The organism is Micromonospora eburnea (assembly GCF_900090225.1).
GTDB classification, from domain to species: domain Bacteria; phylum Actinomycetota; class Actinomycetes; order Mycobacteriales; family Micromonosporaceae; genus Micromonospora; species Micromonospora eburnea.
The window spans coordinates 6119157-6175556 of record NZ_FMHY01000002.1; the positions used below are offsets into that span (position 1 = coordinate 6119157).

Below are 56400 nucleotides of genomic sequence, written 5' to 3' on the forward strand. Positions count from 1 at the left end.
GCCCGAGCCGACCTCCGGCGCCTCCCGGAGGGTACGGATCATCCGCTCGAACCAGCCCAGCAGCGACCTCGGGTCCCTGCGCTGGGCGGTCACGTTGACCCGCTGGTAGCCGTACTCGCCGTGGTCGACAACCGGGCGGACCAGCTTCTCCGGGTCGGCCGTGGAGAAGCCGCCGTTCTCCTGGTACGACCACTGCATCGGGGTACGGATCGCCTCCCGGCCGGGCAGCGACAGGTCCTCGCCCATGCCGATCTCCTCCCCGTAGCGCAGCACCGGTGTGCCGCGCAGCGAGAACTGGAGCGCGTACGCCAGCTCGATGCGCCGGCGGTCGTTGCCGAGCATCGGGGCGAGCCTGCGGCGGATGCCCCGGCCGTAGAGGCGCATGTCCTCGTCGGGGCCGAACTGCTCGTACACCTGGTTGCGCTGCTCCGCGGTGAGCCGGGACAGGTCGATCTCGTCGTGGTTACGCAGGAAGGTCGCCCACTGCCCGCCCACAGGCAGCGCCGGGCTGTCCCGCAGTGCCTCGATCACCGGCTCCGGGTCCTGCCGGGCCAGGGCGAGCATCAGCCGCCCGTTGAGCATGAAGTCGAAGAGCATGTGGATCCGGTTGGCCGAGCCGCCGCTGTCGCCGAAGTACGTCGGGAGCTGGTCGGGCTCGACGTTCGCCTCGGCCAGCAGGATCGCGTCGCCCCGCCGCCACTGCACGTACTGGCGCAGCTCGGTGAGGAATTCCAGGTCCTTCGGCGAGTCCGGGTTGCCCGGCTCGGTCAGCTCGATGATGAACGGTACGGCGTCCATCCGGAACCCGGAGACGCCGAGCTGGAGCCAGAACGACACGATCTTCTTGATCTCGGCGCGTACCTCGGGGTTGGCGATGTTGAGGTCCGGCTGGAAGTCGTAGAAGCGGTGGTAGTACCACGCCCTGGCGGTCCGGTCGTAGCTCCACGTCTCGTCCTGCTCGCCGGGGAAGACCATGCCCTGGTGGCGGTCCGGCGGCCCCTTCGCCGACCAGACGTACCAGTTTCGGTAGGGCGAGTCGGGCGAGGAGCGCGCGGACTGGAACCAGGGGTGCTCGTCCGAGGTGTGGTTGACGACCAGATCGATGATCACCCGGATGCCCCGGTTCTGCGCCTGGTGCAGCAACTCCGCGAAGTCGCCGAGGGTGCCCAGGCGCGGGTCCACGTTGTAGAAGTCGGTGACGTCGTAGCCGCCGTCCCGCCGGGGGGACGGGTGGATCGGATGCAGCCACAGGCAGGTCACGCCGAGCCGGGCCAGGTAGTCCAGGCGGCCGATGAGGCCGTGGATGTCCCCCACCCCGTCGCCGTTCGAGTCCGCGAACGTGTCGATGTCGAGGCAGTAGACGACCGCCTCCTGATACCACCTCTCGCCCATGCCCGGTCTATTTCTCCCCGCCGCGGCTTCGGCAAACCGGTCCCTCCTCAGTGGGCCGCCGGGCGGGTACGGTGCCGGCATGAGCCACGACAGCCACCCCGTCGACTGGTCCGCCGGCACCTGGCTGAACCCGCCCGTACGCACCGACGAGTCCGGCGACGGCCTGCTGGTCGAGCCGCGCGAGGGCAGTGACTTCTGGCGGCGGACCAGCTACGGCTTCGTACACGACGACGGGTCGGCGTTGCTGGCGCCGTTCCCCGTGGACAGCGCGATGGAGGTCAGCTTCCGCCTCGACTACGGTGCGCAGTTCGACCAGGCCGGGGTGCTGGTCCGGGTGGACGAGCGGCGGTGGACCAAGGCGGGGGTGGAGGTCAGCGACGGGTGCCCGCAGGTGGGCGCGGTGGTCACCGACGAGGTGTCGGACTGGTCGGTCGCGCCGGTGCCCGAGTGGTCGGGGCGGGAGGTGACCGTCCGGGTCAGCCGGGCCGGGGACGCGCTGACCGTACGGGCCCGGGTGGACCGCGAGCCGTGGCGGCTGGTCCGCCTGGCCCCGCTGGACCCGGCAGCCGTCGCGTCGGCCGGCCCCTACTGCTGCTCCCCCACCCGCAGCGCCCTCCGGGTCCACTTCACCGCCTGGCACCGAACGCCACCCGACGCCACCCTCCACCCCTGACCCTCCCGCCGATCATGGAGTTGCGGCGACCGGATGGCCTGCTTCACGGCGTTCGTCCGGTGCCGCAACTCCATGTTCGACGCGGTAAGGAGGGGGTTAGCGGCGGAAGGTGAACCAGTTGACGTTGACGAAGTCGGCGGGCTGGCCGCTGGAGAAGGTCAGGTAGACGGTGTGGCGGCCGGTCACCGCGCTGACGTTGCCGGGTACCGAGCGCCAGGTCTGCCAGCCGCCGGTGTTGGCGACCGCGAAGCTGCCGATCGGCGCGCTGGTGGCGCTGTCCAGCCGGACCTCGACCAGCCCGCTCACCCCGGCCGGCGCGCCGGAGGCGACCCGGGCCAGGAAGTCCTTCGGCGGCGTGGCGCCGAAGTCGACGTTGTCGTAGCGGGCCCAGTCACCGTTGCTCAGCCAGCCGATGTCCTGCCCGCCCTCGGAGCACGTCTCCACCTGCACCCCGTTCTGGGCGTTGAACGCCTCGGCCTGGATGGTCGAGTACGCGTCCACCACACCGCCGGGCGGCGGGGTGGTCGGCGGTGTGGTGGTCGGCGGGTTGCCGCCGCCCCGGGTGTAGACGGCCACGTAGTCGACCAGCATCGGCCGGCCGGAGACGGTGGCGGAGGTCGGCGTGGTGGTGCCGGCCACCCCGTTCGGGAAGCCGCCGCCCATCGCCACGTTGAGCAGCAGGAAGTAGCCGCCGTGGCTGGTCATCTGCCCCCAGTACGTGCCGACCTGGCTCTGGCTGACGGAGTGGAAGAGCTGGCCGTCGACGTACCAGCGGAGCTGCTGGGGGCTGACCGAGGCGTCCCACTCGAAGCGGTACGTGTGGAACGCCGACTGGCAGGTGCCGCCCGGGCAGGCCCGGGAACTGCCGATGCCGTTGAACTCGTCGCACGGCCCGCCGGGGGCGACGCCGCAGTGCAGCACCCCCCAGACCGAGTTGATCCCGTTGACGTTCTCCATGATGTCGAACTCGCCGACCCCCGGCCAGTTCTGGTAGTTGCCCCGGTACGGCGAGCCGAGGGCCCAGAACGCCGGCCAGTAGCCGGCCGCCTCCGCGCCGGTGACGTTCGGCATCTGGATCCGCCCTTCCAGGGCGAGCACTCCCCCGGCCGGCGGCTTGAAGTCGGTCCGTACGGTCTCGATCCGGGCCGAGGTCCACCGGCCGGCGCCGTCCCGCAGTGGGGTGATCCGCAGGTTGCCGGCACCGTCCTGGCTGAGGTTGGCGGTGTTCGAGGTGTACGTCTGGATCTCGCCGGTGCCCCAGTTGGCCGGGCCGCCCGGGTAGCTGGTGCCGGTGTCGATGATCCAGTTGGCGGATGAGGGCAGGGTGCCGGCGGCGCCGGTGAAGTCGTCGCTCCACACCAGGCTCCAGCCGGACGGCGGCGGTGGGACGGCGGCGTGCGCGGTCATCGAGACCGCGGCCAGCACGGTGGTGGTGGCGACCACGGCCGCCGCCAGGGAGAGCCGCCGGCGCGATCGGCGCACGGCGGACGGGGCGGCGGGCGCCGCCAGGACAGGATTCATCGGAATGCCTCTCTGCGGGGACGGGGCGAGAGAGCGCTCTCTGGTTGCGATTTGTACGCCCCGCCCCCACAGTTGTCAACGCTTGTCGATGTCTGCCGTCTGTGGCCGGCGCAGGATCGCCTGCTCCAGCGCGGTCCAACCGGTGGTGGTGACCAGATAGAGCACCGCCGCCAGCGGCACCACCAAGGCCAACAGCACCGTGCTGAACGGCAGCAGCGGCATCAGCCGGCCCAGGACGGCGCTCGGACCCTCGGCGGGCGCACCGGTGGCCGTGGCCGCCCGGCGGATCCGGCGCGACGACCACCAGGCCAGCGCGAGCAGGGCCACCAGCAGCAGCCCGAAGACCGCCACCACCGGGCCGGAGAGCCCGTCGCCGAGGTGCCAGCCCAGCGGCACGCCGGCCAGCCGCTCGTGCAGCAGACCGGGCGAGCCGGCGTGGTCGAGGCCGTCGCCGGTGGCGAAGAGGCGGTACATGACCAGGAAGAACGGTGCCTGCAACAGCGTCGGAAGGCAGCCCGCGACCGGGTTGGCCCCGGCCTGCCGGTAGAGCGCGACCAGCTCGCTCTGCAGACGGGCGGGGTCGTCCGCGTACCGCTGGGAGAGGTCGCGGATCTCGGGGGCGAGCGCCGCGCGGCGCCGCTCCCCGCGGACCTGGGCCACGGTGAGCGGCGAGATCAGCAGCCGGATCCCGACGGTGAACAGGACGATCGCGGCGGCCGTCGCGGCCCCGCCGGCCAGCGGGGTCAGCGTGTCGGCGAGCCAGGAGACGGCGGTGGCGGCGGCAGTGGCCGCAGAGTGCAGTGGTGCGAAGGCGAGCATGGGGGAACCCCTCGGTCCGATTCCGGATGCCCCGACGGGACGACGCGTCCCGGCGGGACGGATGACGACGGAATCGGCCGCGTGGCGGCGGCCACCCACGCCAGGCGGGGACGGCGGGGCGCTACGCGGCCGAGGGACGCAGGCCGGGGGCTCGGGGCCGGGGCCGACCGGAGGCGTCCGGGTCGGCCTGCCGGGGCACCCGGCGACCGCGGGCCCGGGCCCGCAGGGCGGAGGCCCGCCGCCCGCCGGGCGGGATGGGCAGCGCCCGCACCCGCAACGCGAGCAGCGTGGCCAGCAGCAGCGTGGCGGCGACCGCCGCGCCGGCGAGCAGACCCGCCGGCCGGTCGGCCATGAACTGGGCGAGGACGTACGCCCACGTCCCCGTCACCACCAGCATCCCCCGCACACGCCCACCCTAGAACCCCCCGTCATCCCTCGCCCATCGAGTTGATCAAGAAGTTTGGGTCGGGAGCCCGCCGGATCGGGACGCAAACCTCTTGATCAACGACGCCGGGGGGCGGGGGTGGGGGGTCAGGGGGAGTCGCGGAGCAGGGGGAAGGGGAGGGTCTCGCGGATGGAGCGGCCGGTCAGCAGCATCATCAGCCGGTCCACGCCGAGCCCGAGACCGCCGGTCGGCGGCATCGCGTACTCCAGCGCGGTGAGGAAGTCCTCGTCCAGCTCCATCGCCTCCGGATCGCCGCCGGCCGCCCGCAGCGACTGCTCGGTGAGCCGGCGCCGCTGCTCGGTCGGGTCGACCAACTCGGTGTACGCGGTGCCCAGCTCCAGCCCGAACGCCACCAGATCCCACCGCTCGGCCAGCCGCGGGTCGTGCCGGTGCTGCCGGGTCAGCGGGGACACCTCGGTCGGGAAGTCCAGGTAGAACGTCGGCCCCTCGGTCCGCGCCTCGACCAGCCGCTCGTACAGCTCCAGCAGCACCGCGCCGCGCCCCCAGCCCGGGTCGTAGGGCACCCCGGCGGAGTCGCAGAGCTTGCGCAGGGTGGCCAGCCCGGTGTCGGCGGTGACCTCCTCGCCCAGCGCGGCGGAGACCGCCTCGTTGACCGTCCGCACCGGCCACGCGCCGCCGAGTTCGACCGGCTCGCCGCCGGGCCGGCGGGCCACCGGCGTGCCGTGCACCGCCACCGCCGCCGCGACGATCAGCTCCCGGGCCAGCTCCCGCATGTCGTGGTAGTCGGCGTACGCCTGGTACGCCTCCAGCACGGTAAACTCGGGGTTGTGGCGGTGGTCGACGCCCTCGTTGCGGAACGCCCGGCCCAGCTCGTACACCCGCTCGACCCCGCCGACGGCGAGCCGCTTCAGATAGAGCTCCGGCGCGATCCGCAGGCTGAGCCGCAGGTCGTACGCGTTGCTGTGGGTGACGAACGGGCGGGCGTTGGCGCCGCCGTGCACCCGCTGGAGGATCGGCGTCTCCACCTCCAGAAAGCCCCGCCCGACGAGCGTGGCACGCAGGCTGTGCAGGGCGGCGCCGCGCGCCCGCAGCAGCTCCCGCGCGTCGGCGTTGATGGCCAGGTCCAGGTACCGCTGCCGGACCCGGGCCTCCGGGTCGGCCAGCCCGTGGTGCTTGTCCGGCAGCGGGCGCAGGCACTTGGCGGTCAGCCGCCAGTCGGCGACCCGGACCGACACCTCGCCGTGCCGCGTGGCGTACACCTCGCCGGTGGCGCCGACGTGGTCGCCGATGTCGATCGTGGTCCGCCAGCGGTCCAGGTCGTGTTCCAGCACGAGCTGGAGGTCGCCGCTGCCGTCCCGGACCGTGGCGAACAGCACCCCGCCGTGGTCGCGGACCAGCAGCACCCGGCCGGCCACCGCCACCGTCTCCCCCGTCCCGGTGTCCGGGGCCAGCCCGGAGTGCCGCTCCCGCACCGCCGCGCAGCGCTCCGTCCGCGGATAGCCCACCGGGTACGGCTCGATCCCCTCGGCGCGCAGCCGGTCCAGCTTGGCCCGGCGTACCCGGACCTGCTCGGGACGCCCGGTCGGGGCCGGCTCCGGCGGTACGGCCCGGACCGTCGCGGCGGCCGGCGGCACGAAACGCACCCCGCCGCCCGGCGGCGGCACCCCGTACAGCGGGGTGGGCCGACCGCCGGGGAGGGCGAGGAAGCCCTCGGCGATCGCCGCCGCGATGCCCACCCGGGCCAGTTCCCGGCGCTCCGCGAAGCAGAGGTAGCGGGGCAGCCAGTTCGGCTGGTACTTGGCGTTGGACAGGTAGAGCGATTCGAGCTGCCACCAGCGGGAGAAGAACAACAGGGCGTGCCGCCAGAGCCGGATGACCGGGCCGGCACCGATCCGCGCGCCCTGCTCGAAGACCGAGCGGAACACCGCGAAGTTCAGCGACACCCGCTCGACGCCCAGCCGGTGGGCGGCACCCAGCAGCGCGGCCACCAGGAACTCGGTGACCCCGTTCTCGGCCGCCCGGTCCCGGCGCATCAGGTCCAGCGAGAGCCCGTGCGCACCCCACGGGCTCAACGACAGCAGCGCCCGCACCCGGCCCTCGGCGTCCCGGGCGTCGACCAGCACGCAGTCGCCGTCGGCCGGATCACCGAGCCGGCCCAGCGCCATCGAGAAGCCCCGCTCGTTCTCGGTGTCCCGCCAGGCGCTGGCCAGCCCGGCCAGCCGGGCCAGCTCCTCCGGCGGGATCTCGGCGTGGCGTCGTACCCGGGCGACGTAGCCGGCGCGCTCCACCCGGTGCACCGCCTGGCGTACCGGCCGCATGTCCCGCCCGTCCAGGTCGAACTCGCGGGTCAGCAGGATCGCCTCGTCACCCAGGTGCAGCACCTTCAACCCGTGCCGCTGGTACGCCCGGGCCCCGGCCTCGCCGGTGCCCATCACGGCCGGGATCCAGGCGTACGCGCGCGCCTGCCCGAGCCACGCCTCGATGGCCGGGCCCCACGCCTCCGGGTCGCCCACCGGGTCGCCGCTGGCGAGGCTGACCCCGTTGACCACCCGGTAGGTGATCGCCGCCTTGCCGCTGGGTGAGAAGACGGCCGCCTTGTCCCGACGGGTGGCGAAGTAGCCGAGGGAGTCCCGCTCGCCGTACCGGGCGAGCAGCTCGCGGATCCGCTGCTCCTCGTCCGGGTGCAGCACGGCGTTGGCGCGCTGGGAGCGGAGCAGGGTGAACAGGCCGGCGACGAAGGCGACCGCGCCGAAGCCGCCGAGCAGCAGGTTGACCCACCCGGGCGCCTGCCCCCGGCGGGTCACGTCGAGCGTGATCGCGCCGCCGAACACCTTCTCGGCCGCGTACCCGAGCCGGTCCGACCAGGTGTGCAGGCTGCCCGGCTCGGCCAGAAGCAGCAGGTAGCCGAGCCCGACCGAGACCGCCGCCAGGCCGAGGAAGACGCCGAGCGCCCGCCAGGTGCTGCCGCGGCGTACCCGGGCGTAGAACTCCCGCCGAGCGGCGAGCAGCAGGGCCAGCGCGGCGGCGGCGAAGGCGATGCCGACCCACACCCCCACGGTCTCCAGGGTGGTGAAGAGTCGCTGCCCGGCGGCGGCGTTGAGCCGGTTGCTGCCGATCACCAGCAGCAGCACCCCGGCCAGCACGCCGACCACCAGGGTGAGGCTGAAGTACGCCACCAGCACCCAGTACGCCAGCCGCTTTCGGCGCAGCACCGCCGAGGCCAGGGTGCCGAGGAAGACCGCGTACGCCAGGTTGGCCGGCGCGGGCACCAGCAGGGCGTCGATCGCGGTGCGGACCGGCTGGAAACCCGTGCGGAAGGCACTGCTCAGCGCCGCCAGCGCACAGACCACCGCGACGGTCCAGAGCAGGGTGGCGAAACCCCGGGGCACCTGCCGTCGCCAGTCCCGGTCGGTACGCCAGGCCCCGGTAACCCTCCGCGGCGTGCTGCTCGGAGTCATGGGGCCTCCCTGGCTGTCGGTGGCGACGCCGGCCGACCCCATCGTAGGCACGCCGGCACTGCTCAGCCGGCTGAGCAGTGCCGTGGCAGGCGTGGCCGGCTCGGGTGAGCCTCGGCGGGAGCGACCCGAGGTCGATCCCCGCGTGCCAGGATGGATCTCGTGGCGGAACGGCTGGTCGTCGTCGGCGGGGACGCGGCCGGAATGGCGGCCGCCTCCCAGGCCCGACGCCGCCGGGACGCCGCCGAGCTGGAGATCGTCGCCTTCGAGCGGGGCCACTTCACCTCGTACTCCGCCTGCGGCATCCCGTACTGGATCAGCGGCGTGGTGCCGGACCGGGACCAGCTCGTCGCCCGCGACCCGGTCACCTTCCGGGAGCGGTACGACATCCACGTCCGGCTGCGACACGAGGTCACCGCCATCGACCTGGGCCGCCGCGAGGTGGTCGCCCGCGACCTGGCGGGCGGCGGCGAGGTCCGCGAGCGGTTCGACGCCCTGATGTACGCGACCGGAGCGACGCCGGTGCGGCCCGGGTGGGCGTGCGGCGTCGCCGGGGTGTTCGGCGTGCAGACACTCGACGACGGCACGGCCCTGCTCGACTGGTTGGACGGCGAGCCCCGGCCCCGCCGCGCCGTGGTGGTCGGCGGCGGCTACATCGGCGTGGAAATGGCCGAGGCGCTGCTCCAGCGCGGGCTCTCGGTCGAGCTGGTCGAGCAGGCCGACCAGCCGATGTCCACGGTGGATCCGGACATGGCCGAGCTGGTCTCCGCCGCGATGCGCCGGACCGGCATCGTCATCCGTACCGGCCTGACCGTCACCGACCTGCGGGAGCGGGACGGCCGGATCGTCGCCGTGGACACCTCGGCCGGGCCGATCCCGGCCGACGTCGTGGTGCTCGGTCTCGGCGTACGCCCGAACACCGCGCTCGCCGAGGCCGCCGGCCTGCCGATCGGCCCCACCGGCGGGGTACGCACCGACCGCCGGATGCGGGTGCCCGGGGTGCCCGGCGTCTGGGCGGCCGGCGACTGTGTGGAGACCCTGCACCGGGTCAGCGGCATGCCGGTGTACATCCCCCTGGGCACCCACGCCAACAAGCAGGGCCGGGTGGCCGGGATCAACATCGGTGGCGGGTACGCCACGTTTCCCGGGGTGATCGGCACGGCGGTGACCAAGGTCTGCGACCTGGAGGTGGGGCGGACCGGGCTACGGGAGCGGGACGCGCTGGCGGCCGGCTTCGAGTTCGTCTCGGTGATCGCCGAATCGACCAGCCGGGCCGGCTACTACCCGGGCGCCCGGCCGATGACGGTCAAGCTGATCGCCGAGCGGCCCAGCGGCCGACTGCTCGGGGCGCAGATCGTCGGCTGGTCCGAGGCGGCCAAGCGGATCGACGCGCTGGCCGTGGCGCTGTGGAACGGCATGACGGTGGACGAGATGACCGCACTGGACCTGGGCTACGCCCCGCCGTACGCCCCGGTCTGGGATCCGGTGCTGATCGCCGCCCGCAAGGCCGTCGACGCCCTCACCGACGGGTAAGGAGGGGCCCCCTCTTAACGCCTGGCGTATAGCAGGGGCCCCTCCTAACACCCGCTCTTTGTCGGGGGGCGTGGTTAGCGTGTGCGCGCTGTCCCGGTGCCGGTTCCGGTGCCCTTCCCCTCGGAGGCATCCCATGTCGCAGGAGACGACCTACCTCGAACTGTCCGAAGTGGACGGAGGAGCGCACAAGTTCTACGAGGTCGTGGTGGAGGACACCGCCATGACCGTGCGCTACGGCCGGATCGGCGACCAGGGTCAGGTCAAGACCACCAGCTACCCGGACAACGCCCGCGCCCGCGCCGCCGCCGCGAAGAAGATCGGCGAAAAGGTCCGCAAGGGGTACGCCCCGGCGGTGCGCGGCGTACGCCAGAAGCGGACGGTCTCCCGCCGGCAGATCGTCAGCACCCGCTCCACCGCCCGCACCGCCCCGGTCCTCTGGCGGTACGACTCGGGCGCGCCCGCGTTCGGCATCTTCGTCGACGGGCAGCACTGCATGGTCGGCAACGAGCACGGGGTGATCACCACGTTGGACCACGACGCCCGGGTGCTGAACCAGGTGCGGCTCCCCGACGGGGTGAAGTGCATCGTCGCCGACGACGCCTGGATCTACGCCGGCTGCGACGACGGCAACGTCTACGACCTCTCCGGCAAGGTGCCCCGGGTGGCGTACGCGATCGCCCCGGACATCGACATCTACTGGCTGGACATCCACGACGGCGTGCTCGGCGTCTCCGACCGCGAGGGCGGCGTCGCCGCGGTCGACCACGAGGACGAGTTCCTCTGGCGCCGGCCGGGGCGGGGCCGGTACGCCTGGATGGTCCGCTGCGACAACGACGCGCTCTACCACGGTCACACGCAGGGCGTCACCGGCTACGACTGGCGTACCGGGCGGGAGTTGTGGCACACCCCGACCGGGGCGGTGCTCTTCGGCTGGCAGGAGCGGGACACCGTGTTCGCCGGCACCGGCACCCGAGAGGTGGTGCGGCTGCGCAAGAACGGGCGCGCCGAGCAGACGTACCGCTGCGACTCCGCGGTCTTCTCCTGCGCCACCGCCGAGGGCGGCCGGTACGTCTTCGCCGGCGACAACGCCTCCTCGATCTACTGCTTCGACGCGGCCGGCAACCGGCTGTGGAAGCTCGGCACCGGCTGCGGCTCGGCGTACTCGATGCAGTATCACCAGGAGCGGCTCTACGTGGTCACCACCAGCGGCCACCTGGCCTGCATCGACGCCAGCGAGCCGGCGATCCGGGCCGCCGAGGCGGGCAGCGTGCCGGAGGTCGTGGACGTCAAGGCCCCGGCCCGGCTCCCCGAGCCGGCCGCCTGGACCACGGTGGAGGTGACCACCGACGACCGGTCCGGCGTGGTGGTGCAGTGCGTCGAGCAGGGTGGCCGGCTGCGCGTCCACGTCCTCTCCGACGGCTACCGGCGGGACTGGTCGGTGCAGTTCCCCAAGGGCATCCGGGAGCCGGGCGCCCGCTACCTGGTCACTGAGATCCGCGAGTCCGGCCGGGGCGGGTTCTACCGGGCGTACGGGGACATCCGCCGGCTGCGCTGAGCCGCCCGGCGGCGGCGACGAGAGGGAGACGCCGCTACCCCGTTGCCCGCGCCCGCTGGTTGACGCCGCCCGCGCGGGGCGGTGGCCGTCGCCGCCCCGTGCCGGTTGTTCATGAACGGGACGCAGGACCGAGGATGGCCGGGTGGAGATTCCTGAGAGCTTGCGGTGGACCGAACAGACCCCGGCCGGCCGGGCGTGGCGGGCGGCGCTGCCGGGCCGGCTGGCGGAGTGCGTCGAGCGGTGGGAGCTCCGGGCGGTGGGACGCCCCTTCGGGTACGCCTTCGCCTCGCTGGCGGTGCCGGTCGAGCTGCCCGACGGCACGGCGGCGGTGCTGAAGCTCCAGTACCCGGACGAGGACAGCGTGCACGAGGCGACGGCGCTGGCGCACTGGGCCGGCCGGGGCGCGATCCGACTGCTGGCCCACGACCCGGAACGGCGGGCGCTGCTGGTCGAGCGCTGCCTGCCCGGCACCCCGCTGTACGAGCTGCCCCTCGACGCGGCCCTGGACGCGGTGGTCGAACTGCTCCCCCGGCTCGGCGTGCCGGCCGGCCCGCCGTTCACCCCGCTCGCCCAGGAGGCGGCCGGCTGGGCGGAACGGATGCCGGCCAACTGGGACCGGGCCAACCGCCCGTACGAGCGGCGGCTGCTGGACGTAGCGCTCGGGCTGCTCGCCGACCTGGTGCCGAGCCAGGGCGAACAGGTGCTGGTCAACCAGGATCTGCACGCCGGCAACGTGCTCCGGGCGGGCCGGGAGCCGTGGCTGGCCATCGACCCGAAGCCGCTGGTCGGCGAGCGGGAGTTCGCGCCGGTGCCGATGGTGCGCGGGGCGGAGCTGGGGCACTCACCCGCAGCGGTCCGGCACCGGCTGGACCGGCTCAGCGCCGAGCTGGGCCTGGATCGGGAGCGGGTACGCGGCTGGACGATCGTGCACACCACGGCCTGGAGCATCGGTGGGGATCAGGTGTTCCCCGGCAACATCGAGGTGGTCCGCTGGCTGCTCACCGACTCGCTGTGAGAAGGGTGCCCTTCTCTACCGGAGGCGTTAACAGGGGGCCCTTCCTTACCGCCCCTGGCAGGTGGGGCACCAGTAGAGGTTGCGGCCGGCCAGCTCGCCCCGGCTGACCCCGCTGCCGCAGACGTGGCAGGGCGCGCCGGGGCGGCGGTAGACGTACACCTCGCCGCCGTGCCGGTCGACCCGGGGCGCCCGGCCCATCGCCTCCGGCAGGTGGATCTCGCGTACGGTGTCGATCCGGCCCCGCTCGACCGCGCGGGTCATCAGCACGACCAGGTCGGCCCAGAGTTCCCGCCAGCCCGCCGGAGTCAGTTCGCGGCCGGGCAGGGTGGGCGGCAGCCCGGCCCGGAACAACGCCTCGGTCACGAAGATCAGGCCGGTGCCGGCCACCACAGACTGGTCCAGCAGCAGCGCCGCCAGCGGAGTGCCGCTGCGCCGGATGCGCGCGTACGCCCGGTCCGGGTCGGCGTCGGCGCGCAGTGGGTCCGGGCCGAGCCGGTCACGCAGCGCCGCCACCTCGGGCGGGGTGAGCAGTTCACAGGCGGTCGGGCCGCGCAGGTCGAGCCAGTGCCGGTCGCTGTGGAGGCGCAGCCGGATCTGCCCCACCGGGGACGGGGGCTCGCCGGGGCCGTCGGCGAACTTCCCGTACAGCCCGAGGTGCACGTGCAGGGTCAGCTCAGCGGCGTAGTGGTGGAGCAGGTGCTTGCCGTACGCCTCGGTGCCGTCGAGGACGCTGCCGGTGAGCCGGGCCGCGCCCTCGGCGAAGCGGCCCTGCGGGCTGGCGGCGTGCACCTTGTCGCCGGCGAACAGCTCGGCGTGCCGGGCCGCCAGGCGGTGGATGGTGTGTCCCTCTGGCACGGACGCCAAGCATAGGCCGGACCAGGCGCTTCGAGATCGTTGGCCGCTCGGGATGCCGCAAACGGTGGTCTCCGACGACCCGAAGACCACCGTTTACCGCAAACCGGGTCGGGCAGGCGCTGGCCGCCGACGGTCGCGACGGGTGTCGACGGGTGTCGACGGGTGTCGAACTCCCCGGCGCCGGGTATCTCCCGACCGTGATGCGCGGCCTCCGCGCACTGATCAGGAGGTGTCGACGTGAAGATGATGCCCGGCCGGAACGCCCCGGCACAGTCCCGGAACGCCCCGGCGCGCAGTGCGGACGTGAACGACGACGGCGTCACCGACGCCCGCGACGGCGGTCCACGCACCGGCACCGCGGTCGTCCGGGGCGAGAAGCACACCGTCGACCTGGACCGGGACGACCGGCCGACAACGACGGACCTACCCGGCGACAACCGGCCCGACCGGCCGGCCGCAAGCGACCACCCCGGCGACCGCCGGCCCGACCGGACGACAGCGACGGACCTGCCCGGCGACAACCGGCCCGACCGGGCGGCCGCAAGCGACCTCCCCGGCGACCGCCGGCCCGACCGGCCGGTCGAGGAGCCCGACGGCGAGTCGCGGAGCGCCCCGGTGGCCCTCGGCCCGAAGCCCCGGGCCAGCCTGCTGGCCACCTTCGGGCTGATCGTGTCGGTGGTCGGCGCGTTGTTCGTACTCTCCGGCACGCTCGCCGGGTACGGCATCGGACTCGGCGCGGTCGGTGCGGTGCTCGCCGTGCTCGGCCTGGTCGCCACCCGCCGGCGGCACGTGGCCGGCACGACCGACGCGCTGGTCGGCGTGGTGATCGGCCTCGCCGCCGTGGTGCTCGGCATCGTCGCGCTGACCGGTCGGTTCGACTGGCCGACCACGGACGGCGAGTGGGTCGGCCGGTTCCGGGAGTGGCTTGACTCACAGCTTGCCGCGATGTTCTGACGGGCACTGATCGGCTCGCCGGCGGTGCGCCGGCACCTGCGACAACTCCAGGCCCCCATTCGGCCGCCGCCGCTCGGCGGCGCTCGGGACCGGAGGAGGGGCGGCCTGACGCCGCGCCGCGACCTGGAGCCGTCGCCGACCGGTCTGGTGGTTCACCAGCCGGGCACATCCTCTTCGGGGGCGGCGGTTCGCCGCCCCCGAAACATTTTCCCGGCTCAGTCCGCCGCCTTGACACCCTCGCGCGCGTCGATCAGCTCGTCCAGGTGCTCCCGGGCCCAGGCGCAGGCGACCTCGATCGGACCGAGCAGGCTGCGGCCCAGCGGGGTCAGCGCGTACTCGACCCGGCGGGCGGGTGCGACGTGGACCGTGCGGCGGACCAGCCCGTCCTGCTCCAGCTTCCGCAGCGACCGGGTCAGCACCTTCGCGGTGACGCCGCGCAGCGGCACCCGCAGCTCCGAGAACCGCCGGGGTCCGCCCTCCAGGCAGCGGATGATCATGCCGGCCCACTTGTCCCCGAACCGGATCGGCGTCAGGTCCGACGGGCAGAGTTCGTCGAACATGTCCGGGGCGAGCGGCGCGGCCATGCGCCCACCGTAGTCGGTATCCCGGTGGAAACCGGCCCTCCGGATAGCGTCCGCAGCGACCGGCCGGCGACCACGCCGGCCAAGGGGTGATGAGGGGTACGTCGATGAGCAGAATCATCGTCTTCGGCGCCGGGGGCCGGGCCGGCCGGGCGGCGGTACGCGAGGCGCGCGACCGGGGGCACGAGGTGACCGCCGTGCTCCGCGACCCGGCCCGCCATCCCGACCTGACCGGCGACGGACGGGTGACGGCGGCCATCGGGGACGTCACCGACGCGGACCGGGTCGCCGAGTTGGCCGCCGGGCACGACGCGGCGGTGCACGCGGCGGCCGACCTGTCCGTGCCGGCCGACGTCTTCTTCCCGGCGGCGGCGCGGGCGCTGCTGGGCGGCCTCGGCCGGGCCGGGGTGGACCGACTGCTGGTGGTCGGGCTCGCCTCGGTGCTGCCGACCGCCGACGGCGTACCGCTGTTGGACACGCCGGGCTACCCGCAGGAGTACCGGGCCTTCGCCCTCGGGCACGGGGCGGGGACCGAGGTGCTGCGGCGGGCCGGCACGGCCGTCGACTGGCTGGTGCTCAGCCCGGCCGGTGACTTCGACCACGGCGGCACGCCGACCGGCCGGTACCGGTTCGCGCCGGCCGAGGCCGCGAGCCGCATCACGTACGCCGACCTGGCGGTGGCGCTGCTGGACGAGGTCGAGGCGCCCCGGCACCGGCAGGTTCACCTCGGGGTGGAGCGGGACTGACCGCCGACGCAACGATCCACCGTGAGAGGCGTGCCAGACGCAACGTTTCGACGCGGAACGCAACTTCTCGCGGTGGATGTCGTCGGCCTGGCCCGCATACCGTTGGACCACGGCGCCAGCCCGTGGGCCGACCGTGGCCGGGCGCGCCCGACCCCTGGGAGCACGACATGACGATGGACGCGACCCGCCAGCGCCTTCTGATGTGCCGGCCGACGTACTTCGCCGTCGACTACGCGATCAACCCGTGGATGGACCCCACCGCGCCGGTGGACGCCGACCTGGCGATCCGGCAGTGGGAGCAGCTCCGCCAGACGTACGTCGACCTGGGCCACGAGGTCGAGCTGATCGACCCGGTCCCCGGCCTGCCGGACATGGTCTTCGCCGCCAACGGCGGCACGGTGATCGACGGCAAGGCGATGGCGGTGCAGTTCCGCGACCCGCAGCGCGCCGACGAGGCTCCCGCCTACCGCGCCTGGTTCGAGGCCGCCGGCTTCGAGATGTACGACCCGAAGCACATCAACGAGGGCGAGGGCGACATCCTGCTGGTCGGCGACCAGCTGCTCGCCGGCACCGGGTTCCGCACCGCGCACGCCTCGCACGCGCAGTTGCAGGAGGTCTTCGGCTACCCGGTGGTCACCATGCAGCTCGTGGACCCGCGCTTCTACCACCTGGACACCGCACTCACCGTGCTCGACGAGCAGACCGTGGCGTACCTGCCGGAGGCGTTCTCGCCGGGCAGCCGCGCGGTGCTCCGCCGGCTCTTCCCCGACGCGATCCACGCCACCATGGCCGACGCCGAGGTGCTGGGGTTGAACGCGGTCAGCGACGGGCGGCACGTGGTGCTGCCCGCCCAGGCCACCGACCTCGCCGCCAAGCTGCGCGACCGGGGCTACCACACCATCGGGATCGACCTCTCCGAGCTGCGCAAGGCCGGGGGCGGACCGAAGTGCTGCACGTTGCGACTCCGTCAGGGAAAGGCAGTCAAGTGATCATCGACGACATGCTGCGGACGCCCGCCGCGGTACGGGACGCAGAGCGCCACACGGCGCACAACTACCACCCGCTGCCCGTGGTGATCTCGTCCGCCGAGGGCTCCTGGTTGACCGACGTGGACGGTCGCCGCTACCTGGACTGCCTGGCCGGCTACTCGGCGCTGAACTTCGGCCACCGGCACCCGAGGCTGATCGAGGCCGCGCACGCGCAGCTCGACCGGCTCACCCTGACCAGCCGCGCCTTCATCCACGACCAGTTCGCTGACTTCTGCCGGGAGCTGGCCGAGCTGTGCGGCAAGGACCTGGTGCTGCCGATGAACACCGGCGCCGAGGCGGTGGAGACCGGCATCAAGGTCGCCCGCAAGTGGGGCTACCAGGTCAAGGGCGTGACCCCGGGCCAGGCGAACATCGTGGTCGCCGAGGGCAACTTCCACGGCCGGACCACCACCATCGTCAGCTTCTCCACCGACGAGGACGCCCGCGCCGACTTCGGGCCGTACACGCCGGGCTTCACCGTCGTCCCGTACGGCGACCTGGACGCGTTGACCGCCGCGATCGACGAGAACACCGTCGCCGTGCTGATCGAGCCGATCCAGGGCGAGCAGGGCGTCGTGGTGCCCCCGGAGGGCTACCTGCCGGGCGTCCGCCGGGTCTGCACCGAGCGGAACGTGCTCTTCATCGCCGACGAGATCCAGTCGGGTCTGGGGCGGACCGGCGCCACCTTCGCCTGCGACCACGAGGGTGTCGTCCCGGACATGTACCTGCTGGGCAAGGCGCTCGGCGGCGGCATCGTGCCGGTCTCCGCGGTGGCCGCGAACGCCGACGTGCTCGGTGTGCTCAAGCCGGGCCAGCACGGCTCCACGTTCGGCGGCAACCCGCTGGCCTGCGCCGTCGCGACCGAGGTGGTACGGCTGCTCGCCACCGGCGAGTTCCAGCGACGCTCGGCCGAGCTGGGCGAGCGGCTGCACGCCGGCCTGCGCGGCCTGATCGGCAGGGGCCTGGTCGCCGTCCGGGGCCGGGGCCTGTGGGCCGGGCTGGACATCGACCCGGCGCTGATGACCGGCCGGGAGGCCTGCGAGCGGCTGATGGAGCGCGGCGTCCTGGCCAAGGACACCCACGGCTCGACCATCCGGCTCGCCCCGCCCCTGGTGATCACCGAGGAGGAGATCGACCACGCCGTGGCCCAGCTCGCCGCCGTCCTCAAGAGCTGAGCACCCGCCCCGCTGATCATGAAGTTGTTGTCGCGACACCTCGGGCGCGCGACAACAACTTCATGATCGATGCGGCCCCTGGGGCGGGGCTAGGAGCGGGGGAGGCGCATGGCCATGGTGGGGGCCTCCGCCATGACCGAGTTGGGGGTGTACTTGGCGTCGCTGGACAGGTCCGCGGCGCGGCCGACCTGCACCCCCGGATAGAGCTCGACGATGTCGCCCTGGGCCAGCACCCGGGACTGCTGCGGCGCCAGCGCGATCCGGTCCGGTTCGGCCATCGAGCCGCCCGGCCGTACGCCCGAGCCGTTGGTGCTGGTGTCGGTGACGACCACCTCGCCCCGACCTGGACCAGTCGCCCGCAGCTCGAACCGGACGTGGCTGCGGCTGATCCAGCGCCGCGCCTCGTCGTTGAGCCACTGGCCGAGCACGACCCCGCCGGAGGAATCCGGCGCCCGCCCGACCAACACCGGCTGGGCCTCGGTCAGCGCGAAGCGCCGCCGGACCAGCCCGCCGATCCGCACCGCCAGCACCTCGGTACCCGGCCGGGGACCGGCGTCGCCAAGCCGGGTGCCGTGCCGCGGGCAGGTCGGCACGCCGTTGCGCAGGGCGGGTGGCGGCTGCCCGGCCGGGGCGCGGTCGACCCGGGCCAGGTCGGCGAAGGCGCCACCGCCACCACCGCTGCCGAAGAGCGCGCAGCCGGACTCGGGGCAGCGCCACTGCCGGGCCAGCAGCTTCACGCCGGCCGGCGACCGGCCGCCGGTGGCCGGGCTCTGCCCGCCCCCGACGTGCGCGATGAACACCGGGCCACCGGCGCCGGGCACCGGGGCGAGCACCCGCCCGGCCTGACCGAGCCACGGGTAGCGGCCGCTCAGCCCGTCGAAGCGGACCCGGCTGAGCACCGGCAGCCCGAGCAGGTCGGCCACCTCCAACACCCGGTCGCCGGGGTGGTCCAGCACCTCGACCAGACCGTCGTCGGCCCAGCGTCGGACCACCATCCGTTCGTTGGAGGTCAGGTCGGCGTCGGAGAGCAGGGCCCGGTGCACGATCGCGTAGACCGGGACGCTGTCCTCCTCCAACTGCCTGGACAGGGCGTCGATCACCATGCCGAGCCGCAGCAGGCTGGCCGGCCGCCCGCCGTCCAGGTCCTGCCAGCGGATCACCTCGGCCAGGTCCACCACGGCCCGAGCCAGCGAGGGGTCGGTGCAGACCCGTCCCTCGATGGCGTCGAGCACCTTGCTGATCTCGAATCTCATGCGGCACTCCGGACGCTGTCGTCGATCCACCGGGTCGGGGTTGGCCCACCCGGCGCGTCCCGCACCGCCTCAGCGGTGAGCACGTCTGCCATGCGCCGACCCTACCGGGCACCGCGGCCCGGCCCCGGCACGGCCTGAGCAGGCCCGGGGCCGTCGGCGGTCACCCCGCGCGCAGCGGGCGGCCGACCTCGTGCAGGTGGGCCAGCGCCTGGCGGTACGACTCGACCAGCCCGGTCTCCGCGTACGGGATGCCCTGCTCGGCGCAGTACGCCTGGACGATCGGCTGGGCCCGGCAGAGGTTGTCCCGGGGCATGTTCGGGAAGAGGTGGTGCTCGATCTGGTAGTTCAGTGCGCCCAGCGCCACGTCCACGAACCGGCCGCCCCGCACGTTCCGCGAGGTGAGCACCTGCTTGCGCAGGAAGTCCAGGTCGTCCTCGGCGGTCGGCATCGGCATGCCCTTGTGGTTCGGGGCGAACGCGCAGCCCATGTAGAGGCCCCAGAGCCCCTGGTGAACGGCGACGAAGAGCAGCGCCTTGCCGGGCGACATCACCGTGAACAGCAGGCCGAGGTAACCGGCGGCGTGCGCGACGAGCAGCAGCGCCTCGGCCGCGCGGTGCCGCACCGGGGTGCGCCAACGGCCGTCCGGTTCCCGGCCGACCAGCGCCTGCACGCTCGACACGTGCAGGGCGAGCCCTTCGAGCAGGAGCATCGGGAAGAAGAGCCACGCCTGCCGCCGGGCCAGCCACCGGCCCAGCCCCCGGGTCGCCGCCGCCTGCTCGTACGTCCAGACCAGCGCGCCCGCCCCGACGTCCGGGTCCTCGTCGGTGTGGTTCGGGTTGGCGTGGTGCCGGTTGTGCTTGTCCACCCACCAGCCGTAGCTCAGCCCGACGGCGAGGTTGCCGGCGACCAGTCCGGCCAGTTCGCTCGGGCCGCGCCGGCGGAACATCTGCCGGTGGCCGGCGTCGTGCCCGAGGAACGCGACCTGGGTGGTGGCCACGGCCATCCCGACCGCCAGCAGCAGCTGCGCCCAGGAGTCGCCGACCGCGACCACCACCGCCCAGCCGGCCAGGAAGGCGCCCAGGGTGAGCCCGATCCGGACCGCGTACCGGCCCGGTCGGCGGGCGAACAGCCCGGCCTCGGCGACCCGGCGGGACAGTCGCGCGTAGTCGCTGCCCCGCCGCGCCGGTGGCGCCGTCAACGTCGATGAGGTCATGCCGATTCCAGCTCCCGGTCCGTGCGTCGCGCCGGCCGCGCGACGCTGCGTGACCAAGTCTGGCCGGAATAGTAGCTCTCGGTAATCCCGGCAGCACCCCAGCCGCAGGTGGGGTTAGCCCTACCCCATCCGTCCGACCACGGCGCGCAGCCGGGCCAGGTCGCGCCGACGCCGCTCGTAGGTGGCGGCGAGCGCGATCAACGCCAGCCCGCCCAGACCGAGGAAGATCCAGCGGGGCAGCAGGTCCCAGCCCCGGGCCAGCTCGTGCAGCGCCAGCGGGACCAGCGTGGCCGCGCCCAGCAGGACGGGCGCCTGCCAGCGCCGGACCGCCCCGCCGAGCACCGCACCCAGCGCCACCAGGCCGAGCGCCAGCCGGCGGCCCGGCTGCGGGTCCGGCGCCGCCAGCACCGACACCAGGCTGGGCAGCAGCGCCGCGGCGAGCCCCGGCCCGAGCGCCAGCCAGCTGTTGAGGCCGGGCCGGGTCCGCAGCGCCACCAGCCCCGCGCCGAGGGCGAGCGCCGCCGCCGGGACGGTGTACGCCTCCAGCACCGTCACCCCGCCGGCGGCCAGCAGCAGCCAGCCGCCGAGCAGTTCGCTGCCGCCCGCGACGCCGGCGAGAACCCACCGTCGGGCCGGCGACTCGCCCCGTCGCACCACGCGTACCGCCACGACCGCGCCCCACAACGCGCAGACCGCCGCCGCGTGGCGCAGTGCGCCGACGGTGAGCAGCAGCGCCAGCAGGGCGACCGCCTGTGCCGCGACCTCCAGGGCCGGCGCACCGGCCGGGCCGGCCCCAGGCGCCCGGATGCCGACGGCCGCCCGGGACGGCGACGTCAGGCCGGCCGTCCGGGCGCGCAGCAACGGCGCGGCGTGCAGGGCCGGCGCCGCCACGGCCAGCACCGCGAAGGCGGCGGTACGCAGCGGCAGCCCGGCGGCCAGCGGCGCGGTCACCGCGAAGCCGGTGGCCGCGACCAGGGCCAGCAGCCAGCCGGCGAGCCGGATGTCGGCACGCCGCCCGACCGCACCGACCACGGCCGCCGCGACGACCACCGCGCCCAGCCCGACGAGCGTCCCGGCGCGGGTGGCGAGCAGCCCGCCCAGCCCGGCGACGCCCAGCGCCAGCCCGAGCGGCACGGCGACCGGCACCAGCGGCGGGCGCGCCCCGGCGAGCGCGGCCACCAGCAGCACGGCCAGCCCGGTCCCGAACGCCACCGCGGGCACCACCGGCCAGGGCGCGCCGGCCGCCGCCAGCAGCACCGGCAGGGCGATCGCGCCGAACGGCAGCGCGACCAGCGCGGGCAGCCACCAGCCGCCGCCGCGACGGCTCCGGCCCGCCCCGTCCGACGCCCCGCGGCGACCGGGAGCCGCCGCCGTCTGGGCGAACGCCCCGTCGGGACCGGGAGCCGCCGTCGTCTGGGCGAACGCCCCGTCGGGACCCGGAGCCGTCGTCGTCTGGGCGAACGCCCCGTCGGAACCCGGAGCCGTCGGGGCGTGCGCCGCGCCGCGACCGGGGGACGTTGCCACCCGGGCGTACGCCGCGCCGGCGGCACCGAGCAGCAGCAGCGCGAGCCCGGCCCGGGCCGCGCCCGGCCCGGGCGTCGTGGCCGGCACCCCGGACCAGACCGGTACGGGCAGCTCCAGCAGCACCCGCAGGGCTGCCGGGGCGGCGGCGAGCAGCGCCAGCCCGGCCAGCCCGGCACCGACCACCCGCGGCGCGCCACCGGGACGGGCCGCCCCACCGGAGGTGAGGGCCAGCAGCACGCCCGCCGCGGCATAGAGCGCCACCGGTTCGGCGCCCGGTACGACCAGCGGCGCGGAACCGACCGCGGCGAGCGCGACGGCGAGACCGGTCGAGGCGTACCGGTGCAGGTCGGGCCAGTGTCGACGGACGGCGGGGACGGCGATCACCAGCACCGCGACGGCGGCCGCCGCGCCGCGCAGCTGCCACCAGGGCGGCGCGCCGATGCCGAGCAGCGCGACCGCCACCCCCGCCGGTACGGCGAGCAACGCCACGCCCAACGCCACGCCGGCGACGGCCCGCTGCGCCGCCCCGCCCCGGCGGCCCCGCGCCGCCACGGCCGGACCGACGGCGGCGAGCACGGCGAGCGCCGCACCCGCCCCGGCCGGCTCGGCGCAGCCGACCAGCAGGGCGTGTCCGGAGAGGACCGCCGCGGCCAGGGCGGAGAGCAGCACGGTCGGGTGCCGCCGGCTCGGCCGGAACACGGCACCGACCAGCAGCGCGGCACCGGCGACCAGGTCGAACGCCAGCACCAGCGGCCACGGGGTGGCCGCCACCGCCGGCGCGGCCAGCACCGCCAGCGCCGCCCCGATCGCCCCGACCGCCGGCCGGGCCGCCCGGGGCACCAGCAGCGCCACCGCCCCGGCGGTGAGCAGCACGGCGACCGGGAGCTGCCAGCCCCAGGACGGGGTCGGGAACGTCCGCTCGCCCTGCCAGGCCGGGAAGGCGGCGACCGCACCGGCACCGGCGACGAGCGCGGTGAGGACGGTGGCGACCTGGCCCAGCCCGGCGGCGACCACGAACGCGCCCACCCGCGGCCCGACCCGCAGCCGCGGTGGCAGCGACCGCACCGCGCCGGCCGACCCGACCACGACCAGCCCGGCCGCCACCAGCAGCAGCCCCGGGCGCAGTGCCGCGACCGGCCGGATCAGCGCGGTGGCCAGCACCGGCACCAGCAGCCCGGCGGCGACCGCCCGGTGGACCCGGTGGCCGGCCGCCAGCGCCCCGGCGAGCAGGGCCAGCGCCACGAGCACGAGCGGTCCGCCGGCCAGCAGCGGGGTGCCGGCCGTCCGCCCGCGCACGAGCGGCACCAACGCGCAGCCGGCCGCGGCGGCGAGCGCGGCACCGTGCCCGACCCAGCCGAGCACCCAGCCGGCGAACACCACCGACGTCCCGCCGGGCGCCGGCGCGATCCGACGCCGCAGGACCACCACCACCGCGAGGTCGCCCAGCGCCAGGCCGGTGAGGACCAGCGCCCAGCCGGCGGCCGACGGCTCGGCTGCGGCCACGGCCAGCGGCAGCACCGGCTGCGCGACCAGCAGCGCCGCGAACCACGGCACGGTGAGCCGGCTGAGCCGCGCGTACCCGGCGGCGACCGCCACGCTGGCCCCCCCGACCAGCGCGGCGTACCGGCTCCCCGGCCAGCCGGCCACCCCGAACAGATCCACCGACCAGGCGGCGTACCCGTCGAGGAGCACCAGCAGCAGCCCCACCGCGGCGAACGTCTCGGCGGTGCCGCGCAGCCCACGCCGGCGGGCCAGCAGCGGCCCGGCCAGGGCGAGCGCGGTGAAGCCGAGCAGGATCAGCGCCCGGCCGCCGACCCCGAAGGCAGCCCAGGCGACGGCGGTGAAGACCACCGCCGCGGTGCCGAGCAGCAGCCCGCCGAGCACGAAGAGCAGGCCCTGCACGGCCCGGGTCGAGGTCTCCGCGCCCCCGGGCCGCGGGGCGGCGGCCGGCGCCGGACCCGGGAACGGCACCGGCCCGACCGGACCGGCCACCGGCAGCGGCCCGATCGGGCGCGGCGGCACCGGAACGACCGGGGGCGGCGGCACCGGCCCTGCCGGGCGCGGCGCGGGAATCTCCAACCGGATCCGCGCGGCCAGCTCCGCCCGGAGCTGCCGGGCCGTGCCGAGCCGGGCGGCCAACTCCTGGTACGCGGCCCGAGCGTGCTCGACCTGCGGCGTCAGCGTGGCGATCTCCCGGTCCAGCCGAACCACCTGGGCCGCGGGCGGGTACGGCGGGCGACCGCAGCCGGGACAGCCGGAGGCGAGATCGGCGGGGGCGCCGCAGCCGGGGCAGGGATAGCCGGTGTTCTCCACCCGGCCATCATCGTGACCGGCGGGCCGGCCGGACAGAGTAGCGGTACCTAGGAGCGAACCTGCTCACGCACCCAGGCCGCGTAGTCGGGGTTGCCGCTCTCCACCCGGGTCACCAGGATCTCCGGCACCTCGTACGGGTGGTTGGCGCGGATCTGGTCGACCAGCGCGACCACCCGGTCCGGTGTGGTCTTGAACCGCACCGACCACTCGGCCGTGGTCTGGATCGCGGACTGCCACCAGTAGGTGCTGTCCACCTGGCCGCCGACCTGGGCACACGCCGCCAGGCGTCCGGCGACGGCGGCGGCCGCCAGCACGTCCGCGACCCGCCGGGAGTCCACCACCGTCGTCACCACGCAGATCTGCTCCACGGACCGCACGATACGTGGGCTTCTCGCCGGTCCGCCGCAACCCGCTCAGGCGGCGGGGTCGTCCCGGTGCGCCGCGATCCACCGGTCGATCCGCGCCCACCAGTCGAAGAGCCAGTCGATGCGCTCCTGTTGCCCGGCGGGAATCTCCTCCGGCGGCACCGACCAGAACCGCATCACGATCCGCTTGTCCATCGGCAGTTCCCGCCACACGTCGGTGACGGTGAGCATCCGGTCCAGTCCGGTGTGGGCGACGAAGATGACCCCGGCCTGCGGGGCGGCGTCCAGGGCGGCCAGCAGGCCGCCCGGCTGCGGGGCGAGCACGTGCCGCATCCGCTCGGCGCGGGCCGCCATCCGGTCCAGCCCGAGCGCGCGCAGCCGGGCGATGGCCCGTAGCCGCCGGTCGGGAGTGAAGTTGCCGCCCTCCGGGAAGATCACGAACGCGTCGTCGTCGTCCAGGTCCTTGGCGAGGTGGCCGATCTGCGCGACCGCCGCCTCCCGACCGTCCGGCCCGGCGGCGATGAACCGGTTGGGCAGCCGGTTGAGCAGGACGTCGATCGCCGGGTCCCACTGGAGGCTCTCCTTGAGCACGATCCGCGGTTCCCGGTGGAACCAGTTCACCAGCGCGTGGATCAGGATGAACGAGTCACCGGGCCCGGCGTGCCGGCAGATGACCAGCTCAGGACGGCCGGGCAGGGCGACGTCCGGGTCGGCGCCGGACACGTCGATGCGCAGCCGCAGCGCCCAGCGCGAATGCCAGAACAGCACCCGCAGGAACCAGCCGGCGAGGCGGTAGTGCGCCCGTTGAAAGGCCGGTGACCGCTTGTACGCACCGAAGCCGGAGGCCAGCCAGAGCGCGAAGAGGGCGAGCAGCGCGGCCGCGTCCCACACCAGGTAGACGGTGCCGATCCAGAGCAGCCGCAACGGGCGCAGTCGCCCCGGCACCAGCGGCGAGGCGGCCAGCGCCAGCAACGCCCAGGCCGGCAGCGAGGTCACCACGACGAACGCGAGCAGCACCACGCCGGGGGCCAGCAACAACCGGCGTACCCACCGGGGCGGCAGCGGCATCAGCGCTCCAGCCGGCTGTCCAGATAGCGGCGGGAGGCGGTGTACGCGCGGCTGATCCGGCGCCCCACCGCCGCCAGGTCCCGGTACGCCCACGGGCTGTCCTCGCGCGGCTCCAGCCCGCCGGTGGGCAGCACGTGCACCTCCACCCCGGGGGCAGGGCCGCCATCTCCCGGGCGAACCGGTGTCGCCGCGCGATCTCGAAGGCCACCTGGGCGATCTCCCACGGTCGGCGGGGTGGGCTGAGCGGACGCTCGATCCGGCCCACCTGGAGTACGAAGACCTGCCTCGCGCCGAGGGCGACCGCCTCGCCGACCGGGATGGAGTTCACCACCCCGCCGTCGATGTAGTGCTGACCGTCGATCTCCTTGGGCGGAAGCAGCCCGGGCACCGAGGCGGAGGCGAGCACCGCCGGCACCACCGGGCCACTGTGGAACCAGTGCTCGGCGGCGCGCTCGATGTTCGCCGCGCAGCAGCGAAACGGAACCTTCAGGTCGGCGAAGGTGGTCTCCTCGCCCAGCTCGTTCTCCAGCAGCCGGCGCAGCGGCCGGGGCGAGTGCAGGTGGGTACGGGCGGCGAACCGGCGCACCTGCCGGGCGATCGAGTCGCCGTACACCTCGCTCGCCTCGGGGGAGGCCCAGAGCCGGACCAGCCGGTCGGTGACCGCCTCGGTCGGGTCGGCGGCGACCAGGGCACCGTTGACCGCGCCGATCGACGTGCCGAGCACCAGGTCGGGCCGGATCCGGGCGCGGAACAGGGCCCGGAGCATGCCCACCTCGACCGCGCCGAGCACACCCCCACCGCCGAGCACGAACGCCACCGGACCGCCTGCCATGCCGTTCATCCTGGCACGCCCCGGGTAGGGCGGCCCGGCCGGAGCGGACCGGCCCGCCCCCGCGCCGCCCTTGGGCAACCCTCGGAACGGGCCCTGCGACAACGGACCGGACGGCCGTTGACACGATGGACACATTCCCGCAACCTGGAACCGCTCCCAACCAGGCAGGTGCGATGTGAAGGCGTCACTGCACGCCGGCAGGTTGCTGGCCCGCAGGTACCGGCTCATCGACCAGATCGGGGCCGGCGGCATGTCGGTGATCTGGCGGGCGCGGGACGAGGTGCTGGACCGGATCGTCGCGCTGAAGGTGCTCGCCCCCTCGCTCGCCGCCGACACCCGGTTCCGCGACATGGTGCGCGAGGAGGCCCGCTCCGCCGCGCAGCTCGTGCACCCGCACGTCACCGCCGTGCACGACTACGGCGAGACGGTGGCGCCGGACGGCGGCATCACCCCGTTCGTGGTAATGGAGCTACTCAACGGCGAGGAGCTGGAGCAGCGGCTGACGGCCGGGCCGCTGCCCTGGCGGGAGGCGGTGGAGATCGGCGCCCAGGTGGCCGAGGCGCTGGCCGCGGCGCACCGGCTCGGCATCGTGCACCGGGACGTCACTCCGGCGAACGTGATGATGACCCAGGTCGGCGCCAAGGTGCTCGACTTCGGCATCGCCACCCGGATCGGCGCACCCGACGAGGACGAGGACGGCGGCACATTCGGCACCCCGGCGTACGTGGCACCGGAGCGGCTGGACGGGGCGCCGGCCCAGCCGGCCACCGACGTCTACTCACTCGGTGTGCTGCTCTTCGAGGCGCTGACCGGTCAGCCGCCGTACCCGGCCGACACCTGGGAGCAGGTCGGCACCGCGCTCGCCGAGGCGGGGCCGCTGTCGCTGGACGGCGTACCCGGGTTGCCGCCGGCGGTCGCCGACGTCTGCCTGCGCTGCCTGGCCCGCGACCCGCGGCGGCGGCCCACCGCGCACCAGCTGGCCACCGTGCTACGCGACCAGCTCCTGCCGGCCGACCCGCAGGCCGCCACGATGCTCGCCCCGACGATGACCCTGCCGGTGGCCGCCCCGGGGCCACCCGGTCCGGCCCGGCACCCCGTGGCGGGGCCGATCCCGGTCGCCGCCGCCCCACCTGTACCCGCGTCCGACGATTCACCCGCCGCGCCGGGCAGCGACGCCCGCGGCGGGCGGCGGCGGGGCGGCGCGCGGCGACCGCGGTCCCTGCTCGTGGTGGTGGGCGTGGTGGTGGCCGGCGGCGGCGCGCTGCTGACCCCCACCCTGCTCCCGGAGCGGGAGCCGTCGCCCGGCGCGCTGCCCACCGCGGGGCCGACGGTGGCCCCCTCCACGGCACCGTCGAGCCCGCACCCGACGCGCACACAACGACCGCCCCGCTCACCCCGGCCGGCCCCGGCGACCAGCAGCGCCGCGCCGGTGCCGACGGCCGGCGGGCTGATCGAGGCGGCCAACCGGATGGACGGGCTGATCGAGGCGGGGCTGGCGGCCGGCCAGATCCGCCACGACGTCGGCGTCGACCTGCGGAACCTGCTGCGCAACGCCATCGCCGCGACCGGCGATGGCGCGCTGACCACCGCCGTGGACCGGCTCCGCACCAAGATCGGCGAGCGGCAGCGCGAGGGCAGCATCAGCCCGGGGTACGCCGAGCGGCTCGACGCGGCCGCCGCCCAGCTCGTCGCGGCCCAGGCTGCCTAGAGTTCCTGGCCGGTCAGCGTGCGGTGACCGGCACGGGAGCCCGTTGACCGGCCAGACCCGCGCGGGTGGCGAGGAAACTGCGGTAGACGGCCTCGTAGCCGACGGCCATCCGCGCCGCGGAGAAGTTCTCCGCGACGTGCGCCACGCAGTCGGCCGGATCGAGGCGGGACGACTCGATCAGCGCCGCCGGCAGTTCGTCGGGGTCGTCGCAGACCAGCCCGGTCAACCCGGGGCGCACCAGCTCCGGCACGGCACCCCGGCGCAGCGCCACCACCGGCGTACCGGTCGCCATCGCCTCCACCATCGCCATGCCGAACGGCTCCTCCCACCGGATCGGCATGATCAGGCAACGGGCGTCGACCAGCAGCCGCAGGGCCGCCTCCCGGTCGGCGTTCAGCACCAGGGTCACGTCGTCGTCCAGCAGCGGCTCGACCACCTGCTCGAAGTAGCGCCGCTCCGCCGGCTCGTTGCACTTGCCGGCCAGGGTGAGCGGCAGGCCGGCCCTCCGGCAGGCACGGATCGCCACGTCGGGCCCCTTGTCCGGGCTGAACCGGGCGAGCCAGAGCACCGGCCCGCCGCCCGGCGCCCGCTTGTGCGGGAAGTCTCCCAGCGGCATCGCGTTGTGCACCGTCCCCACCCAGGGCAGCCCCGGGTTCGCCCGGCGCTGGGCGTGGGAGATCGCCACCAGCCCCACCCCGCGGTCGGTGTCGCTGAGCACCGTGCCGTACTCCCCCACCGGGTTGCCGTGCACGGTGGCCACCGTGGGCACCGCCCGGCGGCCGGCGACCAGTGGGCCGATGGTGGTGTGGTCGTGGATCACGTCGAAGTCGGCGGGTTCGACCAGGTGGTTGATCCGGGCCAGGTGGGCCAGTTCGGGCAGGGACTCCCCGAGCCGGGCGTACTGGAGTTCCGGACCGGTGGACACGAAGTCCGCGGTGGTGCCGTGTTCGCGGCCGGTGCCGAAGACGGTCACCTGGTTGCCCCGTTCGACCAGGGCGTCCACCAGGCCGGCCACCACCTGCTCCAGCCCGCCGTAACCCGGCGGTGGCACCGACAGCCACGGCGGCACCACCATCGCTATCCGCAACGGCCGAGCCCGCGAGCGGTCCGACGGTGGGTGGTTCACGGCCACGAGTCCTCCCCCGATGGTCCCGGCATGTGATCAGCGGCGCTTTCCCGGCCTGACCGAGAGCAAACGGACTCAGCCGGCCACCACGATCCGGTCCCGCACCTCACGTACTCCGGGGGTGGCCCAGGCCGCCCGTTCCGCCTCCTCCCGTTGCCACCACGAGCGGACCACACCGTCGAGCACCACGGTGTCCCCGGTGACCCCCACCCTGATCCGTTCCGTGCCGGTCCGGCGCAGCAGGACCCGTTGCAGGTCACGGCGGGTCTGCTCGTCGCTTCCCGCTGCGGGTGGCCGGACCTCGACCAGGTTGGTGACCCCGCGTACGCCCCGCAGGCGGCGCAGCTCCCGCTCGGCGGTACGCCGCTGGAACCCGTACTCCACCTCGCCACGGAGCATGATCCAGCCGTCGGCGACGGTCACGTCCAGCCGCTCGGCGGGGATGAAGCTGTCCCACTCCAGCGCCCGGCTGGCCGCGATCGCGATGTCGGCGTCCGTCCGCTGCTCGGCGACGGGCAGGCGTACCTCGATGTCGCTGGCGACGGCCCGGACTCCGCGTACCCGGTGCGCGCAGCGCTCGGCCGCCCAGCGGAGGGCGAAGCTGTCCACCTGGCCGGTGAGCGTCACCACGCCGTCGACCACGGTCACCCCGATGTCGGTCGGCCGGGTCTGCGCGTCCCAGTCCAGCTCGGCGAGCACTTCCCGCTGGATCTCCGGATCGGTACGGACGGCGGTGGTCGTCATGGCGTCCCCTCCCGTGCGGTTCCCGGTCAGTCGAGGGTGCCGCCGGACGGGGTGAGCCGGGCTCACCCGGACCGGGTGGGAAACAAGAAGCGGCGGCGGGTGACGGAGCCAACCCCCTTGACTCCGTCACCCGCCGCCAGTGGAGGAGGCAGGTCTGTATCCGTTAGGACGTCTCAGTGAGCGTCACGGTTGCCGTCTGGTCCGATCCGTTTCGCTTGAACTGCACCTCGACCCGGTCGCCGACCTTGCTCGACTGGACGGCGCCCACCAGATCGTTCGAATCCTTGATCACCTTGTCGCCGAACCGGGTGACCACGTCGCCCCGTTGCAGCCCGGCCTTCTCGGCACCGCTGCCCGGGAGGACCGAGGTGATCAGCGCGCCACCGTCCTCGGCGGCGTTCACCTGGACCCCGAGCGACGGGTGGCTGACCTTCTCGCCGCGCTGGAGCTTGCCGGCGACGTCCTTGGCCTTGTTGCTCGGGATGGCGAAGCCGACGCCGATGTTGCCGTTGCTGCCCTGCCCGGCGGTGGCGATGGCGGTGTTGATGCCGATCACCTCGCCCCGGGTGTTGACCAGCGCGCCGCCGGAGTTGCCCGGGTTGATCGGGGCGTCGGTCTGGAGCAGCCCGGAGATCGAGCTGGCCCCCTGCCGCGGGTCCATCTGCTGGCCGCTGTCGCCGGCCTGGATGGTGCGGTCGCGGGCGCTGAGGATGCCGGCCGTGACCGAGCCCTGGAGGCCGAGCGGGCTGCCCAGGGCGAGCACCTGGTCACCCACCTGCATCGCGTCGCTGTCGCCGAACTTGGCCGCCTTCAGGCCGCTCACCTCGCTGGCCTGGACCACCGCGAGGTCGGTCTTCGGGTCGGTGCCGACGATCTTCGCCGGCGCGTTCTTGCCGTCGGCGAAGACCACCTTCACCCTGTCACCGCTGGCGGAGGCGACCACGTGGTTGTTGGTCAGCACGTACCCGTCGGCGCTGAGGATCACCCCGGAGCCCTCACCGCTGTCCGTCATGATCGTGACGATGCTGTCCTGGACGGAGGCGGCGATCTGCGGCAGGTCGGCGGGGTTGATCACGGGCGCCGCCGAGTAGTTCCGGGTGATGGTGGTACCCGAGTTGTCGTTCAGGGCGAGCGCGAGCGCACCGCCGGCCACCCCGGAGCCGAACATCAGCGCCAGGGCCAGGGCCCCCACGCCGACGAACTTCGCCGCCCGGCCCGGGCGCGGCGCGGGCTGCGGCGAGCCCCACGGCGGGACCGGCTGACCGGCCTGGTGCGGCTGCGCGCCGGGATACGGCTGGTACGACGGAACGGGCCCGCCGGCCGCCGTCTGGTAGCCGGTGCCGTAGTGCGCGCCGGTGCCCTGGTGCGGGCCGGCGGCCCAGCCGGCCGGCTGCTGCTCCCCGTACCAGGGGCCGGGCTGCTGCGGCTGCCCTGAGACCGGGTACGGCGGCGCGGACGGGGTCTCCGTCGGCCGGGCGTACGGGCTGACGGGCGGCGCCGCCTCGGTACGGCCGGCGTCGAAGCCAGCCGGGGCCTCGGCGCGCCCGGAGTCGGTGGTGGCCGGCGCGTCGGCACGGGCGAATTCGGTGGTGGCCGGGGCCTCGGTGCGCCCGAAGTCGGTGGTTGCCGGCGCGTCGAAGGCGGCCGGGGCCTCGGCGCGGCTGGCGTCGGCGGCGGTCCCGGCGGCCGGGGAGTCGGCCGGAACCGGCGCGGCGGCCGGGGCGGGGGTGGAGTCCGAGGGCCCGCTCCCCATGCGGGTCAGCTCGGCGGTGGGATGCGACGGCTCGGCGTCGGCGAGAGCCGGCGACCGCTGCGGGTCGGTCTCGTGGTCGGTCATGTATCCACCTTCTCCGCTGGCACTGCGATCAGCCTGGAATCCGCCTGAATGTTTTCTGAAAGTCAGTCACCCGGCTCCGGCGCTTCGGGCAGCAGGGGCAGTTTGACCCGGAACGTGGCCCCACCGCCCGGCGTTTCGGCCACCTCGACCGTGCCGTGGTGTGCCGCCACCAACGCGGCCACGATGGCCAGCCCCAGCCCGGTGCTGGTCGGCCCGCCGGCCCGCCGGGTCCGCGCCGCGTCCACCCGGTAGAACCGCTCGAAGACCCGCTCGGCCTGCTCGGGGGTGAGGCCCGGGCCGGTGTCCGCCACCTCGACCACGGCCAGGTTGCCGGGCTCGCCCCGCAGCCGCAGGGTCACCGAGGCGTCCGGCGGGGTGTGGGTGAGCGCGTTGGTCATCAGGTTGCCGATCACCTGCCGCAGCCGGGCGTCGTCGCCGAGCACCACCAGCGGCCCGGCGCCGGGCTCGATGTCCAGCTCGATCCGGCGCTCCGGGTCGACCGCCCGGGCCGCCTGCACCGCGTCCGAGGCGAGCACCGGCAACTCCACCGGGGCCAGCGCGATCGGCCGTTCCCGGTCCATCCGGGCGAGCAGCAGCAGATCCTCCACCAACAGCCCCATCCGGGCCGCCTCGTCCTCGATCCGGCGCAGCAGGCCGGCGGTCTGCTCGGGCTGCCGGGCCGCACCCTGCCGGTACAACTCGGCGAAACCCCGGATGGTGGTCAGCGGGGTACGCAACTCGTGCGAGGCGTCCGCGACGAACTGCCGCATCCGTTCCTCGGAGCGGCGGGCCCGCGCCTCGGAGGCCTGCGCCTGCGCCGCCGCGTCCCGGGCGCTGGCCTCCGCGCTGCGGGCTGCCGCCTCGGACGCCGCTCTGGCCGTGAACGCGGCCTCGATCTGGGCGAGCATCGCGTTCAGCGCCCGGGAGAGCCGGCCCAGCTCGGAGGTGGGCACCGGCGCTCCCTCCTCCGGGTCGGGCACCCGCCGGGTCAGGTCGCCGCCGGCGATGGCCGCCGCGGTCCGCTCGATCTCGACGAGCGGCTTGAGACTGGTACGCACGATCCCCGCGCCCACCGATGCCACGATGATCAGCACCGCCCCACCCACCAGCAGGTCGATCCAGGCCAACTGCCTGACCGCCATGTCGACGTCAGTCAGGTTCTGCCCAATGGCGACCATCTGGCCGTTCGGGAGCTGGGTGTAGAGCATCCGCCAGCGGACGGAACTCTCGCGCGCACGAACGGTGAAGGGCTCCTCGTCCATCCTGGCGAAACCCGCTGCGTTCGCCGGCCAGGGCGGTAGGTCCTCAATGCGGAATCGAGAGGTGTCGTAGCGTGCGAAGAGAATCGCGCCGGTGGTCGGGTCGGTAGCGACCAGGACATAGTCAGTCGGAATGCCCAGCCCGCCCTCGTGCCGCTCCGCGACGGCGCTCTCCAGGTTGCGCTGCGACATCCGCAGCTCGTCGTCGACCTGGCCGAGCAGATAGTTGCCGAGAAAGTAGGCGGTCAGCGTACTGATCACCACGAGGGCCGCCGCGACGAGGGCGAGGACGGCGGCGACCAGCTTCACCCGCAGGGGTACACCGCGCAGCCAGCCCTTCGCGTCGTGGACGGCGCTCACGCCGCCGGCTTGCGTAGCACGTAGCCGACCCCGCGCAGGGTGTGGATCAGTCGGGGTTGGGTGTTGTCGATCTTGCGCCGCAGGTAGGAGATGTAGGACTCGACGATGTTGTCGTCCCCGCGGAAGTCGTAGTTCCAGACGTGGTCGAGGATCTGCGCCTTGGACAGCACCCGGTTGGCGTTGAGCATCAGGTAGCGCAGCAGCTTGAACTCGGTCGGCGACAGCTGCACCCGCTGGCCGGCCCGGTGCACCTCGTGGGTCTCCTCGTCCAGCTCCAGGTCGGCGAAGGTGAGCCGGGAGGGGGCGTGGTCGCCGGTGGCGGTACGCCGCAGCACCGCCCGGATCCGCGCGGTCAGCTCCTCCAGGCTGAACGGCTTGGTGACGTAGTCGTCGCCGCCCAGAGTGAGCCCGCGGATCTTGTCGTCGGTGGCGTCGCGGGCGGTCAGGAAGACCACCGGCGTACGCGTACCGCCCTCGCGGAGCAGCCGGATGACCTCGAAGCCGTCCAGGTCGGGCAGCATCACGTCGAGCACCACCAGGTCGGGCCGGTGGTCCTTGGCGGCGGTCAGCGCGGCGCTGCCGCTGGTCGCGGTGGCGACGTCGAAGCCGGCGAAGCGCAGGCTCGCGGAGAGCAGCTCGAGGATGTTGGGGTCGTCCTCGACGACGAGCAGACGAGCCTCGGTCTGGGTAGCCACCATGTCACCCATCATCCGCGCCCCGGCTGCGGTCCCGCTGGGTGGATGCTGGAAACAACCTGTGAGCCGGCCGAGCCCCGGCGGCGGCTCAGCGGAGCAGCCGGCGCAGCCCGTCCAGCGCGCCGTCGAGCAGCCGGATCGCCGTCCGGAGCTGGGCGTCGGTGAGCCGGCCGGCGCGGACCAGCGCGCCCACCTCGACGGTGAACGCGGCCAGCCGCTGGTCGAACTCGGCAAGCAGGGGCGTTTCGCCGCGCGCCGGGCCACCGCTGGCGGCGGGTCGGGTCGGCGGCGGCTCCCAGTGCCCCCGCCGGGTCTGCCGGGCCGCCTCGCGCAGCTCCCGCTTGAGATCGCGCACGGAGCCGCGTACCTCGCTGCGGATCTCGCCGGCCAGGGCGGACAGGTCCTCGACCGAGGCGCTGATGTCCGATTCCAGGGTGGCGAGCTCGTCGGCGCGCTGCCGCAGCTCCGCGCGGCCCGCCTCGGTGATCTCGTATACCTTGCGGCCGCCGACGGCGGTGTGGGTGACCAGCCCCTCGACCTCCAGGCGTTGCAGCCGGGGGTAGATGGTGCCGGCGCTCGGCGCGTACAGGCCGAGGAAGCGGTCCTCCAGCAGCCGGATCAGCTCGTAGCCGTGCTTCGGGCCGTCGTCGAGGAGCTTGAGCAGATAGAGCCGGAGCCGCCCGTGAGTGAACACGGCGGTCACGGCAGCTCCTCCAGGTCGTCGTCCTCGACGGGTCGGGCCAGCAGTGCGATGCTGCCGGACGTCGCGGACGCCCAGAGCTTACCGCCGCCCGCGCCGAGGACTCCGTGGCTGTCCTTGATCGAGCCGAAGCCGCTGCCGCCGCCCACCTGTGGGAAGCCGCTGGTGATCCGGCCGGAGGTGGTGTGCAGGTGGACGGTGAGGTCGCTGTCCTCGCGGACGCGGACCGTGATGCTGCCGGAGATGGCGCTGAGCCGGATCTCGCTGCCCCGCGGGTTGTCCAGGTCGCAGGTGATCGACCCGGAGACCGCGTGGGCGCGGACCCGTTCGGGCGCGCTGTCGGCGAGGATCAGCTCGCCGGAGACCGTCTCCAGGTCCAGGTCGCCGGCCACGCCGAGCGCCTCCACCGGACCCGAGATGACCTTCGCGACGGTGTGGCCGCGCAGCCCCATCAGGGTCACCTGCCCGGAGGTGACGTCGACCCGGGTGTCCCGGCGCAGGCCGGAGGCGACCAGCGAGCCGTCCACCATGTGCAGGTCGGCCAGCACGTCGGCCGGCACGGCGACGGAGACCTCGGCCCGGAACCGGCGGCCGAGCTGACCGAGCCACCAGAGGAACCCGGGCCAGCGGGGGTGCCGCTCGTGCCCGACGAAGAGGCGGCCGTCGCGGTGTTCCACGAGGACCGGCCGGCGGCTGACCCGGGTGATGTCGATCCGGGCCGGACCGTCGGTGGCGACCACGTTGAGCCGGCCGGTGACCAGCCGTACGTCGAGCCGGGTGACCGGCCCGTCCAGGGTGAGCCGCTGCGGGCTGTCGACCGTCCAGTTGGCCATGGCGTACTCCCCTCGGTGACGCGCCCACCAACGGCACGTCGAGCGACGGAGAAAGCATAACGCGATACATCGCGACTGAACAAGATTGTCGCGAGGGCGTCAGGCGGCCAGGTCCAGCGTCGCCTCCCGACCGGTCGACGTCACGGGACCACCGCCCGGACGGGCTGGCGAAAGGTCCCGCACCGGGCCGGGCCGAGCGGCGGGCACCGGCCGGGCCGGGGTCAGGTGGATCGCCGACTCGGCGACGCGGGCCAGCATCCGCCGATCCGCCGCCCCGGCCGGATGCAGCGCGGCGGCCACCACCACCGACACCGTCAGATCCCGGGCGGCCAGCACCCGGCGTACCGATTCCCAGAGCGTCTCCGCACCGAGGAAGGCGGCCAGGGTGGTCGGGTCGCCGGCGTCCCGGTAGGTGAGGCGCAGCGGCACGATCGGCGCGCCGGCGTCCACCGCGGCCTGGAACATGGCCGGCCGGAACCCCCGCGCGGGCCGGCAGTCGGCCGCCTCACCGCACCAGGTCGTCCCCTCGGGGAAGACCGCAACCGAGTGCCCGGCGCGCAGCGCGGCGGCCACCCGGCCGACCGTGGCCGGCAGGTCACGGGGCCGGGACCGGTCGACGAAGACCGTGCCGGCGGCGGCGGCCAGCGCCCCCACCACGGGCCACCCCCGCACCTCCCGCTTGGCGAGCATCCGGGTCGGCGCGACCGCGAGCACGGCCAGGACGTCCAGCCAGGAGACGTGGTTGGCGACCAGCAGCGCCCGCCGGCGCGGCAGCCGACCCCGGACCACCAGCCGCACGCCGAGGGCCCGCAGCGCGCCGCGAGCCCAGCCACGTAGCGCGGCCCGCCGCTCCCGGGCCGGCAGCAGAGGCAGCAGTACGGCCAGCCCGATCCCGGCCAGCAGCATCCCGACCGCCCCCAGCAGCCGCCCCACCCGGCGCGGAAGCGACACCGCCGACCCGGCGTCGGCCGGCAGGCACGCCGGGCCGCAGCCCGAGGCGGGCCGCCACAGGTCGTCGCCGGTCACGACGGCTCCCCACCGAGGAAGTGCCGCAGGTAGCGGGGGTTCATCCGGTCCAGCGAGAGCAGTACGTAGAAGTCGGCGCAGGCGAAGTCCGGGTCGTACGCCGGCTCCCCGCAGACCCAGGCGCCGAGCCGCAGGTAGCCGCGGAGCAGCGGGGGGACCAGCGCCCGGCGCTCGGCCGGCGACACCTCCAACTCGGCGTACCTGCCGTCGCGCAGCGCCCCGGGACCGGCGGTCGACAGGACGGCCGGCGCCTCGGCGAACCACGGGCGGCGGGGCGTGACCCGCAGCGGCGGCGGGGCCAGGTGCCGGGCGCTGGCCTGGGCCCACACCTCCGCGACCGTGGTGCCGCCGTCGGCGACCGGCACCGAGGCGCAGCCGCCGAGCCAGCGCGACCCGCGCAGGTGCAGGTAGCGGGCGATGCCGGCCCACATCAGGTTGATCACCGCACCGGAGCGGTGGTCCGGGTGCACGCAGGAGCGGCCCGCCTCGACCAGGTCGTCCCGGAGCGGGGCGAGCGGGGCCAGGTCGAACTCGCCGTCGGCGTACGGGCGGCTCGCGCGGCCGGGCGGCAGCAGCCGGTACGTGCCGACCACCTCGTCGGTGCCCTCGCGCAGCACCACCAGGTGGTCGCAGTGGGCGTCGAACTCGTCGGTGTCGAGCCCGGCGGCCCCCGGGTGCAGGGTCGCGCCGAGTTCGGTGGCGAACACCTCGTGCCGGAGGCGTTGCGCGGCCGCGACCAGATTCGGGTCGTCGGCGATCAGCAGGGTGTAACCGCTGGTCGTGAGGGGTGCGCCAGCGGCGTGCAGAACGGCCATGGGTATCTGTGTAGGTGCCCCGGTTGCCGGCCACGGGGATGAGGGGTGTCGATCCGGTGAACGCCGGCCGGCGCTCCGGTCCGCCCCCCCACCTGCGGCGGATCACCATCCGTCCCGGAATCGGGCGGGTGGAGCCGGCGAAGGCGGGCGTGCGAGGCTGCCGGGCGGGGCCGGCGAGGGGGCCGGGCCCGGACCAGCCTGGAGGACGTCATGATCATCGAGTCGCGCTTTCACGGGCCCGCCGGCTCGGGCAACGGCGGCTGGAGCGCCGGGGTCTTCGCGGCGGTGGTCGACGACCGGGGGCCGGTGGAGGTCACCCTGCGCAAACCGCCCCCGCTGGAGACCCCGCTGACCGCGGTCGACGGCGCGGTCCTCGACCCCGACGGCCAGGTGATCGCGCAGGTACGCCGGATCGACGGGTTCAGCGCCGTGGTCCCGCCGGTCGACCGGCCGACGGCCGAGGCCGCCGCCAAGGCGTACCCGGGGCTGGTCGAGCACCCGTTCCCCGGGTGCTACGTATGCGGCCCGGAGAATCCGGACGGACTGCGGATCTTCCCGGGCCGGCTGCCGGACGGGCGGACGGCCGCGCCGTTCCGCGCCCCGGCCGACGTGGTGCCGGCGACGGTCTGGGCGGCACTGGACTGCCCCGGCGGCTGGGCGGTGATCGCGCCCGGCCGCCCGTACGTCCTGGGTCGGATCGCCTCGGTGGTCGCGGCGCTGCCACGCCCCGACGACGAGTGCGTGGTGACCGGCGCGATGGTCGGCGGGGAGGGGCGCAAGGCCGAGGTGCACTCCAGCCTCTACGGCCCCGACGGCGCCCTGCTCGGCTACGCCCGGGCCACCTGGATCGCGCTGCCGCCGGCCTGACCTCTCCTCCCTGAGGATGATCACCTCCTGCCTGGGACGGAGGCTGTCGTACGCGTCCCGCCTGATTGACCAGGTTGCGCGAGGTTGTCAGGCTGTGCCACGGCGCTTTCCGCAACCGCGCCCCGACCGGCGCGTCCATGCGCCGTGCCAGGAGAGGAGAACGATGTCCGACGGGCAGTCAAGCCCCAGCGCCGGGACCGGCCAGATCGTGGTGTCCGGACTGACCAAGCAGTACAAGAACCTCCGGGCGGTCGACAACCTGTCCTTCACCGTCCAGTCGGGCCGGGTGACCGGCTTCCTCGGCCCGAACGGCGCCGGCAAGACGACCACCCTCCGCATGCTGCTCAACCTGGTCACCCCGACCGCCGGCCAGGCGACCATCGGCGGCCACCGGTACGCCGACCTGGTCGACCCGCTGCGCTCGGTGGGCGCGGTGCTGGAGGCGTCCAGCGCGCACAAGGGCCGCACCGGCATCAACCACCTGCGGGTGATCTGCGCGGCGGCCGGCCTGCCCCGCGAGCGGGCCGACGAGGTGCTTGCCATGGTCGGGTTGACTCCGGCGGCGAAGCGCAAGTTCAAGGGCTACTCGCTGGGCATGAAGCAGCGGCTCGGCATCGCGGCCGCGATGCTCGGCAACCCGCAGGTGCTGATCCTCGACGAGCCGGCCAACGGCCTCGACCCGGAGGGCATCCGCTGGATGCGCGGCTTCCTCAAGGGGCTGGCCGCCGAGGGGCGCACCGTGCTGGTCTCCAGCCACCTCCTCTCCGAGATGCAGCTGCTCGCCGACGACGTGGTGATCATCGCGGCCGGCCGGCTGGTCCGGCAGGGCCCGGTGGACCAGGTGATCGGCTCGATGGCGCACGGCACCCAGGTGCGGGTCCGCACCCCGCAGGCCGAGGAACTGGCCGCCGCGCTGCGCGAGCAGGCGGCCACGGTCAACAAGGACGAGCACGGCGCGCTGCTGGTCGCCGGGGTGGACGCCCCGACGGTCGGCCGGGTCGCCCTGGCCACCAAGGTCGAGCTGCACGAGCTGACCACCGAGCGCCCCGACCTGGAAGGGGTCTTCCTCGAACTGACGGCCGGAAAGGCGGGCATCCGATGAACCTGGTGCGATCCGAGCTGCTCAAGATCCGTACCACCAGCACCTGGTGGGTCTTCGGGCTCATCTCGCTGCCGCTGTGGGCCATCACCCTGCTGCTCAACTGGATACAAACCTCCGCGCTGGCCAGCGCGGACTTCGGCGAGGTGCCGGCCGATCAGGCAGACAAGCTCCACGCCGTGCAGACAGTGGAGAGTCTGGCCGCCAACATCTACACCAACGGGCAGTTCTTCGGCCTGCTCATCGTGATGTTGCTCGGCATCATCGTGGTGACCAGCGAGTTCTTCCACCAGACGGTGACCACCACGTTCCTCACCGCGCCGCACCGCACCGCGGTGATGCTGGCCAAGCTGGTCGCCGCAGCCGGGCTGGCGATCGTCTTCTGGCTGATCACCACCGCGCTCAACCTGGTGTTCGGAGGGCTGATCCTGAGCAGCGTGGACGTCGGCTCCCAGCTCAGCAGCGGCGGGGTCTGGCGCGCCGTCGGGCTCAACGGGCTTGCCTACCTGCTTTGGTCGATGTTGGGCGTCGCCGTCGGCGTGCTGATCCGGAGCCAGATCGGCGCCACGGTGACCAGCATCCTGCTTTACCTGGGCGGCACCATCGGCGCGGCCTTCGCGATCAGCCTGCTGGCCATGAAGTTCGGTGACTGGATCAACAAGCTCCAGCTGGTGGTCCCCTCGCTGGCGTCCAGTCTGATGGTGAGCGGGACCGAGATCCCGGGCGACCCGCCGCGCTGGGCGGGGGCGGCCGTGTTGATCGGGTACACGGTCGTGGCCGGCGTCATCGGCGTGCTGACCATCCGGCGGCGCGACATTTCCTGAGCCGTACGCGACCGGCCCGGCGGGCGGCGACCATGCCGCCCGCCGGGCCGTCTCCTTTAACAGGAGTCGACCGGACACGCAGCGTTTGCCGAACTTCTGGCATCTTCTGTGAAACGGGCCACCCGCCGGAGGCGAGAATGCTCACCGGATTCGTACGGCGTAGCCTTGGGACGTCCGTGCGCCCATTTCCCGGGCGCCGGCGGACACCGCGTGCATACGAACCGGCGTGAAAGAGGCGATCAGCGGCCGTGTCGACCCAGCAAACTTCGTCGCAGGAGAACCCACTGGCGGGTTTCGGCCCGAACGAGTGGATCGTCGAGGAGATGTACCAGCGCTATCTCGCCGACCCCTCGAGCGTGGACCCGGCCTGGCACGACTTCTTCGCCGACTACCGGCCCGCCCCGGGCGCCGCCACCCCGCGCCCCGGCAGCACGGCCAAGCCGGCCCCCCGTCCCGAGCCCGGCGAGCAGCAGGAAGCCGTCGCCAGCGTCGCCCAGCAGCCGGTCCCGGCAAAGCCGGCCCCGGCCGCCAAGGCCCCCGAGAAGCCGGCCGCCAAGCCGGCCGAGAAGGCCGCCGCCAAGCCGGCCGCGAAGCCCGCCGCCAAGACCCCGACCCCCGGCACCACCCCGCTGCGCGGCGTCGCCGCCAAGATCGTGCAGAACATGGACGCCTCGCTCGCGGTGCCGACCGCCACGAGCGTCCGCGCGGTCCCGGCGAAGCTGCTGGTCGACAACCGCATCGTGATCAACAACCACCTGGCCCGCGGTCGCGGCGGCAAGGTGAGCTTCACCCACCTGATCGGGTACGCGATGGTCCGGGCGCTGGTCGAGCACCCGGAGATGAACAACTCCTACGCCGAGGTCGACGGCAAGCCGGCGATGGTCCGCCCGGAGCACGTCAACCTGGGCATCGCCATCGACCTGGCCAAGCCGGACGGCTCCCGCACCCTGGTGGTGCCCTCCATCAAGGCCTGCGAGCAGATGGACTTCCGGCAGTTCTGGCAGGCGTACGAGGACGTGGTCCGGCGCGCCCGCCGCAACGAGCTGACCATGGAGGACTACTCAGGCACCACCATCTCGCTGACCAACCCGGGCGGCATCGGCACGGTCCACTCGATCCCGCGCCTGATGCAGGGCCAGAGCGCCATCATCGGTGTCGGCGCCATGGAATACCCGGCGCCGTACCAGGGCATGAGCGAGGCGACCCTGGCCGAGCTGGCGGTCAGCAAGATCATCACGCTGACCAGCACGTACGACCACCGGATCATCCAGGGCGCGCAGTCGGGCGAGTTCCTCAAGGTGATGCACGAGCTGCTGCTCGGCGAGCGCGGCTACTACGACCAGATCTTCACCTCGCTGCGCATCCCGTACGAGCCGGTGCGCTGGGTGCAGGACGTGGCCGTCAACTCCGAGGGTCAGATCAACAAGACCGCGCGGGTGCACGAGCTGATCCACGCGTACCGGGTGCGCGGCCACCTGATGGCCGACACCGATCCGCTGGAGTTCAAGATCCGCAAGCACCCGGACCTGGACGTCCTCCAGCACGGGCTGACCCTGTGGGACCTGGACCGGGTCTTCCCGGTCAACGGTTTCGCCGGTCGGCAGCGGATGAAGCTGCGCGAGATCCTCGGCGTGCTGCGTGACTCGTACTGCCGCCGGGTCGGCGTCGAGTACATGCACATCCAGGACCCGGAGGAGCGGCGCTGGATCCAGGAGCGGATAGAGCGCAAGTACGAGAAGCCGAACCGGGACGAGCAGAAGCACGTGCTCAACCGGCTCAACGCCGCCGAGGCGTTCGAGACCTTCCTGCAGACCAAGTACGTCGGCCAGAAGCGCTTCTCGCTGGAGGGCGGCGAGTCGCTGATCCCGCTCCTCGGTGAGGTGCTGGAGAGCTCCGCCGAGGCCGGGCTGGACGAGGTTGTCATCGGCATGGCCCACCGCGGCCGGCTCAACGTGCTGGCCAACATCGTCGGCAAGCCGTACGAGAAGATCTTCTCCGAGTTCGAGGGGCACCTCGACCCGCGCTCCACGCAGGGCTCGGGCGACGTGAAGTACCACCTCGGCCAGAACGGCAAGTTCACCACCCCGAACGGCGAGCACGCGGTCAAGGTGTCGGTGGTGGCGAACCCGTCGCACCTGGAGGCCGTGGACCCGGTGCTGGAGGGCATCGTCCGGGCCAAGCAGGACCGGATAGACCTCAAGCTGGAGGGCTACACCGTGCTGCCGCTGGCGGTGCACGGTGACGCGGCCTTCGCCGGCCAGGGCGTGGTCGCCGAGACGCTCAACCTGTCGCAGCTGCGCGGCTACCGCACCGGCGGCACGGTGCACGTGGTGGTCAACAACCAGGTCGGCTTCACCACCGCCCCGGAATACAGCCGGTCCAGCCTCTACAGCACCGACGTCGCCCGGATGATCCAGGCGCCGATCTTCCACGTCAACGGCGACGACCCCGAGGCCGTCGTCCGGGTGGCCCGGCTCGCCTTCGAGTACCGCCAGGCGTTCAACAAGGACGTCGTGATCGACATGGTCTGCTACCGCCGGCGCGGGCACAACGAGGGCGACGACCCGTCGATGTCCAACCCGCAGATGTACCAGATCATCGACTCCAAGCGGTCGGTCCGGAAGCTCTACACCGAGGAGCTCATCGGGCGGGGTGACATCACCGTGGAGGACGCGGAGGAGCTGCTGCGCGACTACCAGGCGCAGCTGGAGCGGGTCTTCAAGGCCACCCGGGACGCGGCCACCACGCCGCGCCAGCTCAGCCGGCCGCGCCGCGAGGACGAGCCGGAGCCGCAGGTCGACACCGCCACCGACGCCGCGGTGATCAAGGCGATCGGCGAGGCGCACATCAACCTCCCCGAGGGCTTCAACCCGCACAAGCGCATCCAGCAGCTGCTGGACCGGCGGGCCAAGATGTCCGTCGAGGGCGGCATCGACTGGGGCTTCGGCGAGATCATCGCGTTCGGCGCGCTGTTGCACGACGGGGTCACCGTCCGGCTCGCCGGGCAGGACTCCCGGCGCGGCACCTTCGTCCAGCGGCACGCCTCGATCGTCGACTCGAAGACCGGCGACGACTACCTCCCGCTGAAGTCGCTCACCGGCGACGGCGAGCGGTCCCGCTTCTTCGTCCACGACTCGCTGCTGTCCGAGTACGCCGCGATGGGCTTCGAGTACGGCTACTCGGTGGAGAACGTCAACGCGCTGGTCTGCTGGGAGGCCCAGTTCGGTGACTTCGTCAACGGCGCCCAGTCGGTGATCGACGAGTTCATCTCCTCCGGCGAGGTGAAGTGGGGCCAGCGCTCCGCGGTCACCCTGCTGCTGCCGCACGGCCACGAGGGCCAGGGCCCGGACCACACCTCCGGCCGCCCGGAGCGGTTCCTCCAGCTCTGCGCCGAGGACAACATGCGGGTGGCCATCCCGACCACCCCGGCGAACTACTTCCACCTGCTGCGTCGCCAGGCCCTGTCGCCGAAGCGCAAGCCGCTGGTGGTGTTCACGCCGAAGTCGCTGCTGCGGCACAAGCTCTGCGTGTCGCCGGTGGAGGACTTCACCTCGGGCACCTTCCAGCCGGTCCTGCGGGACACCGCCGCCCCGGCACCGGAGCAGGTGAAGCGGGTGCTGCTCTGCTCGGGCAAGGTCTACTACGACCTGTTCCAGGCCCGGCAGGAGCGGGGGGTCACGGACACCGCGATCATCCGGATGGAGCAGCTCTACCCGCTGCCCGTCGAGGAGATCCGGGCCGCCCTGGCGCAGTACCCGAACGCCGAGGACTTCGCCTGGGTGCAGGAGGAGCCGGCCAACCAGGGTGCCTGGTCGTTCGTCGCGCTCAACCTGCTGGAGCACCTGAGCGACGTCCGGCTGCGCCGCATCTCCCGTCCGGCGGCCGCCGCTCCGGCGGTCGGCTCGGCGAAGATGCACGAGGTCGAGCAGGCCGCGCTGATCGAGGCGGCCCTCCCCCGCCCGTGACCTGACCGCACCGCGAGACACCGGGGCAGCGACCGTACGACGGCCGCTGCCCCGCCTCGTGTGGCAACACCGTTTTCGAGAGGACGAACCGTTGTACTTCACCGACCGTGGCATCGAGGAGCTGGTCGAGCGCCGGGGCGAGGAGCAGGTCAGCCTGGAGTGGCTGGGCGAGCGGCTGCGCGACTTCGTCGATCTGAACCCCGAGTTCGAGACCCCGATCGAGCGCTTCGCCACCTGGCTGGCCCGGCTGGACGACGAGGACGACGAGTAGGTCGGGGATCGCGGCCCGGGTTCAGCGGGCCGCCGCCCCGATCAGGCGCAGGTAGCGTTCGACGACCGCCGTCGTGCGCTCGGCGTCGCCGGTGGCCAGCAGATCGAGCAGGGCACCGCGCAGCACGGCCAGGCCGAGGGCCGGATCCCGATCGCCGGTGTCGTGGCCACCCTGGACCTCGGCGAGCAGGCCGAGCCAGTCCGCCACCGTCTGCCGGGCGAATCCCGCCCACGGTCCGTCCGGCTCGCCGAGCGAGCGGGCGTACGCCTGGGCCCACAGCACCAGCATCGGGCGATGGGCCGGATCCACGAGCCATCCCCAGGTCGTCCGCACCGCCGCCGGGAAGTCCTCCGGACCCCCGGCCGCGCGGGCCCGCTGGAGCGCGGCCAGCTCGTCGGACCTGGCCCGGGCGAGCAGGGCCCGGATCAGCGCCTCCTTCGAGCCGAAGAGGAAGAGCAGGACCCGGGGGCTGGACCCGATGGCGGAGGCGAGGGGGCGGAGCGACAGCTCCGCCAGCCCGTGCTCCATCGCATACGCGTACGCCCGCTCCAGCAGTTCCTCGCGGCGGGCGCTGGGGGGTCGCTCGTGCTGGCTCACAGCGCTACTCTGCCACTGAAACGACTGTTTCAGTTGTGGAGGGGTGTCAATGAGCGAAGAGATCCTCATTCGTCCGCTGGACCGTCCCGGCGACCTCGGCTGGGTGGTGATGGCCCACGGCGAGCTGTACGCCGCCGAGTTCGGCTGGGACACCAGCTTCGAGGCGCTCGTGGCGCGGATCGTCGCCGACTACGCCGCCGGCCACGACCCGGCCCGGGAAGCCGCGTGGATCGCCGAGCTCAACGGTGAGCGGGTGGGCTGCGTCTTCTGTGTGGCGGCGGACGACCGGACCGCCCAGCTGCGGATCCTGCTGGTCGACCCCGCGGCCCGGGGGCGGCGTCTCGGCGGCCGACTGGTCGACGAATGCCTCGCCTTCGCCCGGCGGGCGGGCTACACCCGGATGCGGCTCTGGACCAATCACCCCCTGGTCGCCGCCCGTCGGATCTACCTATCCCGTGGCTTCCACCTGATCCAGGAGGAACCACACCACAGCTTCGGCACCGACCTGACCGGGCAGGTGTACGAACGAGAGCTGGAACCGGCCGCGGTGGCTCCCTCGTGACCACGGAACGGGCCGTCGGTCCCGGGCACAAGGACCCGGGCGGGTGACACCGCGATCTTGTAGCGTGAGGTCGTGGCACGCAGCGTGTACGTGACCGGCGTGGGGTCGGGCGGTGGCAAGTCGACGGTGGCGCTCGGGTTGGCCGAGTTGCTGTCCCGGCAGGTCGAGCGGATCGGCGCGTTCCGGCCGTTGGTTCCCGGCACCGGCCCCGACCAGATCCTCGCCCTGCTCACCGAGCGCTACCGGGTGGAGCTGCCGATCGACGAGCTGCACGGCTCGACGTACGCGGAGGCAACCGCGCTGGTCGCCGACGGACGGCGGGAGGAGCTGATCTCCCGGATCGTCGCCCGCTACCGCGAGGTCGAGCGGCGCTGCCCGGCCGTCGTCGTGGTGGGCAGCGACTTCGCCGACGGGGACGGCGCCGGGCCCCGTGAGCTGGCCTTCAACGCCCGGCTGGCCACCGAGTTCGGCAGCGTGGTGGTGCCCGTGGTCGACGGGTTCGGCCAGCAACCCGAGGCGATCGCGGCGGCGGCGCGCGGGGCGTACCACGACCTGGCGGACCTGGGCGCGACCGTGGTGGCCGTGGTGGCCAACCGGGTGCCCGGGCCGATGACGCTGCCCGAACTGCCCGTCCCCGCGTACGCGATCCCGGAGGTGCCGGCCGTGTCGGCGCCGACGGTGGCCGAGGTGGCGGCGGCGCTCGGCGCCACCCTGCTCTCCGGCGACGAGGCCACGCTCGACCGGGACGTGCTCGACTACGTGGTGGGCGCGGCGCACGTACCCACCCTGCTCGACCACCTGACCGACGGGGCGTTGGTGATCACCCCTGGCGACCGGGCCGACCTGCTGGTGGCGGCCGGCGCGGCGCACGTCGCCGGGCAGGTCTCCCTGGCCGGCCTGGTGCTCACCCTCGGCGAGCAGCCCGACCCGCGGGCGATGCGGCTGGTCGAGCGGATGAGCACCGGGCTGCCCGTGCTCTCGGTGACCAGCGACAGCTACGACACGGTCGCGGCGTCCAGCCGGATCGAGGGCCGCCCCAGCACAGCGAACCCGCGCAAGGTGGAGGCGGCGATCGGCGCCTTCGAACGCTGCGTGGACACCGTCGACCTGGCCGGCCGGCTGCGGGTCAGCCGCTCCGAACGGGTCACCCCGCTGATGTTCGAGAACGACCTCATCGATCGGGCCCGGACGCGACGCCGGCGGCTGGTGCTGCCGGAGGGCGCGGAGGAGCGGATCCTGCGCGCGGCGGAGATCCTGCTCCGCCGGGACGTCGCCGACCTCACCCTGCTCGGCCGCCCCGACGACATCGCCCGGCGTACCCGGGAGCTGGGCGTGGACCTCGGCGACGCGCAGGTGGTCGACCCGGTGACCAGCCCGTGGCGGGACGAGTTCGCCGACGAGTACGCCAAGTTCCGCGCGCACCGGGGCATGACCCCCGAACTGGCCCACGACATCGTCGCCCAGCCGAACTACTTCGGCACCATGATGGTGTGGGCCGGGCACGCCGACGGCATGGTCTCCGGCGCCACCCACACCACCGCGGCGACCATCCGGCCGGCCTTCGAGATCATCCGGACCGTGCCGGGCGTCTCGGTCGCCTCCAGCGTCTTCTTCATGCTGCTCGCCGACCGGGTGCTGGTCTACGGCGACTGCGCGGTCAACCCGGACCCGGACGCCGCCCAGCTCGCCGACATCGCCATCTCGTCGGCCGACACGGCGGCCCGGTTCGGCATCGAGCCGCGGGTGGCGATGCTGTCGTACTCGACCGGCGACTCCGGCTTCGGGGCGGACGTGGAGAAGGTCGCGACCGCCACCAAGCTGGTCCGCGAACGCCGACCGGAGCTGCTGGTGGAGGGCCCGATCCAGTACGACGCGGCGATCGACCCGCACGTGGCGGCCACCAAGCTGCCGGACAGCCCGGTGGCGGGGCGGGCCACGGTGTTCATCTTCCCGGACCTGAACACCGGCAACAACACGTACAAGGCGGTGCAGCGGTCGGCCGGCGCGGTGGCGGTCGGCCCGGTCATGCAGGGCCTGCGGCGCCCGGTCAACGACCTGTCCCGGGGCGCCACCGTGCCCGACATCGTCAACACGGTGGCGATCACCGCCATCCAGGCCGCCGCCGGGGAGTCCTGATGAGCCGCATCCTCGTCCTCAACTGCGGGTCGTCGTCGGTCAAGTACCGGCTGTACGACGGCGAGCAGGTCCGCGACAAGGGCACCGTCGAGCGGATCGGCGAGCCGGGAGGCGGGCCGGCCGACCACGAGACCGCGGTGCGGGAGATCATCGAGCGGCTCGACCTCGACGGGCTGGCCGGGATCGGGCACCGGGTGGTGCACGGCGGCCGGAGGTTCAGCGCGCCGGTGCTCATCGACGCCGGGGTGATCGCCGCGATCGAGGACCTGGTGCCGCTCGCGCCGCTGCACAACCCGGCGAACCTGGCCGGTATCCGGGTGGCCCGGGAGGCGCTGCCGGACACTCCGCAGGTCGCCGTCTTCGACACCGCCTTCCACCACACGCTGCCCGAGGCCGCCGCCACGTACGCCATCGACCGGGACACCGCCGAGCGGTGGGGCATCCGCCGGTACGGCTTCCACGGCACCTCGCACGCGTACGTCTCCCGACGCACCGCCGAACTGCTCGGCCGGCCGTACGCGGAGCTGAACACGATCACCCTGCACCTGGGCAACGGGGCGAGCGCCTGCGCGGTCCGCGGCGGGCGCAGCGTGGCCACGTCGATGGGCATGTCCCCGCTGGAGGGCCTGGTCATGGGCACCCGCAGCGGCGACCTGGATCCGACGGTCATCTTTCACCTGCGCCGCGAGGCCGGGATGGGTGTGGACGAGATCGACGACCTGCTCAACCACCGCAGCGGCCTGCTCGGGCTGACCGGGGTCAACGACATGCGCGAGGTGCTGGCCCGCCGGGACGCCGGCGACCCGGCCGCCACGCTCGCCTTCGACGTCTACCGCCGCCGGATCACCGGATACGTGGGCGCCTACTACGCCCTGCTCGGACGGGTCGACGCGGTCACCTTCACCGCCGGGGTCGGCGAGCACGCGGCACCGGTCCGGGCCGCGTCGCTGGCCGGCCTGGAGCGGCTCGGGATCGCCGTCGACCCGACCCGCAACGACGGCAGCGGTGACCGGGTGATCTCCCCGGACGGCGCCGAGGTCACGGTCTGTGCGGTCAACACCGACGAGGAGCGCGAGATCGCCCGGGAGACCCGGGACGTGCTCGGCTCGCTCGGCTGAGCCGCCGGGTCCGGTCCGGCCGCTGCTCGGGATGCGGCAGGTCGCGGTGTGCGGGAGGCCGGGCACCCCCACATCCCGCTCCTGGCGTGAACCACGCGTGCGACGACAGCGGGCAGGCCGGACAAGTGCCTTTCGGCGACCGCCCGGCAGCGGGGCTCAGGCCAGCACCAGCCAGGCGACCAGGGCCACGACCACGACGGCGACGGCGATGCCGGCGATCAGCGGCAGCCGGGAGGGCGCCTCCTCCGCCGCCGCCGCTGCCGCCTCGGGCGACTCGACGAAGGCACGGAACTGCGCGGTGTTGCCGCTCGGGTCGGTGTAGTTCTCAGCCATGCGCGTGACCCTAGCGAAACTCGTCCACCCGGACGTTCTCCCCACGTGCCCACGACGACAACACCGCCCGGCCGGTGGAGGCACGTCGGCCGGGTGGGCGGCGACGCCCGGTCCGGACGTACGGGCCGTGCCGGCCGCCCGGCCGCCTACCGTGAAGGGGTGAGAGTGCAGCGGCTCGTCGCCGCGCTGGTGACGGCGCTGCTCGCCGGATGTGCTCCGGCCATGACCGCCGCTCCGGAGCCGCCCACCAGCCAATCCGCCCCGCAACGGACGTACGCCGTCGGGATGCGGCAGTTCGTCGTCGACCCGGGCGGCCCCCGGCCGCTGCCGGTGACCGTCTGGTATCCGGTGGAGCCGGCCGCACCGACGGCGACGGGCTCCGTCCCCACGGCCACCCGGTCGGCCGCGCCCACGGCCACCCCGTCCCCGGGCGCACCGGAAGTCCGGCCGGGCGCGGCGGTGGCCGCCGGACGCTTCCCGGTGGTGATCTACAGCCACGGGCTGCGCAGCCTGCCCGAGTTGCACGCGCCGTTGACCACCCGCTGGGCCGCCGCGGGCTTCGTGGTGGCCGCGCCCACCTTTCCGCGTACGAACCTGCGGGCGCGGGACTTCACCCGGGCGGACGTCCGCAACCAGCCCGCCGACGGCTGGCGACTGATCCGCCACCTGGTACGCCTCGACGCCCACCGCGGCGACCCGCTCGCCGGGCACCTGGCCGTCAACCGGATCGGCGCGGCCGGCCACTCGGCAGGCGGCTTCACCACGGCCGGCATGTTCACCGCCGGCCATTCCGCACGGCTGCGCGCGGGGATCGTGATCGCCGGCGGCGGCCTGGCCGGCGGCCTCGCCGGCCCCGTCGCCCCGCTGCTGTTCGTGCACGGCAGCGCCGACCCGATCGTGCCGGAGTCCGTCGGCCGGGCCGGGTACGCCCGCGTGCTCGGCCCGGCCGCCTTCCTGAGCCTCCCCGGTCAGGGCCACGGCGAGTACCTGATCCCGGGCCGCCCCGGCTTCGTCCAGGTCCTCGCCACCACCATCGACTTCCTCCGCTGGACCCTCTACGACGACCGGGCGGCCCTGCGCCGGCTCCCCGCCGACGCCCAACTCCCCGGCGTCACCGCCCTCACCAGCCGCCTCCCCCGCTGACCGCACTGGCAACCGGGCGGTCAGTGCGGGCGACGGGTGGGGACTAGCCTCGGCGGGATGGACGGCGACGGGCTGGTGGGACGACAACTCGGCGCGATCCGCGAGGTGACCGAGCTGGCGGAACAGGCCGGTGTCGCGGTGTGGCTGCGCGGCGGCTGGGCGATGGACTTCCACCTCGGCGAGGTGAGCCGACCGCACGTCGACGTCGACTGGTACTGCTGGCGACACGACGCCAGCGAGTTGGCGGCCCTGCTCGGCGGGCGCGGTTGGCGGCCCGATCCGCGGATGCCCGCCGAGACCCAGCTCGATCTGCTCCGGAACGACGTCGAGCTGAGCTTCGCGTACCTGGACCGGGACGCCGAGGGCCGGGTGGTGGTCGGTGCCGGGCCGTGGGCCGGCACCCCACTACCCGACGGGATGCTGGACGCCCGACCGGGCCACATCGGCCCGCTGGCCGCGCCGATCATCAGCGTGGCCGCGCAGATCGAGTTCAAGGAGATGTTCCCGGTCTGGATGCCGACCCGACCACGCCGCGCCAAGGACGCCGCCGACCTGGCCCGCCTCCGGGGCGTGCCGGACCCGCACGCGAGGTGACAGCCCGCCGAGCACGCCCCACCGGGGGCACGGGGTCAGGCGGTGTGGTCGATGACGACCTTGCCGAAGACGTCGCCCGAGGCGAGGCGGGCGAAGCCCTCCTCGATCCGGCTGAACGGCACCACGCTGTCGACCACCGGGCGCACCTCGTGCTCGGCGCAGAACGCGAGCAGCTCGGTGAGTTCCTCCGGGGTGCCCATCGAGGTGCCGAGAATCTCCAGCTGCATCGCGAAGACCCGGCGCAGGTTGACCTTGGGCTCGTGGCCGGAGGTGGCGCCGGAGACCACGATCCGGGCCATCGGCGCGGCCGACTTCAACGAGTGGTCGAAGGTGGCCGCCCCGACCGTCTCGATCACCACGTCGACCCGCTCCGGCAGCCGGGCGCCCGGCTCCAGCGCGGTCGCGCCCAGCCCGGCGATCCGCTCCCGCTTCACGGCGTCGCGGCTGGTCGCGTACACCCGCTTGCCGAGCGCGACGCCGAGCGCGACGGCGGCGGTGGCCACGCCGCCGCCGGCCCCCTGCACCAGCACCGACTCGCCGTCGGCCACCCGGCCCTTGGTGGTGAGCATCCGCCACGCGGTGAGCCAGGCCGTGGGCAGGCACGCCGCGTCGGTCGCCGACAGGCCCGCCGGCAGCGGCACCAGGTTCATCCGGGGTACGGCCACCCGCTCGGCGAACGTGCCGGGGAAGTGCTCGGAGAGGATGGAGATCCCACGCGGGTCGCCCGGCGTGGGCACCACCGGGTAGATGACCACCTCGTTGCCGTCCGGGTCGGTGCCGACCGCGTCACAGCCGAGGATCATCGGGAGTTGGTCGCCGGTGAGTCCCACCCCGCGCAGCGACCAGAGGTCGTGGTGGTTGAGCGAGCTGGCCAGCACCCGCACGGTGACCCAGTTCGGATCGGGGTGGATCGGCTCGGGACGGTCGCCGACGCTCAGCGCGGCGAGCGGGTTGTCCGCGTCCAGGGCGGAGGCATAGGCAGCACGCATGATCGGCACCGTAACAAGGAGAGCGGCCGTTAAGAAGGGCACCTTCCCATGCGAAATGCGATAAGAAGGTGCCCTTCCTTACACCTCAGCGGCGGGCGACCCCGTCGCGGCGGGCGGCCTCGGCGACCGCCTCGGCGACGGCCGGAGCGACCCGCGGGTCGAGCGGCGAGGGCACGACGGCCTCCGCGGTGAGCGACTCCGCGACCACGCCGGCGATGGCGTCGGCCGCGGCCACCTTCATCCCCTCGGTGATCCGGGTGGCCCGGGCGTCCAGCGCACCCCGGAACACGCCGGGGAAGGCGAGCACGTTGTTGATCTGGTTGGGGTAGTCGCTGCGCCCGGTGGCGACCACCGCGACGTGCCGGGCGGCCACCTCGGGGTGCACCTCGGGCGTCGGGTTGGCCAGCGCGAAGACGATGCCGCCGGGAGCCATCCCGGCCACCGCCTCCTCCGGGATCTGCCCACCGGAGACGCCGACCAGCACGTCCGCGCCGCGCAGCGCCTCGGTGATGTCGCCCTGCCGGCCGTCGGCGTTGGTGGTCTCGGCCAGCTCGGCCTTGGTCCCGGTCAGCTCGCGGTGCCGGCCGATGATGCCCTTGGAGTCGCAGACGACCACCTGGTCCGGGTTCACTCCCCCGGCGATCAGCATCTTCGTCACCGCGACGCCGGCCGCTCCGGCCCCGCTCACCGCCACCCGCAGGTCGCCGAACTTGCGGTTGAGCAGGGTCGTCGCGTTGCGCAGCGCGGCCAGCACCACGATCGCGGTGCCGTGCTGGTCGTCGTGGAAGACCGGGATCGGCAGCGCCTCGTCCAGCCGGCGTTCCACCTCGAAGCAGCGCGGCGCGCTGATGTCCTCCAGGTTGATCCCGCCGAACGAGGGGGCGAGCGCCCGCACCGCCGCGACGATCTCGTCCACGTCCTGGGTGTCCAGGCAGATCGGCACCGCGTCCACGCCCGCGAACTGCTTGAACAGCACCGCCTTGCCCTCCATCACGGGCAGCGCCGCGCGTGGACCGATGTTGCCCAGGCCGAGCACGGCGGAGCCGTCGGTGACCACGGCCACGGTGTGCGAGATCCAGGTGTAGTCGTCGGCGAGGTCGGGGTCGGCGGCAATCGCCTCGCACACCCGTGCCACCCCCGGCGTGTACGCGAGGGAGAGGTCGTCCCGGCTGGCCAGCGGCACCGTCGAGGTGACGGCCATCTTGCCGCCGGCGTGCAGCCGGAAGACGGGGTCAGCGAGGTCCGGGGTGGACGTAGGCATGGTGACTCCAGGATCTGTCGAGCAGACGGACCGGCCGGCTCGGCTCGCGATGGTCAGCGGCCAGCGGGGCGGCGGTGCGGGGGGTCACCCGGGCACTTTCCGAGCATAGTCAGGCACCCGTCACCCGCGTGTGAGCGGGGTCATATCCGCCGCTGCCGACCGTTGACCAACCGGGGACTCGGCCAGTACCGGGCCACCACCCGGCCCCGCACGTCGGCCACCCCGTAGGCCCGGGAGTCGTCGGTGACCAGGTCGTTGTCGCCGCGTATCCACCAGCCGCCGTCCTGGGGACGGACCGCGCGCTTGACCACGAGCAGGTCGGGGCGGCTGCGGAAGACCGCGACCACCACGTCGCCGGGACGTACCGGCCGGCCGCCGGTACGCACCAGCACCGCGTCCCCGTGCCGCAGGGTCGGCACCATGGAGGGGCCGGTCACCAGTACGGCCGCCAGTGGGCCGCGTAGCACGGGCGAGGCGGGGTCGTTCGGGGCACCCACCGGGTTTCACCTCCCGCCAGCCGGGGAGCATCTCCAGGAGTAATGTCGACCTGGATCATCGCAAACATCCCATGGAGGACCCTGATGCGCCTTCCCCGCATCCTCACGCCCCGTGTGACCGTCAGCGCCCACTGCGACCTGCCGTGCGGCGTTTACGACCCCGCGCAGGCCCGGATCGAGGCCGAGTCGGTCAAAATGATCTGCGAGAAGTACCAGGCGAACACCGACCCGGAGTTCCGCACCCGGGCCATCCTGATCAAGGAGCAGCGCGCCGAGTTGGTCAAGCACCACCTCTGGGTGCTCTGGACCGACTACTTCAAGCCGGCCCACTTCGAGAAGTACCCGCACCTGCACCAGCTCTTCAACGAGGCCACCAAGCTGGCCGGCGCCGCCGGAGCGAAGGGCGCGACCGACCCGGCCAAGGCCGACGAGCTGCTCGCCAAGATCGACGAGATCTCGAAGATCTTCTGGGAGACCAAGCAGGCGTGACCCTGGCTGCCCCGGCACCCACGATCCGGCCGGCGCGTCCCGAGGACGTGCCGGCCGTCGTCGCGATGGTGCACGAACTCGCCGACTACGAGCGGGCCCCCGAGCAGTGCCACCTCACCGAGGAGCAGCTCGCCGCCGCGCTCTTCCCGACCACGCCGGACGGCGCGCCGAGCGGTCCGGGCCCCGCGCTCTTCGGCCACGTCGCGGTGGACGCGACGGGGCAACCGGTGGGCTTCGCCCTCTGGTTCCTCAACTTCTCCACCTGGGAGGGCGTGCACGGCATCTATCTGGAGGACCTGTACGTGCGTCCGGCCGCCCGGGGCACCGGCGTCGGCCGCCGGCTGCTCGCCACTCTGGCCGCGATCTGCGTCGAGCGCGGCTACCGGCGGCTGGAGTGGTGGATGATCAACTGGAACCCGGCGGCCCGCTTCTACGCGGCCATCGGGGCGACCCCGATGGACGAGTGGGTCCCGTACCGGCTCACCGGCGCGGCGTTACACGAACTCGCCGGGAAGGCGACGGTCGTCACATAACCCGACACCTGAGCGGGTAGAGTCCCGCACCGGGGGGATGAGGCGTGACTCAACTGACCGGCCAGCCGACGACCGACGACGATGTCGTGCACCTCACCGTGCCCGCCGACGGCGGTTATCTCGCCGTGCTACGCACCGCCACGGCCGGTCTCGCGGCCCGGCTCCAGTTCGCCCTCGACGAGATCGAGGACCTGCGCATCGCGGTCGACGAGGCGTGCGCGATGCTGCTCGCCATCGCCACCCGAAACGCCGAGCTGGAGTGCCGGTTCGCGGTCACCGAGGACGCCCTCACCGTCGAGGTGAGCGTGCCCACCGTCCGGGGGCCGCGCTCCCCTCCGAGTCGTCCTTCGCCTGGAAGGTGCTGACCGCGCTGACCACCGCGGCGTCCGCCCATGCCGTCGACGGCCGGGCCACCATCTCCCTGCTGACCCGCCGCTCCGACTACTGACCGGCCCGGCGCGACGGCACCCGGTCGTCCCCGGCCGGCCGGTGGAACTTCCGGCCGGGACGCCCGGCCGCCGGTCGGCGGGTGGGCGCGGGTCAGTCGAAGCCGAGCGCGCGGTTGGTCGGCGAACTCACCAGCAACCCGCTGACCCCGAGACCGAGCACGATCAGCGGCAGCCCCAACCAGCCCAGCCCGCCCTGGATCATGTACCAGCCCAACGGCAGCAGCATGAGCTGGAGCACGATGGCCGGCGCCCGGGCGCCCGCCCGGCGGCGTACCAGCGCACCGCCGAGGGCCCAGAGCGCCGCCGCGCCGGCCACCGCGAACGCGGTCACCCACAGCGCCGAGGTGAGGTCGGTGCTACGCGCGGTCAGGTCGGACCAGATGAGCCACGCCGCGACCAGGCCGAGCGCCACCGCCTCGGCGCGCAGCAGCCGGACCGCCCAGTGGAGGGTGGCGGGGACCGGGTCGGAGTCGATCGTCACGGGCGACACGATACCCGTGGGTAGGCGCGGTACAGTGCCGCCCATGCGGGCCGTTCTGGTGGTCAACCCGAAGGCCACCACCACCAGCGAACGCAGCCGGGACGTCCTGGTCCGGGCGCTGCGCAGCGAAGTCGACCTGTCGGTGCGCTACACCCGCCGACGGGGCCACGCCACGGACCTGGCCCGGGAGGCCGCCGAGGAGGGCGTCGACCTGGTGGTCACGCTCGGCGGCGACGGCACGGTCAACGAGGTGGTGAACGGTCTGATGACCGCCGAGCCGCCGACCTTCCGCACCGGGGAGACCCCGGCGGAGCGGTTGCCGGCGCTGGCCACGGTTCCGGGCGGCTCGACCAACGTCTTCGCCCGCGCGCTGGGCCTGCCACGCGAGTGGCCCGACGGGACCAGCATGATCCTGGAGGGGCTGCGCCTGGGCCGGTCCCGCACCGTCGGCCTGGGCCGGGCGGACGACCGCTACTTCACCTTCTGCGCCGGCTTCGGCATCGACGCGGCGGTGATCCACCGCGTCGAGCAGGCCCGCCGGCGGGGCCGGGTGTCGACCCCGGCGCTCTACCTGCGCTCGACGGTGAGCCAGTACTTCCTCGCCTCGGACCGCCGGCATCCCTCGATCAGGCTGGAGCGCCCCGGCGAGAGCCCGGAGGCCGAATTGGCCACGGTCATCATCCAGAACACCGCGCCCTGGACCTATCTGGGTGAGCGGGAGATCAACCCGAACCCGGAGGCGTCGTTCGACCTCGGCTTGGACGTGCTCGCGATGCGGCAACTCCGAGTGGGCAGCACCGCACGTACGGTGAC

At 73.8% G+C, this 56400-nt stretch carries 49 protein-coding genes and 2 pseudogenes (2 of these 51 running past the window's edge); 23 read left to right on the forward strand and 28 right to left on the reverse strand.

Annotated features, from left to right (window positions below; all coding sequences use genetic code 11):
* On the reverse strand, positions 1–1392 hold the 5' portion of the coding sequence (locus GA0070604_RS26510; RefSeq protein ID WP_091124364.1) for an alpha-amylase family protein. Its footprint begins 261 nt before the window's first position; the window shows 1392 of its 1653 coding nt (coding positions 1–1392); it begins with the start codon at positions 1390–1392; its stop codon lies beyond the left edge, outside the window.
* Between the two features lie 79 nt (positions 1393–1471).
* Here GA0070604_RS26510 and GA0070604_RS26515 point away from each other — a divergent pair, with 79 nt between their 5' ends.
* Positions 1472–2065 carry a DUF1349 domain-containing protein gene (locus GA0070604_RS26515; RefSeq protein WP_091124367.1) on the forward strand — a complete coding sequence of 198 codons (594 nt, stop codon included), beginning with the start codon at positions 1472–1474 and terminating at the stop codon, positions 2063–2065.
* 96 nt (positions 2066–2161) lie between these two features.
* On the opposite strand, the gene GA0070604_RS26520 is transcribed toward GA0070604_RS26515, so the two are convergent.
* The 4 genes from GA0070604_RS26520 to lysX form a co-directional block, all read right to left on the reverse strand.
* Entirely contained in the window at positions 2162–3586 is a 1425-nt protein-coding gene (locus GA0070604_RS26520) for a carbohydrate-binding protein (protein WP_091124370.1), read from the reverse strand.
* A gap of 75 nt (positions 3587–3661) precedes the next feature.
* Positions 3662–4405 (reverse strand): YidC/Oxa1 family membrane protein insertase, encoded by a 744-nt coding sequence (locus tag GA0070604_RS26525; RefSeq protein WP_091124373.1) that lies wholly within the window; start codon positions 4403–4405, stop codon positions 3662–3664.
* Positions 4406–4526: 121 nt separating this feature from the next.
* Complete coding sequence (locus GA0070604_RS26530; protein WP_091124377.1) at positions 4527–4802, reverse strand: DUF6412 domain-containing protein; 276 nt, start codon at positions 4800–4802, stop codon at positions 4527–4529.
* A 134-nt stretch (positions 4803–4936) separates the two neighbouring features.
* Positions 4937–8269, reverse strand: a complete 3333-nt coding sequence (gene lysX, locus GA0070604_RS26535; protein ID WP_091127429.1) for a bifunctional lysylphosphatidylglycerol synthetase/lysine--tRNA ligase LysX — start codon at positions 8267–8269, stop codon at positions 4937–4939.
* 159 nt (positions 8270–8428) lie between these two features.
* On the opposite strand from lysX, the gene GA0070604_RS26540 reads away from it, so the two are divergent.
* The 3 genes from GA0070604_RS26540 to GA0070604_RS26550 all read left to right on the forward strand — a co-directional run bounded on the left by GA0070604_RS26540 (position 8429) and on the right by GA0070604_RS26550 (position 12369).
* Positions 8429–9799, forward strand: a complete 1371-nt coding sequence (locus GA0070604_RS26540) for an FAD-dependent oxidoreductase (protein WP_091124380.1) — start codon at positions 8429–8431, stop codon at positions 9797–9799.
* Between the two features lie 133 nt (positions 9800–9932).
* Positions 9933–11354 carry a WGR domain-containing protein gene (locus GA0070604_RS26545; protein WP_091124384.1) on the forward strand — a complete coding sequence of 474 codons (1422 nt, stop codon included), beginning with the start codon at positions 9933–9935 and terminating at the stop codon, positions 11352–11354.
* 142 nt (positions 11355–11496) lie between these two features.
* Positions 11497–12369 carry an aminoglycoside phosphotransferase family protein gene (locus tag GA0070604_RS26550; protein WP_091124387.1) on the forward strand — a complete coding sequence of 291 codons (873 nt, stop codon included), beginning with the start codon at positions 11497–11499 and terminating at the stop codon, positions 12367–12369.
* Positions 12370–12414: 45 nt separating this feature from the next.
* Here the strand turns inward: GA0070604_RS26550 and GA0070604_RS26555 are convergent, their stop codons facing one another.
* A complete protein-coding gene (locus GA0070604_RS26555; protein WP_091124391.1) occupies positions 12415–13224 on the reverse strand; it encodes an Fpg/Nei family DNA glycosylase in 810 nt (269 codons plus the stop codon).
* Positions 13225–13467: 243 nt separating this feature from the next.
* On the opposite strand from GA0070604_RS26555, the gene GA0070604_RS26560 reads away from it, so the two are divergent.
* Positions 13468–14178: a DMT family transporter gene (locus GA0070604_RS26560; RefSeq protein ID WP_244162249.1), complete on the forward strand. Its 711-nt coding sequence runs from the start codon at positions 13468–13470 to the stop codon at positions 14176–14178.
* Positions 14179–14393: 215 nt separating this feature from the next.
* On the opposite strand, the gene GA0070604_RS26565 is transcribed toward GA0070604_RS26560, so the two are convergent.
* Entirely contained in the window at positions 14394–14762 is a 369-nt protein-coding gene (locus tag GA0070604_RS26565) for a winged helix-turn-helix transcriptional regulator (RefSeq protein WP_091124394.1), read from the reverse strand.
* 104 nt (positions 14763–14866) lie between these two features.
* On the opposite strand from GA0070604_RS26565, the gene GA0070604_RS26570 reads away from it, so the two are divergent.
* The 3 genes from GA0070604_RS26570 to rocD all read left to right on the forward strand — a co-directional run bounded on the left by GA0070604_RS26570 (position 14867) and on the right by rocD (position 17708).
* Positions 14867–15505, forward strand: coding sequence for an NAD(P)-dependent oxidoreductase (locus GA0070604_RS26570; RefSeq protein ID WP_091124397.1), 639 nt, complete (start codon positions 14867–14869; stop codon positions 15503–15505).
* 173 nt (positions 15506–15678) lie between these two features.
* Positions 15679–16494, forward strand: coding sequence for a dimethylargininase (ddaH, locus tag GA0070604_RS26575; protein ID WP_208602353.1), 816 nt, complete (start codon positions 15679–15681; stop codon positions 16492–16494).
* Positions 16494–17708 (forward strand): ornithine--oxo-acid transaminase, encoded by a 1215-nt coding sequence (rocD, locus tag GA0070604_RS26580; protein WP_208602354.1) that lies wholly within the window; start codon positions 16494–16496, stop codon positions 17706–17708. Before ddaH ends, rocD begins: the two co-directional genes overlap by 1 nt.
* An 89-nt stretch (positions 17709–17797) precedes the next feature.
* On the opposite strand, the gene GA0070604_RS26585 is transcribed toward rocD, so the two are convergent.
* The 6 genes and pseudogenes from GA0070604_RS26585 to GA0070604_RS26610 form a co-directional block, all read right to left on the reverse strand.
* Entirely contained in the window at positions 17798–18961 is a 1164-nt protein-coding gene (locus tag GA0070604_RS26585) for an FHA domain-containing protein (RefSeq protein WP_091124400.1), read from the reverse strand.
* A gap of 160 nt (positions 18962–19121) precedes the next feature.
* The gene (locus GA0070604_RS26590) at positions 19122–20174 is read right to left on the reverse strand and encodes a fatty acid desaturase family protein (protein WP_091124403.1); all 1053 of its coding nucleotides are present in this window, start codon (positions 20172–20174) and stop codon (positions 19122–19124) included.
* Between the two features lie 120 nt (positions 20175–20294).
* On the reverse strand, positions 20295–24011 hold the full coding sequence (locus tag GA0070604_RS26595; protein WP_091124409.1) for an SCO7613 C-terminal domain-containing membrane protein: 3717 nt from the start codon (positions 24009–24011) through the stop codon (positions 20295–20297).
* A gap of 47 nt (positions 24012–24058) precedes the next feature.
* Positions 24059–24379, reverse strand: a complete 321-nt coding sequence (gene cutA, locus GA0070604_RS26600; RefSeq protein ID WP_091127433.1) for a divalent-cation tolerance protein CutA — start codon at positions 24377–24379, stop codon at positions 24059–24061.
* Between the two features lie 45 nt (positions 24380–24424).
* Positions 24425–25444 (reverse strand): 1-acyl-sn-glycerol-3-phosphate acyltransferase, encoded by a 1020-nt coding sequence (locus GA0070604_RS26605; RefSeq protein WP_091124413.1) that lies wholly within the window; start codon positions 25442–25444, stop codon positions 24425–24427.
* Positions 25444–26276: pseudogene (locus GA0070604_RS26610) on the reverse strand (patatin-like phospholipase family protein). Before GA0070604_RS26610 ends, GA0070604_RS26605 begins: the two are co-directional and overlap by 1 nt.
* A gap of 175 nt (positions 26277–26451) precedes the next feature.
* Here GA0070604_RS26610 and GA0070604_RS26615 point away from each other — a divergent pair.
* On the forward strand, positions 26452–27984 hold the full coding sequence (locus GA0070604_RS26615; RefSeq protein ID WP_091124418.1) for a serine/threonine-protein kinase: 1533 nt from the start codon (positions 26452–26454) through the stop codon (positions 27982–27984).
* Between the two features lie 13 nt (positions 27985–27997).
* Here the strand turns inward: GA0070604_RS26615 and GA0070604_RS26620 are convergent, their stop codons facing one another.
* From GA0070604_RS26620 to GA0070604_RS26660, 9 genes are all read right to left on the reverse strand, one after another.
* Positions 27998–29059: a glycosyltransferase family 4 protein gene (locus GA0070604_RS26620; protein ID WP_244162250.1), complete on the reverse strand. Its 1062-nt coding sequence runs from the start codon at positions 29057–29059 to the stop codon at positions 27998–28000.
* 126 nt (positions 29060–29185) lie between these two features.
* Positions 29186–29854, reverse strand: coding sequence for a BON domain-containing protein (locus GA0070604_RS26625; protein ID WP_091124424.1), 669 nt, complete (start codon positions 29852–29854; stop codon positions 29186–29188).
* A gap of 163 nt (positions 29855–30017) precedes the next feature.
* On the reverse strand, positions 30018–31607 hold the full coding sequence (locus GA0070604_RS26630) for a S1C family serine protease (RefSeq protein WP_425256120.1): 1590 nt from the start codon (positions 31605–31607) through the stop codon (positions 30018–30020).
* Positions 31608–31753: 146 nt separating this feature from the next.
* A complete protein-coding gene (locus tag GA0070604_RS26635; RefSeq protein ID WP_091124431.1) occupies positions 31754–33310 on the reverse strand; it encodes a sensor histidine kinase in 1557 nt (518 codons plus the stop codon).
* Complete coding sequence (locus GA0070604_RS26640; protein ID WP_091124435.1) at positions 33307–34008, reverse strand: response regulator transcription factor; 702 nt, start codon at positions 34006–34008, stop codon at positions 33307–33309. The genes GA0070604_RS26635 and GA0070604_RS26640 overlap by 4 nt, the downstream gene beginning before the upstream one ends.
* An 85-nt stretch (positions 34009–34093) precedes the next feature.
* Positions 34094–34708: a PadR family transcriptional regulator gene (locus GA0070604_RS26645; RefSeq protein WP_091124438.1), complete on the reverse strand. Its 615-nt coding sequence runs from the start codon at positions 34706–34708 to the stop codon at positions 34094–34096.
* The gene (locus tag GA0070604_RS26650; protein ID WP_091124442.1) at positions 34705–35538 is read right to left on the reverse strand and encodes a DUF4097 family beta strand repeat-containing protein; all 834 of its coding nucleotides are present in this window, start codon (positions 35536–35538) and stop codon (positions 34705–34707) included. Before GA0070604_RS26650 ends, GA0070604_RS26645 begins: the two co-directional genes overlap by 4 nt.
* Positions 35539–35637: 99 nt before the next feature.
* Entirely contained in the window at positions 35638–36564 is a 927-nt protein-coding gene (locus GA0070604_RS26655) for a lysophospholipid acyltransferase family protein (protein ID WP_091124445.1), read from the reverse strand.
* Positions 36561–37379, reverse strand: a complete 819-nt coding sequence (locus tag GA0070604_RS26660; RefSeq protein ID WP_091124449.1) for a GNAT family N-acetyltransferase — start codon at positions 37377–37379, stop codon at positions 36561–36563. Before GA0070604_RS26660 ends, GA0070604_RS26655 begins: the two co-directional genes overlap by 4 nt.
* Before the next feature lie 210 nt (positions 37380–37589).
* Here GA0070604_RS26660 and GA0070604_RS26665 point away from each other — a divergent pair, with 210 nt between their 5' ends.
* From GA0070604_RS26665 to GA0070604_RS26685, 5 genes are all read left to right on the forward strand, one after another.
* On the forward strand, positions 37590–38246 hold the full coding sequence (locus GA0070604_RS26665; protein WP_091124453.1) for a hypothetical protein: 657 nt from the start codon (positions 37590–37592) through the stop codon (positions 38244–38246).
* 163 nt (positions 38247–38409) lie between these two features.
* Positions 38410–39348, forward strand: a complete 939-nt coding sequence (locus GA0070604_RS26670) for an ABC transporter ATP-binding protein (protein WP_091124457.1) — start codon at positions 38410–38412, stop codon at positions 39346–39348.
* Positions 39345–40169 carry an ABC transporter permease gene (locus tag GA0070604_RS26675; RefSeq protein ID WP_091124460.1) on the forward strand — a complete coding sequence of 275 codons (825 nt, stop codon included), beginning with the start codon at positions 39345–39347 and terminating at the stop codon, positions 40167–40169. The genes GA0070604_RS26670 and GA0070604_RS26675 overlap by 4 nt, the downstream gene beginning before the upstream one ends.
* Positions 40170–40417: 248 nt before the next feature.
* The gene (locus tag GA0070604_RS26680; RefSeq protein ID WP_091124464.1) at positions 40418–44134 is read left to right on the forward strand and encodes a multifunctional oxoglutarate decarboxylase/oxoglutarate dehydrogenase thiamine pyrophosphate-binding subunit/dihydrolipoyllysine-residue succinyltransferase subunit; all 3717 of its coding nucleotides are present in this window, start codon (positions 40418–40420) and stop codon (positions 44132–44134) included.
* 91 nt (positions 44135–44225) lie between these two features.
* Entirely contained in the window at positions 44226–44405 is a 180-nt protein-coding gene (locus GA0070604_RS26685; RefSeq protein ID WP_091124467.1) for a DUF6104 family protein, read from the forward strand.
* A gap of 21 nt (positions 44406–44426) precedes the next feature.
* Here GA0070604_RS26685 and GA0070604_RS26690 read toward each other — a convergent pair whose 3' ends face one another.
* On the reverse strand, positions 44427–45002 hold the full coding sequence (locus tag GA0070604_RS26690) for a TetR/AcrR family transcriptional regulator (protein WP_244162090.1): 576 nt from the start codon (positions 45000–45002) through the stop codon (positions 44427–44429).
* 49 nt (positions 45003–45051) lie between these two features.
* Between GA0070604_RS26690 and GA0070604_RS26695 the strand changes: the two genes are divergently transcribed.
* The 3 genes from GA0070604_RS26695 (at position 45052) to GA0070604_RS26705 (ending at position 48818) form a co-directional block, all read left to right on the forward strand.
* Positions 45052–45564 (forward strand): GNAT family N-acetyltransferase, encoded by a 513-nt coding sequence (locus GA0070604_RS26695; protein WP_091124470.1) that lies wholly within the window; start codon positions 45052–45054, stop codon positions 45562–45564.
* Positions 45565–45636: 72 nt separating this feature from the next.
* On the forward strand, positions 45637–47700 hold the full coding sequence (gene pta / locus GA0070604_RS26700) for a phosphate acetyltransferase (RefSeq protein ID WP_091124475.1): 2064 nt from the start codon (positions 45637–45639) through the stop codon (positions 47698–47700).
* Positions 47700–48818 carry an acetate/propionate family kinase gene (locus GA0070604_RS26705; RefSeq protein ID WP_091124479.1) on the forward strand — a complete coding sequence of 373 codons (1119 nt, stop codon included), beginning with the start codon at positions 47700–47702 and terminating at the stop codon, positions 48816–48818. The genes pta and GA0070604_RS26705 overlap by 1 nt, the downstream gene beginning before the upstream one ends.
* A gap of 156 nt (positions 48819–48974) precedes the next feature.
* Here GA0070604_RS26705 and GA0070604_RS32780 read toward each other — a convergent pair whose 3' ends face one another.
* Entirely contained in the window at positions 48975–49151 is a 177-nt protein-coding gene (locus GA0070604_RS32780) for a hypothetical protein (protein ID WP_167363576.1), read from the reverse strand.
* Positions 49152–49310: 159 nt separating this feature from the next.
* On the opposite strand from GA0070604_RS32780, the gene GA0070604_RS26710 reads away from it, so the two are divergent.
* Together GA0070604_RS26710 and GA0070604_RS26715 are read left to right on the forward strand one after the other, a co-directional pair.
* The gene (locus GA0070604_RS26710) at positions 49311–50294 is read left to right on the forward strand and encodes an alpha/beta hydrolase family protein (protein WP_091127435.1); all 984 of its coding nucleotides are present in this window, start codon (positions 49311–49313) and stop codon (positions 50292–50294) included.
* A 57-nt stretch (positions 50295–50351) separates the two neighbouring features.
* A complete protein-coding gene (locus GA0070604_RS26715) occupies positions 50352–50888 on the forward strand; it encodes a nucleotidyltransferase domain-containing protein (RefSeq protein ID WP_091124483.1) in 537 nt (178 codons plus the stop codon).
* Between the two features lie 35 nt (positions 50889–50923).
* On the opposite strand, the gene GA0070604_RS26720 is transcribed toward GA0070604_RS26715, so the two are convergent.
* From GA0070604_RS26720 to GA0070604_RS26730, 3 genes are all read right to left on the reverse strand, one after another.
* A complete protein-coding gene (locus tag GA0070604_RS26720; protein WP_091127436.1) occupies positions 50924–51877 on the reverse strand; it encodes a zinc-binding dehydrogenase in 954 nt (317 codons plus the stop codon).
* An 85-nt stretch (positions 51878–51962) separates the two neighbouring features.
* Positions 51963–53138, reverse strand: a complete 1176-nt coding sequence (locus GA0070604_RS26725) for an NAD(P)-dependent malic enzyme (protein WP_091124486.1) — start codon at positions 53136–53138, stop codon at positions 51963–51965.
* Positions 53139–53278: 140 nt separating this feature from the next.
* A complete protein-coding gene (locus tag GA0070604_RS26730) occupies positions 53279–53635 on the reverse strand; it encodes a S24/S26 family peptidase (RefSeq protein ID WP_244162091.1) in 357 nt (118 codons plus the stop codon).
* A gap of 84 nt (positions 53636–53719) precedes the next feature.
* On the opposite strand from GA0070604_RS26730, the gene sodN reads away from it, so the two are divergent.
* The 3 genes and pseudogenes from sodN (at position 53720) to GA0070604_RS26745 (ending at position 55105) form a co-directional block, all read left to right on the forward strand.
* A complete protein-coding gene (gene sodN, locus GA0070604_RS26735) occupies positions 53720–54124 on the forward strand; it encodes a superoxide dismutase, Ni (protein ID WP_091124489.1) in 405 nt (134 codons plus the stop codon).
* Positions 54125–54189: 65 nt separating this feature from the next.
* On the forward strand, positions 54190–54657 hold the full coding sequence (locus GA0070604_RS26740; RefSeq protein ID WP_091127438.1) for a GNAT family N-acetyltransferase: 468 nt from the start codon (positions 54190–54192) through the stop codon (positions 54655–54657).
* 44 nt (positions 54658–54701) lie between these two features.
* Positions 54702–55105: pseudogene (locus GA0070604_RS26745) on the forward strand (ATP-binding protein).
* 92 nt (positions 55106–55197) lie between these two features.
* Here the strand turns inward: GA0070604_RS26745 and GA0070604_RS26750 are convergent.
* Positions 55198–55632, reverse strand: a complete 435-nt coding sequence (locus GA0070604_RS26750; protein ID WP_377593884.1) for a hypothetical protein — start codon at positions 55630–55632, stop codon at positions 55198–55200.
* Here GA0070604_RS26750 and GA0070604_RS26755 point away from each other — a divergent pair.
* Positions 55631–56400 carry the 5' portion of a diacylglycerol/lipid kinase family protein gene (locus GA0070604_RS26755; RefSeq protein ID WP_091124495.1) on the forward strand. It continues 181 nt past the right edge of the window, so only the first 770 of its 951 coding nucleotides appear in the window; the start codon lies at positions 55631–55633; its stop codon lies beyond the right edge, outside the window. The genes GA0070604_RS26750 and GA0070604_RS26755 overlap by 2 nt on opposite strands.

Bases quoted from the DNA above. Each gene is read 5' to 3' on its own strand.
- lysX (WP_091127429.1), bottom strand. From the start codon at position 8,269: ATGACTCCGAGCAGCACGCCGCGGAGGGTTACCGGGGCCTGGCGTACC.
- GA0070604_RS26675 (WP_091124460.1), top strand. From the start codon at position 39,345: ATGAACCTGGTGCGATCCGAGCTGCTCAAGATCCGTACCACCAGCACC.
- sodN (WP_091124489.1), top strand. From the start codon at position 53,720: ATGCGCCTTCCCCGCATCCTCACGCCCCGTGTGACCGTCAGCGCCCAC.
- GA0070604_RS26665 (WP_091124453.1), top strand. From the start codon at position 37,590: ATGATCATCGAGTCGCGCTTTCACGGGCCCGCCGGCTCGGGCAACGGC.
- GA0070604_RS26625 (WP_091124424.1), bottom strand. From the start codon at position 29,854: ATGACGACCACCGCCGTCCGTACCGATCCGGAGATCCAGCGGGAAGTG.
- GA0070604_RS26630 (WP_425256120.1), bottom strand. From the start codon at position 31,607: ATGGGGAGCGGGCCCTCGGACTCCACCCCCGCCCCGGCCGCCGCGCCG.
- GA0070604_RS26740 (WP_091127438.1), top strand. From the start codon at position 54,190: ATGGTGCACGAACTCGCCGACTACGAGCGGGCCCCCGAGCAGTGCCAC.
- GA0070604_RS26670 (WP_091124457.1), top strand. From the start codon at position 38,410: ATGTCCGACGGGCAGTCAAGCCCCAGCGCCGGGACCGGCCAGATCGTG.
- GA0070604_RS26530 (WP_091124377.1), bottom strand. From the start codon at position 4,802: ATGCTGGTGGTGACGGGGACGTGGGCGTACGTCCTCGCCCAGTTCATG.
- GA0070604_RS26545 (WP_091124384.1), top strand. From the start codon at position 9,933: ATGTCGCAGGAGACGACCTACCTCGAACTGTCCGAAGTGGACGGAGGA.
- GA0070604_RS26620 (WP_244162250.1), bottom strand. From the start codon at position 29,059: ATGGTGGTGCCGCCGTGGCTGTCGGTGCCACCGCCGGGTTACGGCGGG.
- GA0070604_RS26650 (WP_091124442.1), bottom strand. From the start codon at position 35,538: ATGGCCAACTGGACGGTCGACAGCCCGCAGCGGCTCACCCTGGACGGG.
- GA0070604_RS26725 (WP_091124486.1), bottom strand. From the start codon at position 53,138: ATGCCTACGTCCACCCCGGACCTCGCTGACCCCGTCTTCCGGCTGCAC.
- GA0070604_RS26590 (WP_091124403.1), bottom strand. From the start codon at position 20,174: ATGACCTCATCGACGTTGACGGCGCCACCGGCGCGGCGGGGCAGCGAC.
- GA0070604_RS26525 (WP_091124373.1), bottom strand. From the start codon at position 4,405: ATGCTCGCCTTCGCACCACTGCACTCTGCGGCCACTGCCGCCGCCACC.
- GA0070604_RS26565 (WP_091124394.1), bottom strand. From the start codon at position 14,762: ATGGCCGCGCCGCTCGCCCCGGACATGTTCGACGAACTCTGCCCGTCG.
- GA0070604_RS26570 (WP_091124397.1), top strand. From the start codon at position 14,867: ATGAGCAGAATCATCGTCTTCGGCGCCGGGGGCCGGGCCGGCCGGGCG.
- GA0070604_RS26520 (WP_091124370.1), bottom strand. From the start codon at position 3,586: ATGAATCCTGTCCTGGCGGCGCCCGCCGCCCCGTCCGCCGTGCGCCGA.
- GA0070604_RS26720 (WP_091127436.1), bottom strand. From the start codon at position 51,877: ATGCGTGCTGCCTATGCCTCCGCCCTGGACGCGGACAACCCGCTCGCC.
- GA0070604_RS26585 (WP_091124400.1), bottom strand. From the start codon at position 18,961: ATGAGATTCGAGATCAGCAAGGTGCTCGACGCCATCGAGGGACGGGTC.
- GA0070604_RS26640 (WP_091124435.1), bottom strand. From the start codon at position 34,008: ATGGTGGCTACCCAGACCGAGGCTCGTCTGCTCGTCGTCGAGGACGAC.
- GA0070604_RS26695 (WP_091124470.1), top strand. From the start codon at position 45,052: ATGAGCGAAGAGATCCTCATTCGTCCGCTGGACCGTCCCGGCGACCTC.
- GA0070604_RS26715 (WP_091124483.1), top strand. From the start codon at position 50,352: ATGGACGGCGACGGGCTGGTGGGACGACAACTCGGCGCGATCCGCGAG.
- GA0070604_RS26660 (WP_091124449.1), bottom strand. From the start codon at position 37,379: ATGGCCGTTCTGCACGCCGCTGGCGCACCCCTCACGACCAGCGGTTAC.
- GA0070604_RS26750 (WP_377593884.1), bottom strand. From the start codon at position 55,632: ATGGGCGGCACTGTACCGCGCCTACCCACGGGTATCGTGTCGCCCGTG.
- ddaH (WP_208602353.1), top strand. From the start codon at position 15,679: ATGGACGCGACCCGCCAGCGCCTTCTGATGTGCCGGCCGACGTACTTC.
- GA0070604_RS32780 (WP_167363576.1), bottom strand. From the start codon at position 49,151: ATGGCTGAGAACTACACCGACCCGAGCGGCAACACCGCGCAGTTCCGT.
- GA0070604_RS26560 (WP_244162249.1), top strand. From the start codon at position 13,468: ATGATGCCCGGCCGGAACGCCCCGGCACAGTCCCGGAACGCCCCGGCG.
- GA0070604_RS26705 (WP_091124479.1), top strand. From the start codon at position 47,700: ATGAGCCGCATCCTCGTCCTCAACTGCGGGTCGTCGTCGGTCAAGTAC.
- GA0070604_RS26605 (WP_091124413.1), bottom strand. From the start codon at position 25,444: ATGCCGCTGCCGCCCCGGTGGGTACGCCGGTTGTTGCTGGCCCCCGGC.
- GA0070604_RS26515 (WP_091124367.1), top strand. From the start codon at position 1,472: ATGAGCCACGACAGCCACCCCGTCGACTGGTCCGCCGGCACCTGGCTG.